General features: G+C 63.6%; 55 protein-coding genes, 1 tRNA gene and 1 rRNA gene (2 of these 57 only partly in view). 26 read left to right on the forward strand and 31 right to left on the reverse strand.

Annotated elements, in window-relative coordinates:
* From SPO_RS16555 to SPO_RS16570, 4 genes are all read right to left on the reverse strand, one after another.
* Positions 1–135 (reverse strand): 16S ribosomal RNA (locus SPO_RS16555); it reaches 1,328 nt to the left of the window's first position.
* 719 nt (positions 136–854) lie between these two features.
* Positions 855–1,451, reverse strand: coding sequence for a protein-methionine-sulfoxide reductase heme-binding subunit MsrQ (msrQ, locus tag SPO_RS16560; protein WP_011048954.1), 597 nt, complete (start codon positions 1,449–1,451; stop codon positions 855–857).
* Between the two features lie 3 nt (positions 1,452–1,454).
* Entirely contained in the window at positions 1,455–2,354 is a 900-nt protein-coding gene (msrP, locus tag SPO_RS16565) for a protein-methionine-sulfoxide reductase catalytic subunit MsrP (RefSeq protein WP_011048955.1), read from the reverse strand.
* A 106-nt stretch (positions 2,355–2,460) separates the two neighbouring features.
* Entirely contained in the window at positions 2,461–4,014 is a 1,554-nt protein-coding gene (locus SPO_RS16570; protein WP_044028692.1) for an FMN-binding glutamate synthase family protein, read from the reverse strand.
* A 112-nt stretch (positions 4,015–4,126) separates the two neighbouring features.
* Here SPO_RS16570 and SPO_RS16575 point away from each other — a divergent pair, with 112 nt between their 5' ends.
* Positions 4,127–4,564 (forward strand): hypothetical protein, encoded by a 438-nt coding sequence (locus SPO_RS16575; protein ID WP_044028694.1) that lies wholly within the window; start codon positions 4,127–4,129, stop codon positions 4,562–4,564.
* 98 nt (positions 4,565–4,662) lie between these two features.
* Positions 4,663–5,058 carry a hypothetical protein gene (locus tag SPO_RS16580; protein ID WP_144084024.1) on the forward strand — a complete coding sequence of 132 codons (396 nt, stop codon included), beginning with the start codon at positions 4,663–4,665 and terminating at the stop codon, positions 5,056–5,058.
* Positions 5,059–5,061: 3 nt separating this feature from the next.
* Here the strand turns inward: SPO_RS16580 and SPO_RS16585 are convergent, their stop codons facing one another.
* Together SPO_RS16585 and clpB are read right to left on the reverse strand one after the other, a co-directional pair.
* Positions 5,062–5,757, reverse strand: a complete 696-nt coding sequence (locus SPO_RS16585) for a DUF6629 family protein (RefSeq protein WP_011048959.1) — start codon at positions 5,755–5,757, stop codon at positions 5,062–5,064.
* A 182-nt stretch (positions 5,758–5,939) separates the two neighbouring features.
* Complete coding sequence (clpB, locus tag SPO_RS16590) at positions 5,940–8,558, reverse strand: ATP-dependent chaperone ClpB (RefSeq protein ID WP_011048960.1); 2,619 nt, start codon at positions 8,556–8,558, stop codon at positions 5,940–5,942.
* Between the two features lie 290 nt (positions 8,559–8,848).
* Between clpB and SPO_RS16595 the strand changes: the two genes are divergently transcribed.
* The gene (locus SPO_RS16595; RefSeq protein WP_144084025.1) at positions 8,849–9,034 is read left to right on the forward strand and encodes a hypothetical protein; all 186 of its coding nucleotides are present in this window, start codon (positions 8,849–8,851) and stop codon (positions 9,032–9,034) included.
* Between the two features lie 107 nt (positions 9,035–9,141).
* Positions 9,142–9,876, forward strand: coding sequence for an orotidine-5'-phosphate decarboxylase (gene pyrF, locus SPO_RS16600; RefSeq protein WP_011048962.1), 735 nt, complete (start codon positions 9,142–9,144; stop codon positions 9,874–9,876).
* A 325-nt stretch (positions 9,877–10,201) separates the two neighbouring features.
* On the opposite strand, the gene SPO_RS16605 is transcribed toward pyrF, so the two are convergent.
* Complete coding sequence (locus tag SPO_RS16605) at positions 10,202–10,651, reverse strand: NUDIX hydrolase (protein ID WP_011048963.1); 450 nt, start codon at positions 10,649–10,651, stop codon at positions 10,202–10,204.
* Between the two features lie 68 nt (positions 10,652–10,719).
* Between SPO_RS16605 and SPO_RS16610 the strand changes: the two genes are divergently transcribed.
* Together SPO_RS16610 and SPO_RS16615 are read left to right on the forward strand one after the other, a co-directional pair.
* The gene (locus SPO_RS16610) at positions 10,720–11,982 is read left to right on the forward strand and encodes a DNA polymerase IV (RefSeq protein ID WP_011048964.1); all 1,263 of its coding nucleotides are present in this window, start codon (positions 10,720–10,722) and stop codon (positions 11,980–11,982) included.
* A gap of 48 nt (positions 11,983–12,030) precedes the next feature.
* Positions 12,031–12,528 carry a DinB family protein gene (locus SPO_RS16615; protein ID WP_011048965.1) on the forward strand — a complete coding sequence of 166 codons (498 nt, stop codon included), beginning with the start codon at positions 12,031–12,033 and terminating at the stop codon, positions 12,526–12,528.
* A 16-nt stretch (positions 12,529–12,544) separates the two neighbouring features.
* On the opposite strand, the gene SPO_RS16620 is transcribed toward SPO_RS16615, so the two are convergent.
* Complete coding sequence (locus SPO_RS16620; RefSeq protein WP_011048966.1) at positions 12,545–13,405, reverse strand: N-formylglutamate amidohydrolase; 861 nt, start codon at positions 13,403–13,405, stop codon at positions 12,545–12,547.
* A gap of 150 nt (positions 13,406–13,555) precedes the next feature.
* On the opposite strand from SPO_RS16620, the gene SPO_RS16625 reads away from it, so the two are divergent.
* The 5 genes from SPO_RS16625 (at position 13,556) to SPO_RS16645 (ending at position 18,450) form a co-directional block, all read left to right on the forward strand.
* Positions 13,556–13,630 (forward strand) — tRNA-Val (locus tag SPO_RS16625).
* A gap of 77 nt (positions 13,631–13,707) precedes the next feature.
* Positions 13,708–13,833 (forward strand): type B 50S ribosomal protein L36, encoded by a 126-nt coding sequence (ykgO, locus tag SPO_RS16630; RefSeq protein ID WP_011048967.1) that lies wholly within the window; start codon positions 13,708–13,710, stop codon positions 13,831–13,833.
* Positions 13,834–13,953: 120 nt separating this feature from the next.
* A complete protein-coding gene (locus SPO_RS16635) occupies positions 13,954–15,543 on the forward strand; it encodes a hypothetical protein (protein WP_044028701.1) in 1,590 nt (529 codons plus the stop codon).
* A 185-nt stretch (positions 15,544–15,728) separates the two neighbouring features.
* Positions 15,729–17,336 (forward strand): arylsulfatase, encoded by a 1,608-nt coding sequence (locus SPO_RS16640; protein WP_011048969.1) that lies wholly within the window; start codon positions 15,729–15,731, stop codon positions 17,334–17,336.
* 106 nt (positions 17,337–17,442) lie between these two features.
* Complete coding sequence (locus SPO_RS16645) at positions 17,443–18,450, forward strand: Fe(3+) ABC transporter substrate-binding protein (RefSeq protein WP_044028703.1); 1,008 nt, start codon at positions 17,443–17,445, stop codon at positions 18,448–18,450.
* A 77-nt stretch (positions 18,451–18,527) separates the two neighbouring features.
* On the opposite strand, the gene SPO_RS16650 is transcribed toward SPO_RS16645, so the two are convergent.
* From SPO_RS16650 to SPO_RS16690, 9 genes are all read right to left on the reverse strand, one after another.
* Positions 18,528–20,195, reverse strand: a complete 1,668-nt coding sequence (locus tag SPO_RS16650) for an ABC transporter permease (protein WP_044028705.1) — start codon at positions 20,193–20,195, stop codon at positions 18,528–18,530.
* A 173-nt stretch (positions 20,196–20,368) separates the two neighbouring features.
* The gene (locus SPO_RS16655; protein ID WP_011048972.1) at positions 20,369–21,586 is read right to left on the reverse strand and encodes a phenylacetate--CoA ligase family protein; all 1,218 of its coding nucleotides are present in this window, start codon (positions 21,584–21,586) and stop codon (positions 20,369–20,371) included.
* A gap of 14 nt (positions 21,587–21,600) precedes the next feature.
* Positions 21,601–22,437 carry an ABC transporter ATP-binding protein gene (locus SPO_RS16660; protein ID WP_011048973.1) on the reverse strand — a complete coding sequence of 279 codons (837 nt, stop codon included), beginning with the start codon at positions 22,435–22,437 and terminating at the stop codon, positions 21,601–21,603.
* Between the two features lie 110 nt (positions 22,438–22,547).
* Positions 22,548–23,831: an ABC transporter substrate-binding protein gene (locus SPO_RS16665; RefSeq protein ID WP_011048974.1), complete on the reverse strand. Its 1,284-nt coding sequence runs from the start codon at positions 23,829–23,831 to the stop codon at positions 22,548–22,550.
* Positions 23,832–23,913: 82 nt separating this feature from the next.
* A complete protein-coding gene (locus SPO_RS16670; protein ID WP_011048975.1) occupies positions 23,914–24,990 on the reverse strand; it encodes a branched-chain amino acid ABC transporter permease in 1,077 nt (358 codons plus the stop codon).
* Between the two features lie 3 nt (positions 24,991–24,993).
* Positions 24,994–25,251 (reverse strand): hypothetical protein, encoded by a 258-nt coding sequence (locus tag SPO_RS16675; protein ID WP_011048976.1) that lies wholly within the window; start codon positions 25,249–25,251, stop codon positions 24,994–24,996.
* A gap of 78 nt (positions 25,252–25,329) precedes the next feature.
* Entirely contained in the window at positions 25,330–26,316 is a 987-nt protein-coding gene (locus SPO_RS16680) for a branched-chain amino acid ABC transporter permease (protein ID WP_011048977.1), read from the reverse strand.
* Between the two features lie 41 nt (positions 26,317–26,357).
* Entirely contained in the window at positions 26,358–27,176 is an 819-nt protein-coding gene (locus tag SPO_RS16685) for an ABC transporter ATP-binding protein (protein WP_044028707.1), read from the reverse strand.
* Between the two features lie 93 nt (positions 27,177–27,269).
* A complete protein-coding gene (locus SPO_RS16690) occupies positions 27,270–29,243 on the reverse strand; it encodes an AMP-binding protein (protein WP_011048979.1) in 1,974 nt (657 codons plus the stop codon).
* Between the two features lie 320 nt (positions 29,244–29,563).
* Here SPO_RS16690 and SPO_RS16695 point away from each other — a divergent pair, with 320 nt between their 5' ends.
* Positions 29,564–31,462, forward strand: coding sequence for a hybrid sensor histidine kinase/response regulator (locus SPO_RS16695; protein ID WP_011048980.1), 1,899 nt, complete (start codon positions 29,564–29,566; stop codon positions 31,460–31,462).
* Positions 31,459–32,166, forward strand: a complete 708-nt coding sequence (locus tag SPO_RS16700) for a response regulator transcription factor (RefSeq protein WP_011048981.1) — start codon at positions 31,459–31,461, stop codon at positions 32,164–32,166. The genes SPO_RS16695 and SPO_RS16700 overlap by 4 nt, the downstream gene beginning before the upstream one ends.
* Here the strand turns inward: SPO_RS16700 and SPO_RS16705 are convergent.
* Entirely contained in the window at positions 32,153–32,737 is a 585-nt protein-coding gene (locus SPO_RS16705; RefSeq protein ID WP_011048982.1) for a TetR/AcrR family transcriptional regulator, read from the reverse strand. The genes SPO_RS16700 and SPO_RS16705 overlap by 14 nt on opposite strands.
* Before the next feature lie 113 nt (positions 32,738–32,850).
* On the opposite strand from SPO_RS16705, the gene SPO_RS16710 reads away from it, so the two are divergent.
* A complete protein-coding gene (locus SPO_RS16710) occupies positions 32,851–33,243 on the forward strand; it encodes an MAPEG family protein (protein ID WP_011048983.1) in 393 nt (130 codons plus the stop codon).
* 9 nt (positions 33,244–33,252) lie between these two features.
* Here SPO_RS16710 and SPO_RS16715 read toward each other — a convergent pair whose 3' ends face one another.
* Positions 33,253–34,134, reverse strand: a complete 882-nt coding sequence (locus tag SPO_RS16715) for a LysR family transcriptional regulator (RefSeq protein WP_230981749.1) — start codon at positions 34,132–34,134, stop codon at positions 33,253–33,255.
* Positions 34,135–34,223: 89 nt separating this feature from the next.
* Between SPO_RS16715 and SPO_RS16720 the strand changes: the two genes are divergently transcribed.
* Positions 34,224–34,505: a DUF1330 domain-containing protein gene (locus SPO_RS16720; protein WP_044029357.1), complete on the forward strand. Its 282-nt coding sequence runs from the start codon at positions 34,224–34,226 to the stop codon at positions 34,503–34,505.
* 9 nt (positions 34,506–34,514) lie between these two features.
* On the opposite strand, the gene SPO_RS16725 is transcribed toward SPO_RS16720, so the two are convergent.
* Both SPO_RS16725 and SPO_RS16730 read right to left on the reverse strand, forming a co-directional pair.
* The gene (locus tag SPO_RS16725) at positions 34,515–35,210 is read right to left on the reverse strand and encodes an SGNH/GDSL hydrolase family protein (RefSeq protein WP_011048986.1); all 696 of its coding nucleotides are present in this window, start codon (positions 35,208–35,210) and stop codon (positions 34,515–34,517) included.
* Positions 35,211–35,309: 99 nt separating this feature from the next.
* Positions 35,310–36,494 carry a Zn-dependent hydrolase gene (locus tag SPO_RS16730; protein WP_011048987.1) on the reverse strand — a complete coding sequence of 395 codons (1,185 nt, stop codon included), beginning with the start codon at positions 36,492–36,494 and terminating at the stop codon, positions 35,310–35,312.
* A 163-nt stretch (positions 36,495–36,657) separates the two neighbouring features.
* Here SPO_RS16730 and SPO_RS16735 point away from each other — a divergent pair, with 163 nt between their 5' ends.
* Genes SPO_RS16735 through SPO_RS16755 form a run of 5 tightly spaced genes read left to right on the forward strand, consistent with a single transcriptional unit; the run spans position 36,658 to position 40,403 of the window.
* Positions 36,658–37,308 carry a histidine phosphatase family protein gene (locus SPO_RS16735; RefSeq protein ID WP_011048988.1) on the forward strand — a complete coding sequence of 217 codons (651 nt, stop codon included), beginning with the start codon at positions 36,658–36,660 and terminating at the stop codon, positions 37,306–37,308.
* Positions 37,309–37,317: 9 nt separating this feature from the next.
* The gene (locus tag SPO_RS16740; RefSeq protein WP_011048989.1) at positions 37,318–37,932 is read left to right on the forward strand and encodes a glutathione S-transferase family protein; all 615 of its coding nucleotides are present in this window, start codon (positions 37,318–37,320) and stop codon (positions 37,930–37,932) included.
* 14 nt (positions 37,933–37,946) lie between these two features.
* Positions 37,947–38,999 carry a saccharopine dehydrogenase gene (locus SPO_RS16745; protein ID WP_011048990.1) on the forward strand — a complete coding sequence of 351 codons (1,053 nt, stop codon included), beginning with the start codon at positions 37,947–37,949 and terminating at the stop codon, positions 38,997–38,999.
* A complete protein-coding gene (locus tag SPO_RS16750) occupies positions 38,999–39,247 on the forward strand; it encodes a SemiSWEET family sugar transporter (protein WP_044028710.1) in 249 nt (82 codons plus the stop codon). The genes SPO_RS16745 and SPO_RS16750 overlap by 1 nt, the downstream gene beginning before the upstream one ends.
* A gap of 13 nt (positions 39,248–39,260) precedes the next feature.
* Positions 39,261–40,403 carry a saccharopine dehydrogenase family protein gene (locus SPO_RS16755; RefSeq protein ID WP_011048992.1) on the forward strand — a complete coding sequence of 381 codons (1,143 nt, stop codon included), beginning with the start codon at positions 39,261–39,263 and terminating at the stop codon, positions 40,401–40,403.
* Between the two features lie 110 nt (positions 40,404–40,513).
* Here SPO_RS16755 and SPO_RS16760 read toward each other — a convergent pair whose 3' ends face one another.
* Positions 40,514–40,831 carry a DUF3775 domain-containing protein gene (locus SPO_RS16760; protein ID WP_011048993.1) on the reverse strand — a complete coding sequence of 106 codons (318 nt, stop codon included), beginning with the start codon at positions 40,829–40,831 and terminating at the stop codon, positions 40,514–40,516.
* Between the two features lie 162 nt (positions 40,832–40,993).
* On the opposite strand from SPO_RS16760, the gene SPO_RS16765 reads away from it, so the two are divergent.
* Both SPO_RS16765 and SPO_RS16770 read left to right on the forward strand, forming a co-directional pair.
* The gene (locus SPO_RS16765) at positions 40,994–42,067 is read left to right on the forward strand and encodes a bifunctional transcriptional activator/DNA repair enzyme AdaA (protein ID WP_011048994.1); all 1,074 of its coding nucleotides are present in this window, start codon (positions 40,994–40,996) and stop codon (positions 42,065–42,067) included.
* On the forward strand, positions 42,064–42,831 hold the full coding sequence (locus tag SPO_RS16770) for an isocitrate lyase/PEP mutase family protein (protein WP_011048995.1): 768 nt from the start codon (positions 42,064–42,066) through the stop codon (positions 42,829–42,831). Before SPO_RS16765 ends, SPO_RS16770 begins: the two co-directional genes overlap by 4 nt.
* 23 nt (positions 42,832–42,854) lie before the next feature.
* Here SPO_RS16770 and SPO_RS16775 read toward each other — a convergent pair whose 3' ends face one another.
* Positions 42,855–43,424 carry a helix-turn-helix domain-containing protein gene (locus tag SPO_RS16775; RefSeq protein ID WP_011048996.1) on the reverse strand — a complete coding sequence of 190 codons (570 nt, stop codon included), beginning with the start codon at positions 43,422–43,424 and terminating at the stop codon, positions 42,855–42,857.
* Between the two features lie 178 nt (positions 43,425–43,602).
* On the opposite strand from SPO_RS16775, the gene ilvD reads away from it, so the two are divergent.
* Entirely contained in the window at positions 43,603–45,435 is a 1,833-nt protein-coding gene (ilvD, locus tag SPO_RS16780) for a dihydroxy-acid dehydratase (protein ID WP_011048997.1), read from the forward strand.
* Between the two features lie 149 nt (positions 45,436–45,584).
* Here the strand turns inward: ilvD and SPO_RS16785 are convergent, their stop codons facing one another.
* Positions 45,585–46,514: a hydrogen peroxide-inducible genes activator gene (locus tag SPO_RS16785; RefSeq protein WP_011048998.1), complete on the reverse strand. Its 930-nt coding sequence runs from the start codon at positions 46,512–46,514 to the stop codon at positions 45,585–45,587.
* Between the two features lie 100 nt (positions 46,515–46,614).
* Here SPO_RS16785 and SPO_RS16790 point away from each other — a divergent pair, with 100 nt between their 5' ends.
* Entirely contained in the window at positions 46,615–47,583 is a 969-nt protein-coding gene (locus tag SPO_RS16790) for a sodium-dependent bicarbonate transport family permease (RefSeq protein ID WP_011048999.1), read from the forward strand.
* Between the two features lie 20 nt (positions 47,584–47,603).
* On the opposite strand, the gene SPO_RS16795 is transcribed toward SPO_RS16790, so the two are convergent.
* Positions 47,604–48,023 carry a pyridoxamine 5'-phosphate oxidase family protein gene (locus SPO_RS16795; protein ID WP_030003258.1) on the reverse strand — a complete coding sequence of 140 codons (420 nt, stop codon included), beginning with the start codon at positions 48,021–48,023 and terminating at the stop codon, positions 47,604–47,606.
* Positions 48,024–48,132: 109 nt separating this feature from the next.
* On the opposite strand from SPO_RS16795, the gene SPO_RS16800 reads away from it, so the two are divergent.
* On the forward strand, positions 48,133–48,714 hold the full coding sequence (locus tag SPO_RS16800; RefSeq protein WP_051420396.1) for a TetR/AcrR family transcriptional regulator: 582 nt from the start codon (positions 48,133–48,135) through the stop codon (positions 48,712–48,714).
* Positions 48,715–48,729: 15 nt separating this feature from the next.
* On the opposite strand, the gene SPO_RS16805 is transcribed toward SPO_RS16800, so the two are convergent.
* Positions 48,730–49,548, reverse strand: a complete 819-nt coding sequence (locus SPO_RS16805) for a sulfotransferase family protein (RefSeq protein WP_011049001.1) — start codon at positions 49,546–49,548, stop codon at positions 48,730–48,732.
* Positions 49,549–49,695: 147 nt separating this feature from the next.
* Between SPO_RS16805 and SPO_RS16810 the strand changes: the two genes are divergently transcribed.
* Complete coding sequence (locus tag SPO_RS16810; protein ID WP_011049002.1) at positions 49,696–51,273, forward strand: DUF5928 domain-containing protein; 1,578 nt, start codon at positions 49,696–49,698, stop codon at positions 51,271–51,273.
* 81 nt (positions 51,274–51,354) lie between these two features.
* Here the strand turns inward: SPO_RS16810 and SPO_RS16815 are convergent, their stop codons facing one another.
* The 5 genes from SPO_RS16815 to SPO_RS16835 form a co-directional block, all read right to left on the reverse strand.
* The gene (locus SPO_RS16815; protein WP_011049003.1) at positions 51,355–51,999 is read right to left on the reverse strand and encodes a DUF1523 family protein; all 645 of its coding nucleotides are present in this window, start codon (positions 51,997–51,999) and stop codon (positions 51,355–51,357) included.
* 10 nt (positions 52,000–52,009) lie between these two features.
* Positions 52,010–52,276, reverse strand: coding sequence for a hypothetical protein (locus tag SPO_RS16820; RefSeq protein WP_011049004.1), 267 nt, complete (start codon positions 52,274–52,276; stop codon positions 52,010–52,012).
* 1 nt (position 52,277) lies between these two features.
* Entirely contained in the window at positions 52,278–53,627 is a 1,350-nt protein-coding gene (locus tag SPO_RS16825; RefSeq protein ID WP_011049005.1) for a DUF6638 family protein, read from the reverse strand.
* 527 nt (positions 53,628–54,154) lie between these two features.
* Positions 54,155–54,487 (reverse strand): hypothetical protein, encoded by a 333-nt coding sequence (locus SPO_RS16830; RefSeq protein ID WP_044028712.1) that lies wholly within the window; start codon positions 54,485–54,487, stop codon positions 54,155–54,157.
* On the reverse strand, positions 54,488–55,470 hold the 3' portion of the coding sequence (locus SPO_RS16835; RefSeq protein ID WP_011049006.1) for an AAA family ATPase. It continues 955 nt past the right edge of the window; the window shows 983 of its 1,938 coding nt (coding positions 956–1,938); its start codon lies off the right edge, out of view — the gene reads right to left on this strand; the stop codon is at positions 54,488–54,490.

The following is a 55,470-nucleotide window of genomic DNA, read 5'->3' on the forward strand; positions in this document are numbered from 1 at the left end:
GCTATTCCCTACCAAAGGGTACGTTCCCACGCGTTACTAACCCGTCCGCCGCTCACCCCGAAGGGCGCGCTCGACTTGCATGTGTTAGGCCTGCCGCCAGCGTTCGTTCTGAGCCAGGATCAAACTCTCAAGTTAAAATGCCGTTACCAGCATTTCCATGACAGTCGAACCTCTGCACATCCTTGATGTCCTACCGCTCCGCTACTTGAGGACAGATAAACCATCCCAAACAACGTCGCTCCCCCAACCCGGCTAGGCCAGGGCAAACATCAAGAGTCATCTGTCTGATGTACATCGTTCCAAAAGAAACGTTGCACGCTCAAACAGTGAAGCTGACACTCCATCATCGGCGCTACCGCCTACGCTACTAAAGCGCAGGCATCGAACCTAAGAGTGCGATATACAGACTTTCAATCCGTCGAAACGAACCAAACCGCCCACATATCTCTTCAGTATCCAGCAATGTCAAACAGCGCTGCGCCCCAGAGCCAAAAACAAGACCGATGCGCCAATCCCTCAGCGCGCCCGCCTCGCTCATCCCTCGAATGCCGCCGTCTCTCCAGCGTGTCCGACCGTCTCTCCGGCCCGTCAGCAGCACCTCAGCGCCGCCGGTGAAGGGGGTTCTAGGCCCAACCAAAAAGAGTCGCAAGCACAAAAATACAAAAATCAGAAAAAATCTCGAAAGAGAGCGGAAATATAGTTTTTTCAAATATTTAGATCGCGTCACCGCCAACCGCATCGGCGCCTTTAGCCCCTGTCACTCCATAGAAACCGCCTCGCGTAGAGCGGGTAACGGGCCGGGCGGGCCGAACACAGGCGACCGCAGCCTGAACCGACAACTTTCTTCGGAGGATTCAGAGCGCAAGCCTGCGCCGCGCAACCGGCAGCCGCAGGGCAAGCAGGATGACAACGAGGCCAAGATAGACCAGGGGTTCGATCTGGAACCCCTTGACCAGCATCAGGAAATGCACCGCGCCAAGCAGAACCGCCGCATAGACCAGCCGGTGCAGTTGCCGCCATGCTGGCCCCAATCGCCGGACCGACCAGTTGTTCGAGGTGAGCGCCAGCGGCAACAGCAGGGCAAACCCCGCCATGCCGATGGTGATATAGGGACGTTTGAGGATATCCGCCCAGATCTGGGCCGGGATCTGCACATCCAGCACCAGCCAGATCAGCAAGTGGCAGCTGACATAATAGAACGCCAGCACTCCGATGGCGCGCCGGAACTTGATCAGGTTCACCCCGAGCAGCCGCCGCATCGGCGTCACCGCCAATCCCAGGATCAGCGCTTGCAACGCCAGTTCCCCGAGCCGGTGTTCGATCGCCTTGGCGGGATCGACACCCAATAGACCGGTCGCGCCCATCCACAGCCAGACCGGGGGCGGTAGCGCCCCCGTCATATAGATCAGCCAGACCGGTATCCGGCGCAGCGATGCATTCACCCGTTCCATGGGTCAGAAGTATTTCGCCAGATCCATTCCCTGGTAAAGGCCGGCCACCTCTTTTTCATAGCCGTTGAACATCAGGGTGGGCTGCCGCTTGGCAAAAAGACCGCCACCGATGCGCCGTTCGCTGGCCTGGCTCCAGCGCGGATGGTTAACCTCGGGGTTCACGTTGCTGTAGAACCCGTATTCGTTCGGGATGGCCATGTTCCAGCTGGCCGGCGGTTCGCGGTCGGTGAGGGTGATCCGCACGATCGACTTGATCGATTTGAAACCGTATTTCCACGGCACCACCAGACGCAGCGGTGCACCGTTCTGATTGGGCAGCGGCTTGCCGTAGATGCCGGTCGCCATCAAGGTCAGTGGGTGCATCGCCTCGTCCAGCCTCAGCCCTTCGCGATAGGGCCATTCCAGCACCGGATAGCGGGTGCCGGGCATCTCTTCGGGCCGGTAGAGCGTTTCGAAGGCAACGTATTTCGCGCCCTCCTGCACTCCGGCCATGGCCAGCAGATCGGCCAGTTCAAACCCGTTCCACGGGATCACCATCGACCAGGCCTCGACACAGCGGAACCGATAGATCCGCTCTTCGATCGTCATCTCGGACAGGATGTCCTGAAAATCATAGTCACCGGGCCGCTCGACCATCCCGTCGATCTTGATTGACCACGGCACTGTCTTGAGCAGATGGGCATAAGCGGCCGGGTCGTCCTTGCCGGTGCCGAATTCATAGAAGTTGTTGTAGCTGGTGATCTCTTCCCAGCTGTTGGGCTCGAGCGTCTCGGCCTGCGCCGATCCGGCAAAGGCCGCGAGCCCCGCGCCAGCCATGCCCGCCATCACTTGCCTGCGATTCATCCAGGCCCCGCGTGGCGTGATGTCAGCAGGGGTCAGGTCATTGATCCAGCGATGGGCCATCGGGCTCTCCGTTCATTCCATTCCCCCCATATCTATTGCCTTACGCGAAGTCGGCCAACGCAACTCGGATCACAGCTGCGTTGCCGGTTTGAAACAAACCCGCCCCTCAGACCACGCCGAGCCGGCGCAATCCGTCTTCGAACTGCCGGTTTCCGCGCGCCCGATCCAGCCCCTCGGCATCGGATTTGACCGAAGGATAAAGGTCATCCATCTGTACCGACGTACCGTCATCGCAGACAATCCGCACATGCCGCCGCCGCATCAAGCGCGGCTCGGGTACGCCGACCGAATGCGCAATGGTCTCTACCTCGTGGATGACCGAACGCGCATAGGCGGCAACGCGCTTTTCCTTTTCATGCACCACCAGCCCCTTTTGCAACGAGGGGATATGGGTGGTGATGCCGGTGGGACAGGTGTTCTTGTTGCATTTCAGCGCCTGGATACAGCCCAACGAGAACATGAAGCCGCGCGCCGAGGTGATGAAATCGGCGCCAAGGCAGATTGCCCAGGCCACATCGCCCGGCGCCACCAGCTTGCCACTGGCCACGATCCGGATCCGGTCGTGCAGCCCGGACAGATCGCGCAGATCGACCATCCGGATCAGCGCCTCGCGCAGCGGCAGGCCAACCAGATCGATCAGCGGCATCGGCGCGGCGCCGGTGCCGCCCTCACCGCCATCGACGGTGATGAAATCGGGCGCGCTGTCGGCGCCCCGTTCGCGGATTCGGCGGAAGAAATCGAACCAGGGGTCGGCCGAACCCATGCAGGTCTTGATCCCGACCGGCTTGCCGGTCACCTCGCGCAAATGGGCGATGAGATCGAGCAGCCCGTCGAAATCGTCAACCTCGCGGTGACGGTTGGGCGAGATCGCGTCCATCCCCATCGGCACGCCGCGGATCTGCGAAATCTCGGCGTCGATCTTGGCCGCCGGCAAGATGCCCCCCTTGCCCGGTTTGGCGCCCTGGCTCAGCTTGATCTCGAACATCTTGACCTGTGGATGCGCCGCCACCTCGCGCAGCTTGTCATCGCTCAGGTTGCCCTCGGCATCGCGGACTCCGAACTTGGCGGTGCCAATCTGAAAGACGATGTCGGCGCCCCCCTCAAGGTGATAGGGTGACAGCCCGCCCTCGCCCGTATTCATCCAGACCCCGGCCGCCTTGGCCCCCTTGGACAACGCCAGAACCGCCGGTTTCGAAATCGCCCCATAGGACATGCCCGAAATGTTGAAGATCGAGGGAGCCGAATAGGGCTGACGACAGGTCGGGCCGATCACCAGCGGCTCGCTTGCGCCGAACTGGTCGTCCAGCGGCGGAAACGGCGCGTTCATGAAGATCGGCGTGCCGGGAATGTTCAGGTTGCGGGTCGAGCCAAAGGCAACCGTGTTCCCCTTGGCTTCGCTGGCATTATAGACCCAGTTGCGCTGCGCCCGGTTGAACGGCATCTCTTCGCGATCCATGGCAAAGAAATACTGCCGGAAGAACTCCCCCAACTCGGTAAAGATGTTCCGGAACCGCCCGATGACAGGATAGTTCCGCCGGATCGCATCACCGGTCTGGAACCGGTCGACAATGAACAGGACAACGGCGGTCAGCATCATCAGGCCAATGACGCTGACAAAGACAAAGGCCATCACCTCGATTGCGTTATAGGCGAAACCCATGCGAAAACTCCTATATATATTGATGTGGCGCAAAGCGGCGGTACTCTTTCCGATCCAGACTGAAGGCGAACCGCTCGCCGTGCAACCCACACGGCCACTATGGGAGAGAGCAATGAAACAGATGTTACTGGGCGCGGTGATCGCGCTGACCGCAGGCGCCGCCACCGCACAGGATGCGGTGACCTATACCACCACCGATACGTTCGAGGACGTCACCTTTGGTCTGGAAAGCGCGATTGTCGGGCGTGGGCTGGTGATCGACAGCGTCAGCCATGTGGGCGAGATGCTGGAACGCACCCGAGCCGATGTCGGCTCGGATGTGGTTCTGTTCGACCATGCCGAGGTGTTCTCGTTCTGCTCGGCGGCGCTGTCGCGCAAGGTGATGGAGGCCGATCCGATGAACGTCGTGTTCTGCCCCTATGGCATCTTTGTCATGCAACAGCCCGGCTCGGACGCGATCACCATCGGATTTCGGCAATTCCCCGAGGGGCCGATGCAGGAGGTTCAGTCACTGCTGGACAACATCGTGCGCGAGGCCATCGGCGAGTAATGCCCGGCGGGCCTGACCCTGTACCTGTGACTTGAAGGACCGGTAGTGATCCAATGGGGGTGTTCATGCGTATCCCCTGCACAAGACAGGAATGCGCCATGACCAGAGTCCCGCCCTTCATCATTACAGCCCTGCTCGCCAGCATGACCGGAGCGGTCGCGCTGGCGGGGAACGAGTCGCGCTCGATCGCCTATTCGCTTCCCGGCGGATTGATCGAAGTGGTCGCCGATTTCTCGGAGAATTCGATCTATTGGTGCGGGGCGGGCGATCATGCGCTGAATAAGATGAGAAAGCCCGGCAATCAGCGGCTCTATGTCTGGAAAGGCCCCTCTCCCAGCATCGCCCAACCCGGCGGGCGGGCGGTGACATTCGGGTTTACCCCGCCGCCACAGGGCGCCAGCCCTGCCCTGACCAACGACGTCGGGATCATCGGCAACACATTGTCCGTCAGTCAGGCCAAGAAAACCTGCGACGAACGCACCTCGAGCGGCTGAGCCTCAGGACAGATTGCGCCGTGACGGGTCGACCAGCGCATCCTCGCGTCCGATGGCCGTCATCATATAGACGATGTATCCCGAGATGATCGCGGCAAGGAAACACCAGATCGAGGTAAAGGCATAGGCCGCGAAGACAAAGCCCGCCACCACCGATGCCAGGATCAGCCATCCAAAGATGCGTATCTGGGGATGGGATGAGCCCACCAGCGGCGGGCAGATGACCACCGCATAGATCAACCGCGCCACGATCTTGGCGGTCTCGCCCGGAAACATGCTCGGGTTCTCGTACTGGATCGAATGCTTTACGAGATAGATATCGAGCGTTTCGGGCCGGGCCAGCACCGGCAGGAAAAGTACGGCGCCAAGACTGAAACCAAAAGCGGACAGCCCCCAAAAGATCCGCCGCCGAAATGGGTCGGGCTCGACCAGGGCCGAGGACAGCGGCACCCAGAGCGGCCAGAACCAGTAGGCGAAGAACAGAAAAACCAGCGCGGCGGCACCCGGCGCGACCGGGCCAGGGCCATCGAGTGTCAGCCACAGCAGACCTTCGGACAATTGCTGCACGCCGAAGAAAAAGGGAAAGACCGCAAAACCCAGAAACCGCGGCCCGAGATCCGCTGACTTGCGAATCGCGACCGTGCCACCCGCGATCAGGGCGGCACCGGCAACGAAACTGGCCGTGGCCGAAAAGCACATGGATGACCTCCTTGGTGTAGGCTCTGCGCTTGCGACACCAGCTTAGGAAAGAACCGCTCGCCGGGCAAATCGCCCCCCCCTACGCTATGACACTGCACGCATCGGTCGATGCCAAAGCGGCTGTTTCAAACAGAAAAGGCCCGCCATTTCTGGCGGGCCTCAAGTTTAGAACGCGCGGCGGCTCAATGCACGACAGCATCATCCGGGCGCGGCCGGCTCGAACTGACGACACGGTCGCCGATGACCAGTCCTTCTTCGCGCGCGGTGATCGCCACCGTGTCGCCGTCCTTGATCTCGCCGGCCAGCAGCTTTTCGGCCAGCGGGTTTTGCAGGTCGCGCTGGATAACGCGCTTCAGCGGGCGGGCGCCATAGACCGGATCGTACCCCGCATCGGCCAGCCATTTGCGCGCGGGCTCGTCGAGCTCCAGCACGATCTTGCGCTGCGCCAGGCGCTTGGCCAGACGACCCAGCTGGATCGTCACGATCCCGTCCATATCGGCCCGCTTGAGCCGGTCAAAGATGATCGTCTCGTCAAGCCGGTTCAGGAACTCGGGCCGGAAATGGGCCCTGACCGCATCCATCACATCGCGCCGGGCCTGGGCGCTGTCGGCGCCTTCGGGCAATTGGCTGAGCGCCTGGGACCCAAGGTTCGAGGTCAGCACGATCAGCGTCTGCTTGAAGTCGACGGTGCGGCCCTGACCATCGGTCAGCACACCATCGTCCAGCACCTGCAACAGCACGTTGAACACATCCGGATGCGCCTTTTCGACCTCGTCGAACAGCACCACCTGATAGGGACGGCGGCGGACCGCCTCGGTCAGCACCCCGCCCTCGTCATAACCGACATAGCCCGGAGGCGCGCCGATCAGACGGGCAACCGCGTGTTTCTCCATGAACTCGGACATGTCGATGCGCACCATCGCATTGTCGTCGTCAAAGAGATAGTTGGCCACCGCCTTGGTCAGCTCGGTCTTACCGACGCCGGTGGGGCCAAGGAACAGGAACGAGCCCAGCGGGCGGTTCTCGTCATTCAGACCCGCGCGCGCCCGGCGCACCGCATTGGCAACTGCCGTCACCGCCGTACCCTGACCGATGACGCGCTTGTGCAGCTCGTCCTCCATCCGCAGCAGTTTCTCGCGCTCGCCTTCAAGCATCTTCGAGGTCGGGATGCCGGTCCAGCGTTCGACCACCGCCGCGATCTGTTCGGGGCGCACGACCTCTTCGGCCTTGAGACCGGTATCCTCTCCGGCTTCGGCTTCTTCCCGCTGTTTTTCAAGCTCGGGGATGATGCCGTAGCTGAGTTCACCAGCTCGGGCCAGGTTGCCTTCGCGCTTGGCAATCTCCAGTTCGGCACGGGCGCGTTCGAGCTGTTCCTTGACGGATTGCGCCGCGTTCATCTTGTCCCGCGATGCCTGCCACTGAGCGGTCATCTCGGCGGATTTCTCCTGCAACTCGGCAAGGTCCTTTTGCAGCGTGGCAAGCCGGTCCTGCGAGGCGGCGTCGTTCTCTTTCTTCAGCGCCTCTTCCTCGATCTGCAATTGCAGGATCTGACGGTCCAGCTGGTCCAGCGCCTCGGGCTTGCTGTCGACCTCCATCCGCAAACGGCTGGCTGCCTCGTCCATCAGGTCGATGGCCTTGTCTGGCAGGAACCGGTCGGTGATATAGCGATGCGACAGCGTCGCCGCAGCCACCAGGGCTGAGTCAGAAATATCGACGCCGTGGTGCAGCTCGTATTTCTCCTTGATACCGCGCAGGATACTGATCGTGTCCTCGACGGTCGGCTCTTCGACCAGAACCGGCTGGAACCGGCGGGCCAGGGCCGCGTCCTTTTCCACGTATTTGCGGTATTCATCCAGCGTGGTGGCGCCGATGCAGTGCAGCTCGCCCCGCGCCAGCGCCGGTTTGATCAGGTTGGCCGCGTCCATCGCTCCGTCGGATTTACCGGCACCCACAAGCGTGTGCATCTCGTCGATGAAAAGGATGATCTCGCCCGCGGCCTCGGTGACCTCGGTCAGCACGGCCTTGAGCCGCTCTTCGAACTCACCGCGATATTTCGCACCGGCAATCAGCGCGCCCATGTCGAGCGCAAGGAGCTTCTTGTCGCGCAAGGATTCGGGCACATCGCCATTGACGATGCGCAGCGCCATGCCTTCGGCGATAGCGGTCTTACCCACGCCGGGTTCACCGATCAGCACCGGGTTGTTCTTGGTCCGGCGGCTCAGCACCTGCATCGAGCGGCGGATTTCCTCGTCACGCCCGATGATCGGGTCGATCTTACCTTCGGCTGCGGCCTCGGTCAGGTCGCGCGCGTATTTCTTGAGCGCGTCATAGCCCTCTTCGGCGCTCGCGGAGTCGGCGGTGCGGCCCTTGCGGATATCGTTGATCGCTTCGTTCAGCTTCTGCGCAGTCACCTCGCCGGCATCCAGCGCCTCTTTGGCCTTGGATTTCACCATGCAAAGCGCCATCAGCACGCGCTCGACCGGGACAAAACTGTCGCCTGCCTTCTTGGCGACCTTCTCGGCCTCGTCCAGCACCTTGACGGTCTGGCCGTCCAGATAGACCTGGGCCGCGTCGCCGCTGACCTTTGGGATCTTGGACAACGCCACGTCCAGCGCCTCGACCACCCGTTTGGATGCGCCGCCCGCGCGCGCAATCAGGTTGCTTGCAAGCCCCTGATCGTCATCCATCAATGCCTTGAGAATATGTTCGGGCGCCAGCCGCTGATGCCCTTCGCGCAGAGCAATGGTCTGCGCCGCCTGCACGAATCCACGTGCCCGCTCGGTGAACTTAGACAAGTCCATCTTTCTCTCCTTTTCCAAGCGCCCAAGGGTGTCTGCGCCCGCCAGGCGGCACGCATCGGTCTGGGCCTCGCATTCAATCTGGGGAATGCCAGAATATCTTCAAGGGGTTCGCGAAGGGTTTATCCGAATTGATCCAATTGGCCACATTTTCCCCTGTTTCTGCCGTTTTTTGGTAATAATTCTGAGGTCTCCTGAAAGGGATCATGGAGGCCCCAATGCAGATTACCAATGTCGAAATCTCCCAATACCAGGTCTGCCCCAACACCGCCCGGCATTCTGCAAGTGTTTGCATGACCCTGGCGGACCGTGTGGTGACGCTGTTCTGCTCGCTTGAGCTGCCCGAAGGGATCAGCGCTATCGCCCGCGCGCAGGCTTTTGTCGGCGATGCGATGCGCCAATTGCGCCGGATGCCCGAATTCCGTTCGGGCAAGCAGCAGTTATCGCTGGACGATCAGGCTCTGCCCGCGGTGGCCTGACACTCCTTTCGCTCGGGCGGGACGTGCCGATGTGACAGCGCCCTGCCCGCTTGCCTCCTCCGGGCCGCCTCAGTATGAACGGGCGACCCGAGCCGGAGGATCCCCAGATGACAGACAGAATGCTCGCCGACGATCGCCTGATCGTCGCCCTTGACGTGCCCAATGCGGTGGCCGGGCTGGCCCTGGCCGAACGGCTGGGCGACGCGGTTTCCTTTTACAAGATCGGGCTGGGGATGCTCACCGGTGGCGGTCTCGCTCTGGCCAACGAGCTGAAACAGGAACATGGCAAGCGCATCTTCCTGGACATGAAACTGTTCGACATCGGCAACACGGTCGAGGCCGCCGTGCGGGGCCTGTCCCAGTTCGATCTGGATTTCCTGACCGTGCATGGCGACCCGCATGTGGTGCGCGCCGCCAAGGAGGGCGCCGCCGGCAAGGACCTCAAGATCCTGGCCGTCACCATTCTGACCTCGCTGAACCGCGACGATCTGGATGCGTCGCTGATCAAACCCGGTGATGTGCACGACCTTGTTCTGGAACGTGCCGCCCGCGCCTTTGAGGCCGGGGCCGATGGTGTCATCGCCAGCCCGCAGGAGGCGGCCGCGATCCGCGCCCTACCCGAGGCTGCCGGGCGGCTGATCGTGACCCCCGGCATACGCCCCGCGGGTGCCGATCTGGGCGATCAGAAACGCGTCGCGACACCGGCCAACGCCATTGCCGACGGGGTTGATCACATCGTGGTGGGGCGGCCCGTCGTCCACGCTCCCGACCCTCGCGCCGCCGCTCTGTCGATCCTTGCCGAAATGACCTCTCCGCAAGCAGTGGCACCAAACCGGAGTTGATGCAGCGTCGCTATCGAGACCTCAAAATCTTTGCCTTGCCCCACCGCAAGACGGGAAACCGACCCTACGTCACCTGACGTAGGGTAAAAAACGGCCTGAAATCAGATCCTTTGGTGAAATCCGCGCCATTTTGCCGCTGTGCCCGTAAAAACACATCAAAAAAGCGAGTTTCCCGGGTCTGGATATCCAGCCTACCCCGGCAACCGTTTTTGAGCGATTCTAAACACGAGACACTCCCCAACGAACCATCTCTTCCTGAGGTTCGTTACCTCCCCCCCGCCCTTGGCGCGGGGGGCCTTTCTTTTGAAAGTGACCGACAGATCGCTCAGCGCTCGCCGCCAGATCGCGCCTGGTTATAGTCGGAACTGCCAAGATAGAGCCGCAAATGTTCGGCGAAATGGGGCACCGCGCGGGCGTGACGGACATAGTCGGTCGGTGCCATCAGACGCCAGCCCTGCCCCTCGTTGCCAAACCTGATCTGGTCCACATATCCGGCGGGCAGATGCGCCGTGAAAAACCACATGCGCCCCATCGGGCGCAAATAGCTCAAACTCCAGCCTACCCGATCAGCCGGCACGCTCAACCCAACCTCTTCCCGCGTCTCGCGCAGGGCACAATCAAGCGGGCTTTCGTCCCCCTCGCGTCCCCCACCCGGCAGATCCCAATGGTCGGGAAACGGGATGTCCGGGCGGTCGTCGCGGCGGATCACCAACAGCTCAGCGCCCAGAAACAGGGCCAGCTTTGCGCCGGAAAACGCGCTTGCCGTTTGTGTCACCTTTTCATCCCTTCAGAGTTCAGGCTAGATATGAGGGTCCTATCGCCTCACCTCAACCGGATATTCCCATGACTGCGGCCTCGGGTCTCTGCCGCGATTGTTTCTCACGCACCGGAAGTGCCCGGCGCTGCCCGTCTTGCGGCAGCCCGCGCGTGTTGCGGCATCCGGAACTGGACAGCCTGACCATCGCCCATATGGATTGTGACGCCTTCTATGCCAGCGTCGAAAAGCGTGACAATCCGGACCTCGCCGACAAGCCGGTGATCATCGGCGGCGGCAAACGTGGCGTGGTCTCGACCGCCTGCTATGTCGCGCGCATTCGCGGCGTGCGCTCGGCCATGCCGATGTTCCAGGCGTTGAAACTCTGCCCCGAGGCGGTGGTGATCAAACCGCGCATGTCGGTCTACGCCGAGGTGTCAAAGCAGATCCGCGCCCTGATGGACGAGCTGACGCCGGTGGTCGAGCCGCTGTCGCTGGACGAGGCCTTCATGGACCTCTCGGGCACCCAGCGGCTGCATGGGCATCCGCCTGCGGTGATGCTGGCGCGGCTGGTCAAGCGGATGAAGGACGAACTGGGCGTGACCGGCTCCATCGGTCTCAGCCATAACAAGTTCCTGGCCAAGGTGGCTTCGGACCTGGAAAAACCGCGCGGCTTCTCGGTGATCGGGCGGGCCGAGACGGCCGAGTTCCTGCGCGACAAACCGGTGCGCCTGATCTGGGGGATCGGTCCGGCGGCGCAGGAAAGCCTCGAGCGCGCGGGCATCCGCACCTTCACCGACCTGCTGCGCTGGGAGCAGGAGGCGCTGGTCGCCCGGTTCGGCGCCATGGGTCAGCGGCTGTGGCATCTGGCGCGCGGCGAGGACCGCCGCCGCGTCTCGGCGCATGACCCGATCAAGTCGATCAGCAACGAAACCACATTTTTCGAGGATACCGGCGACGCCGATGTGCTCGACGGCCATATCTGGCGGATGGCCGAGAAGGTGGCCGACCGGGCCAAGGCGCGCGGATTGGCGGGCCGGGTGGTGACTTTGAAGCTGAAACGCGCCAATCATCGGGTCCTGTCGCGACAGCAATCGCTGCGCGACCCGACCCAGATGGCCGACCGCATCTATCGCACGGCACGCGCCCTGTTCGACCAGTTGGGCGATCAGGGTCCCTATCGGCTGCTGGGGTGCGGGTTGTCGCATCTGTGCCCCGAGACCGAGGCGGATGTGTCCGGCGATCTGCTCGACCCGCAGGCAGCACAGCGCGCCCGCGCCGAACGCGCCACCGATGCCATCCGCAAACGCTTTGGCGCGGATGCGATCCTCAAGGGGCGCGGAATGCGCTGAGTGCGCGATCCCATCCCCGTTTCACCTGAAATCACCGTGAGGAAGAGAATGATCTCAGCCGAATTCTGCCGTGTCATGGCCCGCTACAACAGCTGGCAGAACAAATCCCTGATCACCGCCGCCGAGGCGCTGACACACGCCGCGCGCTGGCAGGAGCGTGGTGCGTTCTTCGGGTCGATCGCCGCAACACTCAATCACCTGTATTGGGCGGATGCGCTGATCCTGGCCCGGCTGACGGGAAACGAACGCCCGCAGGACACCATCCGTCATTCGCTGACGGATCCGGCTGACTGGCAGGACTACAAGACGCGCCGCCAGCACCGGGACCGCGAGATCGAGAGCTGGGCCGACGGCCTGAAGGATGCGGATCTGAACGGAACGCTTGCCTGGTATCAGGCCGACGGGGCGACGCGCATCACCGCCTCTGGTGCGCTTTGCGCCGCGCAGCTGTTCAATCACCAGACCCATCATCGAGGCCAGGTTCACGCCATGCTGACAGCAGCAGGTGCCAAACCGGGTGTGACAGACCTGACCGCTCTGACCTAGCCCGGTCCGCCGCTTGTCATTCGGCCGCCAGCCGCAAGGGCAAAGAGGCAAAGCCGCAAATCTCGGCAACCACGTCGCGCAGCAGCTCACGCATCGCAGAGAAATTGCCATTCGGGCGAATGGTTGCCTCATGCATGTACAGCCCGCGGTCGATCTCGATCTGGATGGCGTGTTGGCGCCGCGACGGGCGGCCATAGGCCTGGGTCACATAGGCGCCGGCAAAGGGGGTATTGCGCACCACATGCAGCCCGGCGGCGGTAAAGGCGGCCTCGACCCGATCCACGATCTCGGGTGAGGCAGAGGCCCCGAACCGGTCGCCCAACACCACATCCGGCTTGCCGGCCGCCTTGCCCACGCTGTTTTCCAGGGCCTCTCGTGGCATCGAATGACAGTCGATCAGAATCGCCTGACCAAAGGCCGCATGCGCCTCGTTCAATAGATGCTGGAGCCGGGCATGATAAGGGTGCCAGATCGCCTGCAGGCGCTGCTCTGCCTCGGCCCGGCTCAGCTTGCCGCGATAAATGGCCCGCCCGCCCGCCACGACACGGGGGATCACCCCAAGGCCCGAGGCAACACGCGGATTGTGCCCGCCCTTGCGTACCCCTTCGATCAGGGCCGGATCCAACTCCTCGCAGCTGCGGTTCAGGTCGAGATAGGCCCGCGGCGCCGCCGCCCGCAAAAGCGGCGCCCCGAACTCGGGGGCGCAATCGAACAGCTGATCGACAAAGGCATCCTCGGAAGAGCGAATCGCATGGTCATCCAGCACCGTCTGCGCCAGAAACGGCGGATCATAGCGCGCGCCGCTATGGGGCGAGGCAAAAACCACGCTCGAGGTGCGTGCGGCGGGCAAGGTCAGATGATAAGCGGTGTTGGTCATACGGCCTCCGGGATCAACAAAATCATAGACCGGAAAATAGTTCGATCAAAAGCCCTTGATCCCCCCGCCGACTCCTTTTATAGACCCCGCTTACCGGCGCGGGCTACCGCGCCCCATTACGTTCTGGGGCAGGCGCGCGACGGCAATCATGGGCGGTTAGCTCAGTGGTAGAGCACTACGTTGACATCGTAGGGGTCACAAGTTCGAACCTTGTACCGCCCACCATGATTTCAAGCCTCTGGTCACACAGAGGACCCGCGTAACCCAGGCGCTGGCCCGCGCCGCAGGAATTGGAGACGACCATGAAGGTCAGGAACTCGCTCCGCTCGCTCAAGTCCCGCCACCGGGACTGCCGCGTCGTGCGTCGCAAAGGCCGCGTCTACGTGATCAACAAGACGCAGCGCAAGTTCAAAGCCCGCCAGGGTTGAGAACAGCAGCAAAACTTTCGAAAAACCGCGCCCCAGGGCGCGGTTTTTTGTTGCCCCTGTCATAGATCTGCCACCTTTCCGAACAACTCTCGGGCGAGAGAGATTTTGAACGGATGGGATATGGTTGTACGATTTCTGGTGTTTGCGCTGGCGCTGATTTGCGGCCAGTCCCTGCTGGCCGCGCCCTCGGCCGAAACGATCCGCGCATCGCTGCTGGCGCATGACTTTGACATGCTTACCGCAGACCTGGAGGCCAGCCAGGCCGCCTTCGATGCTGGCGACATCTCGGATGAAGATCTGCGGCGGCTGTTCGAGGTGTTCACCTCATCAAGCCCCGATGTCATCGAAGCGGTTGCCGAATGGGAGCGCAAGTCTCCGGACCTGCCCTATGCCACGACCGCGCGCGGCTGGAGCCTGTACATAACCGCATCGCGGATACGCGGCGAGGATTTTGCCCGCGACCCCTATCCCGAGGCGCTGCGGCTGCACCGCGAGATGCTGGAGCGGGCTTTTCTTCTGGCCATGCGGGCCTATGGCATGGACCCCAGCCTGATTCCTGCCAGCGACCTGATCATCGCGCTGGGCAACAGCACCTCGCGGCAGGAACAGGCGCTGGTCGTGGTCGAAAGGGTGATGAGCGAACAGCCCAATGCCGGGACATTGCGGCGCGCCATCTGGCTGGCCCATCCCGGCTGGGGCGGTTCTTCGGAGTTGGCGGATGCGCTGTGCGCTTTCTTCGGCCCCAATGCGAGTCCAAACGGCGCCGACCTGACCCGGCAATGCATCACCTATGCCTCGCGCGAGATCTTTGGTCACCGGATGGAGGAAATCCGCACCTGGATGAAAGAGGACCCCGATCCCTGGTATGACTATTACCGGGTCTGGGCGACGCTTTTTGACAAATCGCCCAATGCCGAAGACCTCGCCTTTGCGCATCGCTATTTCCAGGACAGCGAGGTGCGGGACCTGCGCCTGTCAAAGATGTTCGATCAACGCTACAGCATGCGCCCCGGCCTCAGCCCGGTGCATCACCTTGTCTTGGAACGGAGCAAGGATTGGGCAAGGGCCGTGCTGGAAACCGACCCTTATGAACTTTCTGCGCTGGATGTCCTGCTCAGCGACACTGTTCGGGTAACCAAGGGCGCCGACAACAACTGGATGTTTACCCCGTCTGGCAGCCCGACCCGCGACGAGCGTCTGGACTACATGCGCCGCCGTTTGTACGCGGCCCCCTACAACCCGGACTTCTGGGAGGATTATGCCCGCTTTCTCAACAATGAGAACAAGCAGGCGGGCTACCCGGTCGAGGGGATTTTTGCGACCGACACGTTGATGATCAACGCCATCGTCTATTCCAAGCACCGTCCCGATTGGCTGGGGGATTTTGTCGAGCGCAAGTTCAAACAGCTGGAGTTTCTGGAATGGATCACCGGACAGGGCAAGCCGGACTGGGACCGTTTCATCGCCGAGACCGACCGGAATGCGCAGATCATTTGCCCGCTGATCCGGGCCAACCGGCTGTTTGATGCAATGCGTTTGGCCGGCTTGGAGAACAGACGGCATAAGGACCTGTCGGTGTTCAAACAGCAAAAACTTCGCGCCGAGACCGAGCGTGCCGCCTCAGAGGGGCAGTGCGAGAATGAACGGCTGGCACCGATAGAGGCGCTTTGGTTCACGCCGGTCGAGGTCGATCTTGCGGCCATGGGATAGGTGAGGCGCGCCGGGGGACAGCCCCGCAGGCCAATGGCACGATGGGGCCGAGCCACCGACAGGCGCCCCAGCTGCAATGAAAACCGCGCCTCTGGGCGCGATTTTGTTGTTGCGGACAAGCGATTCCGCGGTTCCCGCAACCGGTCGCGCGCGATAGCCTCCTGTCATGCAAGGGGGAGGCCGCCATGTCCCGCAAGCCAAACATCATTCTCATTCTCGCCGACGACCTGGGGTTCGCCGATCTGGGCTGTACCGGGTCCGAGATCCGCACACCCAATATCGACGGGCTGGCGCGCGACGGCGCGCTGCTGACGGCGATGTACAATTGCGCGCGCTGCTGTCCGACGCGGGCCTCGCTGTTGACCGGGCTTTACCCGCACAATGCCGGGATCGGCCATATGGGGGCCGACCTGGGCACGCCCGCCTATCGCGGTTTCCTGCGCAACGACTGCGCCACCATTGCCGAACATCTGCGGGCGGCGGGCTATCGCACCTGCATGTCGGGCAAATGGCATGTGGGCGGGGATTTCATGGCGCGCGAAGTGGACAGCTGGCGGGTGGGTGATGTCGACCACCCCACCCCGCGCCAACGCGGGTTCGACCGGTTCTATGGCATCGTCGACGGGGTCACGCATTTCTTCTCGCCGCATTACATGCTGGAGGACGATACCCGCGTCGAAACCTTTCCGGACGATTTCTATTTCACCGACGCGATCACCGACAAGGCCATCGGCATGGTCGAGGAGGCGGTGGAGATGGAGCAGCCCTTCTTCCTCTACCTCGCCCATACCGCGCCGCATTGGCCGCTGCATGCGCATCCCGAGGATATCGCGCGCTATGACGGGGTCTATGGGCGCGGCTGGGACGCGCTGCGCAGCAGCCGCCACGAGACGATGAACGCGATGGGCCTGTTTCAGACCAACTGGCAGATCAGCCCGCGCGACGCGGATGTCTGCCCCTGGGAGGCCGCGCCGCACAAGGATTGGGAGGCGCGCAAGATGGCCACCTATGCCGCCATGGTGGACCGGATGGACCAGTCCATCGGCACGCTGCTGGCGGCGCTGAAACGGATGGGACAGTTCGACAACACGCTGATCCTGTTTCTCAGCGACAATGGCGGCTGCGCCGAGTTCATGGCCGAGGACGGCTGGGCCAAATTCTTTCCCGATACCACCCATGACGGGCGACATATCGAAATGGGCAACCGGCCCGAGATCATGCCCGGCAGCGCGCTGACCTATCAGAGCTATGACAAGCCCTGGGCCAATGTGTCGAACGCACCGTTCCGCAAGTTCAAGCATTACGTGCACGAGGGCGGCATCTCGACACCGCTGATCGCCCATTGGCCCGGCAGGATCGCGGCACCTGTGCCGCTCCACGCCGCCTGTCATGTGGTCGACATCCTGCCGACGATCCTGGAAGCGGCGGGCGCACCGCCGATTGCGGAACTGGGCGGGCACGGGATGCAGCCCTTGCAGGGTGAAAGCCTGCTGGGCCTGTTGCGCGGCAAGAAATGGGAGCGCGAGCAGCCCATCTTTTTCGAGCACGAGGGCAACAGCGCCATCCGTCTGGGCCAGTTCAAGCTGGTGCGGCTGCATGGGCAGGACTGGGAGCTTTACGATATCGAGGCCGACAGAACGGAGTTGAACGACTTGATCCGGGGTGAGCCCGATCGGGCAAAGGCGCTGGTGGCCGAATACCAGGACTGGGCCGACAAGACCGGCGTGCTGGACTGGAACATCGCGCTACCCCGGCTGCTGGCGGCCTGGCAGATGGACAACGCCGAAGGGTGACTGCGACAGCATTACCCGACTGAAATAATCAGTTTTATCTTGCACCCCTCGCGAAATCCGGTAATTGACTATTTCAGTCGGATTAACTGAATCGCGAGAGACTCCCATGCTCAAGACCACCACTGCCATCGCGCTTGCCCTGATTGCCACCTCGGCCATCGCCGAGGGCGAGCTGAACCTCTATTCGTCGCGCCATTATGACACCGACGAGCGGCTCTATACCGATTTCGAAGAGGCCACCGGCATCCGCATCAACCGGATCGAGGGCAAGGCGGACGAGCTGATCGCCCGCATGCAGGCCGAAGGCGCCAATTCGCCCGCCGACGTGCTGCTGACCGTCGACACCTCGCGTCTGGCCCGCGCCAAAGAGGCCGGCCTGCTGCAAGCCATCGACAGCGCCGTTCTCGAAGACCGCATTCCCGCCAACCTGCAGGACAGCGACAACCAGTGGTTCGGCTTCTCGCAGCGCGCGCGGCTCTATTTCTATGACAAGGCCGGTGTCAGCGCGCCGCCCGCCACCTATCTCGATCTGGCCGATCCCGCCTACAAGGGGCAGGTCTGCATCCGCTCGTCCACCAACACCTATAACCAGACCCTGCTGGCCGCCATCATCACCCATCACGGCGAAGATGTTGCCCGCGACTGGGCCGAAAGCGTCGTCGCCAACATGGCGCGCGAACCGCAGGGCGGCGATACCGACCAGCTGCGCGGCATCGTGTCGGGCGAATGCGGGATCGCGGTGTCGAACTCGTACTACTTCGCCCGCGCCCTGCGCAGCGACGTCAAGGGGCTGAGCGGCGAGATCGACAAGATCGGCATCGCCTTCCCCTCGCAGGACGCCGAAGGCGCGCATATGAACCTGTCCGGCGGCGGCGTGGCTGCCCATGCGCCCAACCGCGACAATGCGGTCAAGTTCCTGGAGTATCTCGCCAGCGATCAGGCGCAGGTCTATTTCTCGAATGGCAATGACGAATACCCCGCCGTCACCGGTGTCGACCTGGCCGACAACGTGGCCGCGCTGGGAGAGTTCAAGGCCGACGAAGTGAACCTGTCCGAAGTGGCCGCCAACATCCCGATGGCACAGAAAATCTTCAACGAGGTTGGCTGGAAGTAAGCCAACTCAACCAGAAGACAAAGGCGCGGGGCCCTCGCCCGCGCCTTTTCTCATGTCTACGGCTCGGTCAGGGCCGCTTACCGGCCCCGTCCGACCTGACGGCAGATCAGGATCACCGGCAACAGCCCCATCGCCAGGATCACCAGCGACGGCACCGCCGCGCCCTCCAGCCGTTCGTCGCTGGCCAGGCGATAGGCCTGCACCGCCAAAGTGTCAAAGTTGAAGGGGCGCATGATCAGCGTCGCGGGCAGTTCTTTCATCACATCGACAAAGACGATCAGCAGCGCGGTCATCAGCGAAGGCGTCAGGATCGGAAGGTGGATACGGCGGAGCGTGCCCAGCGGCCCCTGCCCCAGTGACCGGGCGGCGGCATCCATATTGGCGTGCACCATGCTTTGGCCGCCCTCATAGGCGCCAAGCGCCGCCGCCAGAAACCGCACCATATAGGCCGCGATCAGCAGCCAGATGGAGCCGGTGATCAACAAACCGGTGGACAGGCCGAACTGGGCCCGCATCCAGGCGTCGAGCGCGTTGTCAAAGGCAGCAAAGGGCACGATCAGCCCCACCGCGATCACCCCGCCCGGCACCGCATATCCCAGCCGCGCCAAATAAGCGGCCCCGTCCGAGCGCCGCCCGGGCCTCAACCGCTGGAAGAAGCCCACGCAGATCGCCGCCGTCACCGTCACCACCGCCGCCGTGCCCGCCAGCGTCAGCGAGTTGCGGATGAATCCGACATAGCGGCGCGACAGCAGGTTCTGCTCGGACTCCAGCCCCATCTGCACCAGAATCACCACCGGCAGCACAAAGCCCAGCACAACGGGCACCGCACAGAGCGTGAAAGCGCCCGCCGCCTGCCACCCTTTCAACTCGCCCGCGGGCAGCGCCGCGTGCCGGCGCCCGGACTGGTAGTAGCGCGCCTTGCCGCGCTGGGTACGCTCGGCCACCGCCAGCAGCAGGGCAAAGCCCAGCAGACACAGCGCCAGCTGCGCCGCCGCCGCCCGGTCGGCCATCGAGAACCAGCTGGTATAAATGCCGGTGGCAAAGGTCTGCACCCCGAAATAGGCCACCGTGCCGAAATCGGCGATGGTCTCCATCACCGCCAGCAGCACCCCTCCCGCAATCGCCGGCCGCGCCATCGGCAGCGACACCCGCCAGAAGGCCACCCAGGGCCCGGTTCCCAGCGCCCGCGCCGCCAGAAAGGCGCTGGCGCTTTGCTGCAGGAAGGCCGCCCGCGCCAGCAGGTAGACATAGGGGTAAAGCACCAGGATCAGCATCACCGCCGCGCCCTCGGTCGAGCGGATCTCGGGGAACCAATAGTCGCGCGGCCCCCAGCCTGTCACCTGACGCAGGGTCGTCTGCACCACCCCCGGATGATCGAGCACGAAGGTATAGGCATAGGCCAGCACATAGGCGGGAAAGGCCAGCGGCAGCACCAGCGCGATTTCCAGCAAACGCACGCCGGGAAAGCGTGTCATCGTCACCAGCCAGGCCGCACCGACCCCGACGGCAAAGGTCCCGGCAGCCACCAGCGCGACCAGCAGCAAGGTTGTCGCCGCATAGCCCGGCAACACCGTCTCCAGCAGATGGGCCAGCGTATCGGTGCCTCCGGTCAGCGCCGCCAGCGCCACCGCGACCATCGGCAACAGGCAGGCTGCGGCGATGGCGAAGGCCAAGCCGCCCAACAGGCGGGTGCCCGAAGACAGGCGGCGGCGGGAGCCATGGGCGGCATATCGGGTGTCAGCCATTGCGGGTCCTGGCGGGTTCTGCGGTTCCAATGCCCTTAATCGACCAGTTTAGTCGGAAATACCAGTGCCTGACGGGATATTCCCTCTCCCCACACCCCTGCAAACAGGGTGCAAAACGACGCGGCCCCGCGCGGATCGCTCTGCGCGGGGCCAATGGTCTCTGTCAGGCGGCATCAGTCGTAGCGGCGCTGATCCTCGATCACCAGCCCGTCCTTGGGCAGGCTGCCCGGGGCCACGACCTCGATCGCGCCCTTGAGCTTGAGCACTTCGGCGACCGAGCGGGCATACGCCGCATCATCGCCCCCGCTGCTTTCGATCTGCACCGTCATCGCATCCATCTCGCCCACGCGGGTGGCGATCACCCGCGCCTTGACGATCTCGGCATGTTTGTCGACCAGCGCCGCCACCTGTTCGGGGCGCACGAACATGCCCTTGATCTTGGTGGTCTGGTCGGCACGGCCCATCCATCCCTTGATCCGCATATTGGTGCGGCCGCAGGGCGAATGGCCCGGCAGGACGGCGGACATGTCACCGGTGGCAAAGCGGATGAGCGGGTAATCGGGGTTGAGGGAGGTCACCACGACCTCGCCCACCTCGCCCGGCGCCACCGGCGTTCCTGTGCCGGGGGTGACGATCTCGACGATCACATGTTCGTCGACGATCATCCCCTCCATCGCCGCGCTTTCATAGGCGATATTGCCCAGATCGGCGGTGGCATAACATTGCAGGCACGAGATGCCGCGATCGGCATATTCCTTGCGCAGCGACGGGAACAGCGCACCGCCGCCCACCGCGGCCTTGGTGAACTTGAGGGCAACCCCCATCTCCTCGGCCTTGTCCAGGATCACCTTGAGGTAATCGGGTGTCCCGGCATAGGCGGTGCAGCCGATGTCGCGCGCGGCGGTCACCTGCAATTCGGTCTGGCCGGTGCCAGCGGGCAGCACCGCCGCCCCCACCGCCCGCGCGCCGTTTTCAAAGATCATGCCGGCGGGCGTCAGGTGATAGCCGAAACAGTTCTGCACGATGTCGCCCTGGCCGATGCCGGCGGCATGCAGGAAACGCCCCATGCGCCACCAGTCGTGATCGGTGCCGCCCGGTTCATAGATCGGACCGGGGGACTGGAACACATGGGCAAAGCCATGCGCCGGCTTGACGGTGAACCCGCCAAAGGGCGGATGTTCGCCCTGGGCACGGCTCAGTTCCGATTTGCGCAGCACCGGCAATGTCGCCAGCGCTGCCGCATCGGTGATCGCAGCCGGGTCCACATCGGCCAGCAGCCGGGCAAAGCCGGGCGCCGTCTTGGCGCGGGCGATCTGTTGCGGCAAGGCGCTGGCCAGATCGGCGGCGCGCTGGTCGTCCGTGCGGGTTTCGAGCGGGTCAAAATGGGTCATCGCATGATCCCTCATCAGCTCAGCCACCGCTTGCGGCGACGGTAGGAGCGCACATCGCGGAACGACTTGCGGCCATCATCGGACATGCCGAGATAGAATTCCTTCACATCCGGGTTCTCGCGCAGCTCCTTGGCGGGGCCATCCATCACCACACGGCCGGATTCCAGGATATAGCCGTAATGGGCATAGCGCAGCGCCACGTTGGTGTTCTGTTCGGCCAGCAGGAAGGACACGCCCTCTTTCTCGTTCAGATCACGGACGATCTCGAAGATCTCCTCGACCAGCTGCGGCGCCAGACCCATCGAGGGTTCATCCAGCAGGATGGTCTCGGGGCGCGACATCAGCGCCCGGCCCATCGCCACCATCTGCTGTTCACCGCCCGAGGTATAGCCGGCCTGACTGCGGCGGCGCTCCTTGAGGCGGGGGAAATAGTTATAGACCAGTTCGAGATCGCGCTGGATATTGGCGCTGCCATCCTTGCGGGTATAGGCGCCGGTCAGCAGGTTTTCCTCGACCGTCAAGTGTTCGAAGCAATGGCGGCCTTCCATCACCTGGATGACGCCCTTGGTCACCAGGGCGGCCGGATCCAGTTCGTGAATCGTTTCGCCGCGATACTTGACCGACCCTTTGGTCACCTCGCCACGTTCGGAATGCAGCAGGTTCGACACCGCCTTGAGCGTTGTCGTCTTGCCCGCGCCGTTGCCGCCCAGCAATGCGGTTATCCCGCCCTTGGGCACGGTGAGGCTGACACCCTTGAGCACGAGGATCACGTGATTGTAGATCACCTCGATATTGTTGACCTCCAGCAGGGTTTCCACCTGCGTATCCGTGGTTTTTGCCGCATCCAGCATCCGCGCTTGTCCTCATTGGCCCCGGTTCGCCGGGGATGATCGGGGGTGGGACGGCGGCGGACCGCCGTCCCGGGTTCATCGCCGGCCCGTATCACGGGCCGGTTGCGGTCTTAGTTGCAGCGCGGCGAGATGTTGTTCTCGCTGGCATAGGCGCTCGAGTCTTCCTCGATCAACGCGCCGATGACGTCGCCGTCGGTCGGTTTGAAGTCCGAGATCAGCGACCAGGTCTTGGAGGTCGCATCCCACTGGGTCACGCCGACCAGGGCGTCGCCGCCATGGTTGCCACAGGACACCGAGAAGGTCGGGCCAAAGTTCGGCAGGCCCAGTTCAGCCATCTTCGCTTCGGTCATTTCCAGCGCTTCCATACCGTCGCGCATGTCCGCGGCGGTGATGTCGGCCTTGCCCGAGATCTCCTGTGCCTTCTTGGCGGCTTCGGCAGCCAGCATGGCGGCATAGAGACCACGGTTGTAAAGCACGGTGCCGACCTGATCACCGGCGCCTGCGGCCTTGCCGGCGTCGATGACGTATTTCTGCAGGTCGTCAAACAGCGGGAAAGCGGTACCGACGTTGTGGAAGGTCAGCGCCTTGTAGCCGTTGGCCGCGTCACCTGCGGGCAGCACGTCATTCTCGGAGCCCGACCACCAGATGCCGATGAAGTTTTCCATCGGGAAGCGGATGTTGGCGGCTTCCTGAACGGCGACCTGGTTCATCACGCCCCAGCCCCACATCAGGACATAGTCCGGCTTGTCACGGCGGATTTGCAGCCACTGCGACTTCTGCTCCTGACCCGGGTGATCGACCGGCAGCGTGCTCAGGTCAAAGCCGTGCTTCTTGCTCAGCTCTTCCAGGGTGCGGATCGGTTCCTTGCCATAGGCCGAGTTGTGATAGACCAGCGCGATCTTCTTGCCCTTGATGTCGCCGCCGTTGATTTCCAGCAGGTAGTTCACCGCGCCCGAGGCACCATCCCAGTAGTTGGCGGGATAGTTGAAGACATGGCTGAACACGTTGCCGTTCTTCGCCGAGGTCCGGCCATAGCCCATCGAGTGGATCGCGATGCCGTCAGCGGTGGCTTTGGGGATCAGCTGATAGGTGATGCCGGTCGACAGCGGCTGATACACCAGCGCGCCCTGGCCCTTGGTGGACTCATAGCACTCGACGCCCTTTTCGGTGTTGTAGCCGGTTTCGCACTCCAGCACGTTGGCCTTGACGCCGCCGATGCCGCCATCCCGCTCGTTGAGCAGGGTGAAATAGTCGGCATAGCCGTCGGCAAACGGGATGCCCCCCGCCGCATAGGGGCCAGTACGATAGCTGAGCGACGGGAATGTCAGGTCAGCCAGCGCCGGACCTGCGGCCATCAGGGCGCCCAGCGCCACGGTTGCCAGTTTCATTTTCATCGGGTTTCTCCTCCCTTGGTTTAGACCGATGGTGGTGTACGAGGCGATCTTTCCGCCCCGTATCGGGTTGGACCTGCCCGCCTTAATGCGGGAAGGGCCAGAGTCTGAGTTTTTCCTTGGCCACGCGCCACAGCTGCGCCAGCCCATGCGGCTCCATGATCAGGAACACGACGATCAGCCCGCCGACGATCACCAGCTGCAGATGCGCCACGATATCGGTGGGCCAGCCCAGCATGTCGGCGCCCACGACCTTCAGGACCACCGGCAGCAGCACCAGGAAGGCCGCTCCGGCAAAGGAACCGAAGATCGAACCGAGGCCGCCGATGATCACCATGAACAGCACCAGGAACGATTTCTGGATACCAAAGGCCTCGCCCACTTCGACCGCGCCCAGATAAAGCGCAAAGAACAGCGCGCCCGAGATGCCGATGAAGAAGGAGCTGACGGCGAAGGCTGTCATCTTGGCCTTGAGCGGGTTCACCCCGATGATCTCGGCCGCGATATCCATGTCGCGGATCGCCATCCAGGTCCGGCCCATGGTGCCACGGGTCAGGTTGCGGGCGATCAGCGCACAAGCGGTCAGGAAGACCAGGCAGAACAGATAGGTGGCCCAGGCCGGCGCATTGGGGCCGGTGATGATGATGCCGAACGTGTCGCGCTCGGGCGCGTTGATCTGGCCCGAGGCCGAATAGTTGTAGAACCACGGCACCCGGTTGAACAGCCAAACCAGAAAGAACTGCGCCGCCAGCGTGGCCACCGCCAGATAGAACCCCTTGATCCGCAGGCTGGGCAGGCCGAACAGCACCCCCACCGCGGCGGTGATGCCACCGGCCAGGATCACGTGGATGAACATGCTCACCTCGGGAAAGGCGGTCATCAGCTTGTAGCAGGCATAGGCGCCCACGGCCATGAACCCGCCGGTCCCCAGGCTGACCTGACCGCAATAACCCACCAGGATGTTCAGCCCGATTGCAGCGATCGCATAGATCAGAAAGGGAATCAGCAGCGCATTCGCCCAATAGTCGTTGATGATGAACGGGATGATCCCGAAGGCAACCGCCAGCACCACGTAATACCGATAACGGTCGAACTTGATCGGAAAGGTCTGGCTATCGGCCTGGTAGGAGGTTTTGAAATCTCCGGCTTCACGGTAGAACATCGCTTACATGCCCCCTTCGGACTGCGCGCGGTTGCGGGCCGCGGCATCGAGTTGATTTGTCTTTTTCGCATAGCCGCTCGCTTCGGCGGCCCGGACCAGCCGCAGATATGCGACGATCCCCATGATGAACCCGGCAAAGGCCAGGAGGCTGGCGATGATCAGCTGACGCTCGCTCAGGTCTTGCGCGGTCAGAGCGATATACCCAAAGGCCCAGAAGCCCGACCAGGCGACGACATTGACGATGGCGATCAGCTTGTTCATCTTTCCTCCCCTTTGCGAAGGTTCCGGGCGGGCGGGTCTCGTTGCGCGGCACGCGCAACGGGGTCGCCCACCGGAGCCTCAGACCCTTTCGATGATCTTCTCGCCGAACAGGCCCTGCGGCCGGAACACGAGGAAGATCAGCGCCAGAACATAGGCGAACCAGTTCTCGGTCGCGCCGCCCACCATCGGGCCGATCGCGAATTCGAACAGTTTCTCGCCCACACCGATGATCAGCCCGCCGACAATGGCGCCGGGGATCGAGGTGAAGCCGCCCAGCATCAGCACCGGCAGCGCCTTGAGCGCGATCAGCGACAGCGAGAACTGCACGCCCGACTTGGTGCCCCACATGATCCCCGCGACCAGCGCCACGAAACCGGCAACCGACCAGACCAGCACCCAGATGAAGTTCAGCGAGATGCCGACACTCAGCGCCGCCTGGTGGTCGTCGGCCACCGCACGCATCGCCCGGCCCTGCTTGGTATACTGGCTGAAGGCCACCAGAGCCGCCACCAGCAGCGCCGCGATCACGGTTGCCACGATGTCCAGATTGTCGATGAAGAACCCGTAGCCGAAGATGCCATAGGTGGTGTCGTCGATCCAGACGTTCAGGCCCTGCGGCAGGCCCACATCCAGCGTCTTGATCTCCGAGCCCCACATCAGGTCGGCCACGCCTTCCAGGAAATAGGCAAGCCCGATGGTGGCCATGAACAGGATGATCGGCTCCTGCCCGACCAGGTGGCGCATCACGAATTGCTGCACCGCCCAGGCCAGCAGGACCATGACCGCCATGGTCAGCAGGATCGCCACGAAGCCGGGCACGTTCCACCCGAAATGGGTGATATGCCCGCCGAATACGGCGTTGATCAGATGCGAGAACGGCACCTGTCCGTTCATGATGCCGACCAGGGTCATGGCGGCAAACAGCGCCATCACACCCTGGGCATAGTTGAAGATGCCCGACGCCTTGTAGATGAGCACGAAACCCAGCGCCACCAGCGCATAGAGCACACCCGCCATCAGGCCGTTCAGGATCACCTCGATACCGAAAATCAGTTGGTCAGACATATCCCGTGCCCCCGGATTTCATCGTGTCGTTCATGCAAAGATCAGTCATGGGCCACCCCCAGATAGGCATCGATGACCTCCTGGTTGTTGCGCACCTCTTCAGGCGTGCCATCCCCGATCTTCTTGCCGTAATCCATCACCACCACCCGGTCGCTCAGGTCCATGACCACGCCCATGTCGTGTTCGATCAGCGCGATGGTGGTGCCGAATTCGTCGTTCACGTCGAGGATGAAGCGGCTCATGTCCTCCTTCTCTTCGACGTTCATGCCGGCCATCGGCTCGTCCAGCAGCAACAGCTTGGGTTCTGCCGCCAGCGCGCGGGCCAGTTCGACCCGCTTCTTCAGGCCATAGGGCAGGCGCGAGACCGGCGTCTTGCGGATGTGCTGGATCTCGAGGAAGTCGATGATCTTTTCCACCGCCTCGCGGTTCTCAACCTCTTCGCGCTCGGCCTTGCCCTTCCAGATCGCCTGGCTCAGCAGGCCCGTCTTCATATAGTTCAGACGTCCGGTCATCACGTTGTCCAGAACGCTCATCCCCTCGAAAAGGGCGATATTCTGGAAGGTGCGCGCGATCCCCTGGCGCGCCACCTCATAGGGGCGCATCCCCGGGCGCTTCTTGCCGTGGAACCAGACTTCGCCCTCCTGCGGGACATAAAAGCCCGAGATCACGTTCAGCATCGAGGATTTGCCAGCCCCGTTCGGGCCGATGATCGCGCGGATCTCGCCCTCGCGGATGTCGAAACTGATATCCTTGATGGCCACCACGCCGCCGAACCGCAGGGTGATGTTCTTCATCTCCATCACCACGCCGCCAATCTTGCGGCCGTCCGCGGTGGTGTATCCTTCGGATGCGTCAAGCATCGGTGTCTCCCTTGTCTTTCGGCAGTGCCCCGGCTGACGGGACGGTGGGCGGGGCGATGCGCCCAAAGGGCGCGAGCGACGTCCCGCCGGACCTCATTCCGCCGCCACCTGCTGCGGGGCGGTCGGCATGACCTTGGCGTCGCAGATCGTCAACGTCGCCTTGATCGCGCCCTTGCGCCCGTCCTCATAGGTCACCTCGGTCACGGTCGAGACCTTTTCGGACCCGTCATAGAGCGCCGCGATGATATCGGCGAACTTCTCCTCGACGATACGGCGGCGCACCTTGCGGGTGCGGGTCATCTCGCCATCATCCGCATCCAGTTCCTTGTGCAGCACGACAAAGCGGTGCACCTGGCAGCCCGACAGCATCGGGTCCTCGGCCACCGAGACATTCACCTTCTCCACATGCGAACGGATGGTGTCGAGCACCTTGGGATGTCCGGCCAGTTCCTGATAGCTGGCATAGGCGATGTTGTTGCGCTCTGCCCAGTTGCCCACTGCCGTCAGGTCGATGTTGATGAAGGCGACGCAGCGGTCCTTGCCATTGCCAAACAGCACCGCCTCGAGAATGTCGGGATAGAACTTCAGCTTGTTCTCGACATATTTGGGCGCGAACATGCTGCCATCGGCCATCTTGCCCACGTCCTTGGCGCGGTCGATGATGCGCAGGTGGCCGGTGTCTTCCTCGAAGAACCCGGCATCGCCGGTGGCGACCCAGCCCTCGGCATCCTTGGTCGAGGCCGTGCTTTCGGGGTTCTTGTAGTATTCGACAAAGGTACCTGGCGAGCGATAGAAGATCTCGCCATTCTCGGCGATCTTGATCTCCACATCGGGGGCCGGAACGCCAACGGTATCGGCGCGCACCTGACCATCGGGCTGTACGGTGATGAACACCGTCGCTTCGGTCTGGCCATAGAGCTGTTTCAGGTTGATGCCCAGAGAGCGATAAAAATCAAAGATTTCGGGGCCGATCGCCTCGCCCGCGGTGTAGCCCACGCGCACATTGCCAAAGCCCAGCGTATCCTTGAGCGGCCCATAGACCAGCGCGTTGCCGATCGCATATTTCAGACGATCGCCCGCACTGACCTGCTCGCCATCCAGAATCTTGCCGCCCACCTTCTTGGCATGCGCCATGAAGTGGTGGAACATGTTCCGCTTCAGGGTGCTGGCATCCTCCATCCGGATCATGACGTTGGTCAGCTGGGTCTCGAACACGCGCGGCGGGGCAAAGAAATAGGTCGGCCCGATCTCGCGCAGGTCGGTCATCATCGTGTCGGGGCTTTCAGGGCAGTTCACGCAGAAGCCGCACCAATAGGCCTGTCCGATCGAGAAGATGAAATCGCCCACCCAGGCCATCGGCAGGTACGAGAGGATGTTCTCGTCCTTGGTCAGATTGTCGAACTTGGCCGAGTTCTTGGCGCTTTCGATCACGTTGCGGTTCGACAGAACCACGCCCTTGGGCTTGCCCGTGGTGCCCGAGGTATAGAGCATCACGCAGGTATCGTCATAGGTGATCTCGGCGATCCGGCGGTCAAGCTCGGCGTCGAAGCGGTAATGCCCGGCGCGGCCCTCGGCCATCACGTCCTCGAGCGCGTTCATCTGGCTGTGGTCGTATTTCCGCATGCCGCGCTTGTCGGTATAGAGGATCTGCTGGACCTGATTCACGGTCTCCTGAATCTCGATGACCTTGTCGACCTGCTCCTGATCGCCGCAGACGATGAATTTGGCGCCGCAATGCTCCATCACATAGGCCATCTCTTCGGCGACCGCGTCCTGATAGAACGGCACCGGCACCGCGCCGACCATTTGCGCCGCGACCATCGACCAGTAATGCGCCGGGCGGTTACGGCCGATCACTGCGACATGATCGCCCTTTGCGACGCCCAGTTCCAGAAAGCCCAGCGCCATGGCGCGGATCTCGGCCGCGACCTCGGCCCAGGTCCAGCATTGCCAGATGCCGAATTCCTTTTCCCGATAGGCGGGGTGGTTCCCGTATTGGGTTGCGTTGCGGTGAAGCAGCGCCGGAAGGGACTGCAACCCCTCTGCGCCAGACTGCGTCTGAGCCAATCTCTCTCTCCCTCCCGTTGCCGACCCGCTCCTACGGGCCGGACGTCATCGCCTGCCGGGCCACCGGCCACACGATTCTGCCCCCTCAGGGACAGGCGTATTGATCGGGGCCAATATTTTCGTGATGTTTTCGCAATTCTTACGAATTGTAACAGCCCTCCCCCTGCGTCATTCTGACCGGCTTGCGATCTGATCGCGGCTCTCTCACCCCTGCGGGGCGCGTTCGCCGGGTTGGCGTTTTGCCGCTGGCACGCGCTGGACAAGAGTCTTTTCCCCCTCTCTCGGCGGTGCTAGCCATGACGCCAGGGGGGATGCCAGCCATGGACAGGAACGACCAGTGGATCAAGGCCATGACCAGTGCCGGTCTGAACCTGATCGCACAGGGCCTTTCGATCTATGACAACAACCTGCGTCTTGCGGTCAGCAACCGGCGTTTTCGGGAAATGTTTCACCTGCCCGACCGGCTGATCCGCCCCGGAGCGCGGTTCGACGACACCATCCGCTATATCGCCGAGCGCGGCGATTACGGCCCGGTCGAGGATATCGACGCCCTTGTCCGCAGCCGGGTCGAGCAGGCGCTGGCCTTTGTCCCGCATTACTTCGAGCGGATTCGCGCCAATGGGCAGGTGATCTCGATCGAGGGGGCGCCGCTGCCGCAGGGGGGCTGGGTCACGGTCTATACCGATATCACCCGCACCAAGCGAATCGAGGAATTGCTGCGCGCCCGGTCCGAGGAACTCTCGGGCCAGCTGCTGGCCCATGCCGAAGAGCTGGGCGCCACCAACCGCAAGCTGGCCGCCACCATCAGTGCGCTGGAAGAGGCCCAGCGCCAACTGACCGAGATCGAAGCCCGCACCCGCCTGACCACCGAGATGATGCCGGCCCATATCGCCCATGTGGACCGCGACGGCCATTACACCTATTCCAACCGGCGGCTGAGCGCGGTGATGCCCGGGCGGCCCTCGGACATTCTAGGCCTGCATATCTCGGATGCACTGGGCCCGGATGCCTTTTCCAAGATCGGACCGCATCTGGAGGCCGCCTATGGCGGCGACAGCCCGGTTTTCGAATTCAACGAAGCCCATGATTCCCGCCGCATCCGGGTCGCCTTTACCCCTGATGGGGCGGGCGGGGTCTATATTCTGTCGATGGACGTGACCTCGGAAACCCAGGCCCGCGTCGCCCTGCAACAGTCACGCCGCCGCGCGATGGCCGCACAGATGACCAGCGGGCTGGCGCATGATTTCTCGAACCTGTTGACCATCATCCTGGGCATGATGTCGAAGATGGAAAAGATGGGCCTGCCCGAAGAGGCCGCCGAACTGATCTCGGCCACGCAGGCCACCGCCCAGCGCGGCGGGCGGTTGCTGAACCGGATCGCCGACATGACCGGCAACCGCACCCTGCGCCCGCGCGCCACTGATATGCATGGGTTGCTTGAGGATCTGAAGCTGCTGGCCACCCCCAGCCTGCCGCGCGGGATCGGGTTGAGCGTGCTGGACCATACCCCCGACGAGGCGCTGATGCTGGATGCCGGCATGTTGCAGGATGCGCTTCTGAACCTGGTGCTGAACGCCCGCGATGCCTGTGGCGCCAATGGGCAGATCACGATCAGCGCCCATGCCATCTCGCGCATCTGGATCGAGATCGCGGTGACCGATACCGGGCCGGGCTTTTCCAAAGAGGCTCTGGGCAAGGCGCTGAACCCGTTCTTCACCACCAAGGGCAGCGAGGGATCGGGGCTGGGCCTGCCCATGGTCTATGACATGGTCAAGCTGGCCGGCGGAGACATGCGCGTCGCCAACACCGCCACCGGCGCCGCGGTGACGCTGCGCCTGCCCTATCGCGCCGCACCGCAGGCGCAAGGCGGGCTGGCGCTGCTGGTCGAGGATAACGAGGACCTGCGCGCGACCTTCCGTGACATGCTGGTCGATCTGGGGCATACGGTGATCGAGGCGACCTCGGCCGACGAGGCCAGCGCGCTGGCCGCCGATATCGAGGATATCGCGCTGGTTCTGTCCGACATCCGGCTTGAGGGTGACGCCACCGGCATCGACCTTCTGAAGCGGCTGCCCAAATCGCTGCCCTGTATCCTGATGACCTCGCTGCCGCTGTCCGATCCGCTGCACCGCGAGGCGCTGGCGCGCGGTCCGGTGCTGCGCAAGCCATTTACCCGCGCGCAACTGGCCGCGCTGCTGCGACCCGAGGAGGGATCATGACTGCCCCGCTCGTCACCATTCTGGACGATGAACCCGAGATCCGCCTGATCCTGACCGAGGCGCTGGCCGAGGCCGGGTTCCGCACCCAGAGCTTTTCGCGCGCCCGCGAATTCGAGGCCTCGCTGAAACGGGTGACGCCGGATGTCTGCCTGGTGGACCTGTCGCTGCCCGATACCGACGGGCTGGCGCTGGTGCACCGGCTGGCGCTGGAACAGGGCGCGGCGGTGATCATCATCTCGGGCCGGGCACAGGTGCAGGACCGGGTCACCGGGCTCGAGCTGGGCGCTGACGACTATATCACCAAACCCTTTGACCCCGCCGAGGTGGTCGCCCGCATCCGCGCGCGCCTGCGCGACGGCCAGCGCGGGCCGGTCTCCAGCGGCGGCGACACCGCCGAGTTCAACGGCTGGACCGCCCATTTCGACCGCTACGCGCTGGAGGATGACACCGGCGCCGAAACCCCGTTTTCCCATGCCGAGGGCGAGGTTTTGCGGCTGTTTCTGGAAAGCCCGAAACGGCTGATCAGCCGCGCCCAGATGCAAGAGGCATTGGGCAGCGGCGCTGGCGACAGTTTCGACCGGGCCATGGATGTGCGCATCTCGCGCCTGCGCACCAAGCTGCGCGAAGACCCCAAGAACCCGCGTCTGATCAAGACGATCTACGGGGCGGGCTATATCTTCCTTGGCGATGTCAGCTGGCGCTGAGCGCCCGATCCAGCAACTGATCAACCGCTTGTGCCACTTCGCGTAGCAGCTCTGCCCGCGCCTCCGCATCGCACATCGCCCGGGCACTGCGCACCGCGCCGCTGGCCAGCGTCAAGACCGGGGCGAAGGCTGACGGCGGCACGCTCTGACCCCGCGCCATCTCTATCAGTATGTCCTGCCAGCCCGCCTGGTAGGCGGCGCGCGCCTCCGGCCCGGCGCGCGTGGCATCGCCGGTCAGCGCGGCAAGACTGCACCCCTTGAACACCGTCTCAAGATGCATCGGTTCCAGATACCCGGCCAGCACCGCGCGCATCTCATCGGCCAAGGCCGGACCGTTACCCCCGGGCCGGGCCTTCAGCATCCGCAGCAGCGGATGCTGAAAGCGCAGAACGGCGCAGAACAGATCATCCTTGGATTTGAAATGCGCATAGAACGCCCCTCGGGTCAGCCCGGCCCCGGCCATGATCCGATCCAGATTGACCGCATCGTATCCATCCGCCCGAAAAGCCTTGGCGGCGCTCTCCAGAATGCGGCGGGTGATCTTGTCCTTGTCTTCAGCGGTCAGGCGCATGACATTCGTGCTCCTTAAAATACATGTTGATCAACATACATTAATCTTTAAGATTGGCGCAAGTGGCCGCGACCGAGGACATCCAGGTTTGCGGCACAAATCTGGAGCACGATATGACCGAATTGCATGTAACCCCGATCTATGCCGCGCTGCTGGCGATCCTGATGGCGGTGCTGTCCACCTGGACCGGCGTCCAGCGCGGTCGCAGCAATGTGGCCCTGGGCGATGGCGACGATGCGGCATTGGCGCTGGCGATCCGCCGGTTCGGGAACCTCTCGGAATATGCCGCCATGACGGCTTTGATCCTGCTGCTGATGGAGATGCAGGGTATCGCCGACACCTGGCTGCACCTCTATGGCGGGCTACTGGTTGCATTCCGCTTGCTGCATCCCCTCGTCCTTTATGCGCAGCCAGAGGCACCGCTCTGGCGCAAGGCCGGGCGGTTCGTCTCGGCGGCTGGAACCGCCGCGCTGTTGCTGGCAGGGGGCGTGGCAATCCTGATCTGAGCGGGCGGATCAGGCCACGAAAAGTGGCCTGTTCGTCTTGAACCAGGGCACCAGCACCTCGCGAAAGGCGCGCGGCTTGGCTGCCCGCCAGACATCGCGATGCGCCACCACCCAGATATCGGCATAGGGTTGCGGCGCCAGCAGCGGCACCTGCACCAGCCCCGGGCTGGCCCGGCCCAGAAACATCGGCATCCGTACCGCGCCCAGCCCCGCCTGCGCCGCCCCGACCATCGCTGCCATATCGTCGAACACCATGCGCAGGCGGGTGTTCGGATAGCGCTCCAGGATAGTGGGAGGCACGCGCGGGTTCTGTTCATAGGCGATCCAGTCGACCGCCGCTTCCGGGTCTTCGGCCAGGCGTTCGGCCAACTCCGGGGTGGCGAAGCTTGCCGCATGCTGCGCGCACAGCCTGAGACCGGTCAGCGTATCGCCCGGGCTGCGGCTGATGCGGATGGCCAGGTCGGCCTCGCGCCGGGTCAGGTCAAGCAGATCATTGGTGGCGCGCAGGTGAATCTGCACCTGCGGATGCGCCGCGGCAAACCGCGCCATCACCGGCGCCACATGCGGCCCGACCAGCAATTGCGGCGCGGTAATCACCAATTCACCGCTCAGGCTCTGGTCGCGGCTCTGCAACCGGCGCAGCAGATCATCCTGCCGCGCCTCCATGCCGGCGGCGTGCTCTGCCACCATCCGGCCGGCATCGGTGGCGCGATAGCCATCGGCCAGCCGCTCGAACAGCACCTCGCCCAGCGCCGCCTCGGCCCGCAGGATCCGCCGCGACACGGTGGTATAGTTGATATCGAGCTCTGCCGCCGCGGCAGCAAGCGTGCCGCCGCGCACCACGGCCAGTACGGTTTTCAGATCGTCCCAATCCACCTGCATGACATGCATTTATGCATGCCACTCATGCATTACCACGCGTTTTTGACACACATTCGCGTGACTATTCTTGGGTCATCGCAACCAGGAAGGAGATCGATATGATTTATGCCGTTTTCAAGGCCCGTGTGACCGACCCTGCCGCCTTGGCCACCTATCGTGAACAGGCCGGCGCCGCCCTTGCCCGTCATGGCGGCAAGGTCGAGGCCGCGACGCCCGCCGCCTCGGCACTGGATGGCACGCCCGATATCCCGGATGTCGCCGCAGTGCTCAGCTTTCCCGACGCGGCAGCCGCGCGCGCCTGGATCGACGATCCCACCCTGGCGGACCTGCACGCCCTGCGCCGCAGCGCCGGTAAGACCGAGATCCTGCTTTTGGGTTAGAACAGACCCCTAAGGCCGCGCATCCAACTGTCGGATTGCCGAGGCCAGCCGCTCGCCCACCTTGCGGCTGGTCTTGCGCGACGGGTGGATCAGGTCAGGCGCGAAATAGGTCAGCCCACCCGGCGGCACGATATCCTGCATCGAGATGTAGAACACGCCCGCGTCGGTCTCGGCAAATCGGGCGATCCGCGCCTCCAACTCGTCACCATCGTTCTTGCAATGCTCGATCGGGGTCAGCAGGTTGGGGCTGCGCAGATAGCCGGGATAGATCACCCGCGCCCCTTCACCGCGAATGCGGCGGATCAGATCGGGGATCTGGCCGCTTTCTCCATCCTCGGAAATCAAACGGTTCATGACGGTGCCGCAGCGCCCACAGCCGCAGCCAAACAACAGATCGTTGCCGCCGCCATTGACCACGACCCAATCCCAATTGCCGGGTTCGTACTGGTAGGGCACGTTCAGCCCGCGCCCCTCGTCCCCTTCGTCGCGGGTCAGCATCCAGGCGCCGCCGAAGGACCGGTCGACCACCGGCTGCCCCAGTTCCTTTTCGATCACATCGGGGATCGAGCTGCCCAGCGCCGAATTCCACGACAACAGGGAATCACCTATCGCCAGGATGCGCGCATCCTGATTTCGGCTCACCGAGTCCTGGCAGGCCGCCAGAACACCGGTAAAAGTGACAAGGAACAAAAGCGTTCGTAACATACCGTCGCAACCCTCAGACAAATTCGAGTCAAATTCTTCGTCTGCAAAATGCCGGAAGAAGCGGGCAGAAACATGGCAGCGTGCGGATTTTCTGGCGGATCAAACCAGCACTCGCACCGCATGGTCCAACACCCGCAGCCCGGCGAGCAGCTCCTGCTCGCGGGTGTCCTCGGCAAAGTCGTGGCTGATCCCGCCGATCGACGGCACGAAGAGCATCGCCACCGGCATCAGGCGCGATACGTTGGTGGCATCGTGCAAGGCACCCGAGGGCATGGAACGCCAGCGACCGGGCGCCACTGCTTCGGCGCCCTGTTCCAGAGCCGCGCGCAGGGCCCGGTCCATCTCCACCGGCTCCAGCCCCAGGAGTGGACCAAAGCTCAGCTTCATGCCGCGCGCCTCCGCCACCTCCAGCGCCGTGGCGCGGATGATCTCTTCCATCCGCGCCAGCCGGGCCGTGTCGCCATCGCGCCACTGCATCGAAAACCGTGCCCGCCCCGGCACGATGGACGAGGCATTGGGGTGCAGGTTCACATGACCGATGGTCCAGACAGTGCGCGGGGTAACCACGTTGCGGAACCGGTCGTTCAGCCGCGCGTTGAACTCACCCAGCGCCTGGAATGCGTCGCGGCGCAGGTGCATCGGCGTGGTACCGGCGTGGTTCTGCTGGCCCTCGAATGTCACCTTCATGTCGCGAATACCGACGATATCGCTGACCACCCCGATCTGCTCGCCCTCGATATCCAGCGTCGGCCCCTGTTCGATATGCATCTCGACAAAGCCGGTAAACTGCGCCGGATCGACAAAATCGCCCGCCAGATCCGCCATCGCCGCCCGCGCCGTGGCAAAGGACACGCCCGCATGATCGCTCAGCCCATCCGCCTCGGTCAGCGGCAGGTGCCCGGACCAGATTGCCGAGCCGGTGGTGACGCCGAACCGCCCCTCCTCGTCCTGAAAACTGACGACCGAGACCGGGCGGTCGCTGCTGCGCGCGATCTCCAGCGCCGCGATCACCCCCAGCGCGCCGTCCAGCCAGCCGCCCTCGGGCTGGCTGTCGGAGTGTGACCCCATCAGCAGCGACGGCCCCGCTGCCAGGCCAAAGAGATTGCCGACCGGGTCGAAGCGCACCTGCAACCCCGCCTCCTCCATCCGGCCCGCCAGCCAGCGGCGCGCCGCGATATCCGCCTCGGAATAGGCCGGCCGCACCACGCCCTTGCCCACGCCCGCCGCGCCAAAACTGCGCAGCGTGTTCAGGTCCTCCAGAAACCGCTCTGCATTTACCGTCATCGCATATCCTCCCGCCCCTTCATTTCGCTGAAAATACTCCCGCCGGAGGCATCCGCAACCAGCCACACGCGCCGACGCCCGGTAAATTCGCGCAGTCGGCACCAAACCCCTCTGGCCCCCGGCCCGATCCTTGCCTAAGAGTCTGCCCGAAGTGGAGGATGACATGTCTCACATCACCCTGATCCGTCACGGCCAGGCCAATACCCATGCCCGTGACGAGGCGAGTTATGATCGGTTGAGCGATCTGGGTCACCAGCAGGCACGCTGGCTGGGCTCGCATCTGGCCGACACCCGCGCCCATCATCCGCGCGTCTACTGCGGCACCCTGACCCGCCACCTGGAAACCGCAGCCAGCATGGGGCTCGCCGATGTGGTACAGGACCCGCGCCTGAACGAGATCGAATACTTCACCCTCGCCGAGCTGTTCGAAACCCAGCATGGGGTCGTCGTTCCGGAGGATCGCGAGGGGTTTGTCGAGCATCTGCCGATGACCTTCACCGCCTGGGCCGAGGGCCGCATCCAGGATGCACCCGAAAGCTTCGAACAGTTCGAAACCCGCGTTCAGACCGCGCTGGCCGAGATTGCCCAGGGGGCGGGCCCGGCCATCGTGGTCACCTCGGGCGGGCTGATCTCCATGGTGATGCGTCAGGCGATGGGACTGGACATACCGGCGATGGCGCGGGTGGCCCTTGCCATCATGAACACGTCGATGCATCGTCTCTACCCGATCGGCACGCATCTCAGCCCGGTGCTGTTCAACGCCGTCCCGCATCTGGAGGCCCCAGAGCGGCAGTTTGCCCAGACCCATCTCTAGGGGGATCCGATGCAGCTTTATTGTGCGCCCGGCACCATTTCCGTGGCCGTCGCCATCGCGCTTCACGAGGCGGGGATCGAGCATGAGAAAGTACAGCTCGACTTTCGCGCCGCCGAACAGACCAAACCCGCCTATCAGCAGATCAACCCCAAGGGCCGGGTTCCCGCGCTGGCGCTGCCGGGCGGCATCCTGACCGAAACCGGGGCGCTGCTGGAATTCATCGCCGACAGTGCGCCCGACAAGGGGCTGGTGCCCGCAGATCCGCTGCTGCGTGCCCGCATGCGCGAGGTGATGTATTACCTCGCCACGACCATGCATGTGAACCACGCCCACAAGCTGCGCGGCGCCCGCTGGGCCGACCGCGCCGACAGCTGGGCCGACATGACCGCGAAGGTGCCCGAGACGATGGCGACCTCGGCCGCCTATGTCGAGAGGAACGGGTTGCGCGGCCCCTTTGTGCTGGGTGAGGTGCTGAGCATCGCCGATTGCTATCTTTACGTGGTGACCGGCTGGCTCGAGGGCGACGGGGTCGATCTGGAACCCTTCCCGAAAATCCGCGCCTTTCGCGCCGCGATGGAGGCCCGCGAGTCGGTTCGCGCGGTCAAGGCCGCCGGTCTGCTTTGAACAAAGGACAAGATATGACGCATCTGTGGGTCCGGGCCGAACAGCGCCCGAACGAGGAACGGGTCGGGCTGACCCCGGAAGGCGCCGCCGCCCTGATCGCCGCCGGTCTCCGGGTCACGGTCGAGGAAAGCTCGGTTCGCGCCATTCCGCTCGACGGCTATCGCGACGCGGGCTGTCAGATCGCGCCCGAGAACAGCTGGCCGGATGCGCCAGGTGACGCCATCATCTTTGGGCTCAAGGAACTGCCCGAGGATGGCACCCCCCTGCCGCACCGCCACATCATGTTCGGCCATGCCTTCAAGGGGCAGCATTCGGGTCGCCGGTTGCTGGAACGGTTCAAGGCCGGGGGCGGCACGCTATACGATCTGGAATATCTGGTGGACGAGAACGGTCGCCGGGTCGCGGCATTCGGCTATTGGGCTGGCTATGCCGGCGCGGCGGTCACGCTCAAGGCCTGGGCCGCGCAGCAGCAGGGCGGCATCTGCGGCCCGGTCGGAGTCTATCCCGGCAAGGATACGCTGAACGCGGCGCTTGCCGCGGAACTCGACGCCACCGGCGCCCCGCGCCCGCGTGCCATCGTGATCGGCGCGCTGGGCCGGGTCGGCACCGGGGCCGCCGATCTCTGCACCGCAATGGGGGTCGAGGTCACCAAATGGGACATGGCCGAAACCGCAAGCGGTGGGCCGTTCCCCGAGATTCTCGCCCATGACATCTTTCTAAACTGCATCTTTGCCCGCCCCGGCACGCCGGTCTTTGTACCGCGCGAGGCGCTGAGCGCGCCGCGCGCCCTGACCGCCATCGGCGACGTGGCCTGCGACCCCGACAGCGATTACAACCCGGTGCCGGTCTATGACCGTGCCACCAGCTGGGACGCGCCCGTACTGCGGGTGGCCGAGGCGCCAGTGCTTGACGTGATGGCGATCGACAACCTGCCCTCGATGCTGCCGGTGGAAAGCAGCGAGGACTATGCCGCGCAACTGCTGCCCTCGCTGCTGACGCTGACTGATCTGGATGCAGGCGTCTGGGGCCGGGCACGGGCCACCTTCCTTGGCCATGTGGAGGGGTGATGGAAATCTATCTCGGATTTCTGGCCGGTACCCTGGGCACGATCTGCTGGATCCCGCAGGCCTGGAAAGCCTGGTCCAGCCGCGATACCGCCGGTCTGTCGCTGCCCTCTAACCTGCTGTTCCTGCTGACCGTCACCTTGTGGCTGATCTACGGGCTGTTGGTCGGGGACTTGCCTTTGATCATCGCCAATGCCTGCGCCGCGGTGATCGTCCTGTCGATCATCACCGCCAAACTGAAATTCGGATAAGGGAGATACCCTCATGACCATCCATTGGTGTGGCACCGGCCTGTCGGCCATTCCTGGCCTGCGCCGCCTGATCGAGGCGGGCCACGCGCTCACCGTCTGGAACCGGACCGTCGAAAAGGCGCGGGCCGAGCTGGGCGACCTGACGGATGACATCCGCGCCTTCGACATCGACGCGCTCGGCGCGGTGCTGGCCAAGGGCGACGTGGTGGTCTCGATGCTGCCGGGCGACTGGCACGTGCCGCTGGCCGAACTGGCGATCGCCAAGGGCACGCATTTCGTCTCGTCGTCGTACATCGCGCCCGAAATGCGCGCGCTGGACGAACGCGCCCGCGAGGCCGGCGTGAGCCTGGTGAACGAGATCGGCCTTGATCCCGGCATCGACCACCTGATGGCGCATGAGCTGGTGGCCGATTACCGCGCCTCGGACGCGTTTGACGCCCAGAACCATCTCAGCTTCATTTCTTATTGCGGCGGCATCCCGAAACACCCCAACCCGTTCCGCTACAAGTTCAGCTGGTCGCCGCTGGGCGTGCTCAAGGCGCTGCGCTCGCCCTCGCGCTCGATCCGGGACTATGCTCCGCTGGATGTGGCGCGCCCCTGGGATGCGATCAGCAGCTACACCGCGCCGCTGCCCACCCCTGAAAGCTTCGAGGTCTATCCCAACCGCGACTCGCTGCCCTTCATGGGCCAGTACCACTTCAAGGAGCATTGGCCAGTGAAGGAGTTCGTGCGCGGCACCCTGCGGCTCAACGGATGGGCCGACGCTTGGGGCGATGTGTTCCGCGAAATCGAGACGCTGTCGGGTCCCGAAGGCGATGCCCGGCTCAAGGAGATGTCCGACCAGTTCTGGGCCGAGAACGCCTATGACCAGGGCGAACCGGACCGCGTGGTCCTGTGCGTTGGACTGAAGGCCGAGAAGGACGGGCGCGAGGTCTGGCACAAATCCTATGTGATGGACGCCTGGGGCGACGCACGCGGCACCGCCATGGCGCGGCTGGTCTCGATCCCGGTCTCGCTGGCGGTCGAGGCGGTGCTGAACCGAGAAATCCCCGCTGGCGTGCACGCCGCCTCGAGCGATCCGAAACTGCTGGCCCGCTGGATGGCAGAAGTCGCCACGCTTGCGCAACACCTGCAAATCGTCGATCACACCGCCTGACCGGGACGCGGATCAGACGCTTTGTTTCGCGCAAATCGCTCCGGAGGAGCCTACAAAATTCGACGAATTTTGTAGGCGAGGGGCAAGGCCCCTCGCCCCTCCGCCGGCTCTTACATCAGATCGTTTTCCACATCCTCCGCCGAGATGCCGAGCGCATCCAGACCGTTTTCCAGATGGTCCGAAAGATGCGGCGAGCCCAGCAGATAGTCGGCGCAGGGCGTGGTCGCCTCGGCCTTGGCGGTTTCGATCGCCTCGGCCAGTTCCTCGGTCTCGAAACTGCCGCGCCCGATCCACATGATCGCGACCAGCTCGGCCTGTTCGTCCTCACCCATCCGGTCAATGAAGGCGCGCAGCTCGCCCTCGGCCCGATCCAGCTCGCGCGCCATCATCGCCACCTGCGCCACCTTGCGTGCGGAAATCTCCAACATTCGCCCAACTCCTGTTCGCGTGTCCTGTTTCCATCAAGCAGGCGGCGCCGGTGGCGTCTTTGATCTTACGCAAATAGGCCGGAGCCAAGAGGGTCGGGCAGAAATGCTATCGACGCCCGATTTCCGGCGACCATGCCGGGGCAGTTGCGCTAGGTTCGGCACATGACCGATCTGTTCCTGCCCGATGACGACACGCTTTATGCCGCACTCCTGGCGCGCGATCCCGCCTGGGACGGGCGCGCCTATGTCGGCGTCAGCTCGACCGGTATCTTTTGCCGGCTGACCTGCCCCGCGCGCAAGCCCAAGCGCGAGAATTGCCATTTCCTGCCCACCGTGGCCGCCTGTCTGGCCGCCGGGTATCGCGCCTGCCTGCGGTGCCGGCCGCTGCGCCCCGAGGGCGACGGCGACCCGGTCGTCACCCGCCTGCTTGCCGCGCTTGAGGCCGACCCGGCCCGGCGCTGGACCGAAGGGGGTCTGACGGCGATGGGGCTGGATCCCTCGACCGTGCGGCGCAGCTTCAAGCGGCAGTTCGGTCAAACCTTTCTCGACATGGCGCGGCAGGCGCGATTGCAGGCGGGGCTGACCACGCTGGCACAGGGTGGGCGGGTGATCGACGCCCAGATCGAGGCCGGATATGATTCTCCGGCCGCCTTTCGCGCGGCATTCGCACGCCATCTCGGCCTGCCGCCCGGCAGCTTTCGCGCAAACGCGCGGCTCAGGGCTGATTGGTTCGATACTGTGCTGGGTCCGATGATCGCGGTCAGCGACCGCACTCACCTGCACCTGCTGGAGTTCGCCGACCGCAAGGCACTGCCGACCGAGCTGAAGCGGCTGCATGCCAGTTGCAAGGGCGATATGGGCTTTGGCCGCTTGCCCCCCATCGACGAGGCCGAGGCGCAGCTGACCGCCTTTCTGGCCGGACGCCGCGCCCGGTTCGATCTGGATCTGGCCCTGCACGGAACCCCCTTTACCTGCCGGGTATGGCAGGCCCTGCAAGAGCTTCCCGCCGGCAGCACCGTCTCGTACTCCGAACTGGCCCGCAGGCTGGGCCGCCCCGAGGCGGTCCGGGCCGTGGCGCGGGCCAATGGCGCCAACCAGATCGCGATTGTGATCCCCTGTCATCGGGTCCTGGGCGCCGACGGGGCGCTGACCGGCTATGGTGGCGGCCTGTGGCGCAAACAGCGCCTGATCGAGCTTGAACGGGCCTATGCCCAGACCGAAAGGACACCCGCATGAACCAGATCGCCCTTGCCCAATCCTTTGCCGCACTGCACCGCCCCGGGCAGCCCCTGATCCTGTATAACGCGTGGGATGCGGGCAGCGCGCAGGCGATCGCCAAGGCCGGGGCGCGCGCGATTGCCACCGGCAGCTGGTCGCTGGCCGCCGCCCAGGGCTATGCCGACGGGCAGCAGATGCCGCTGGAATTCGCGCTGCAGATCCTGGCCCGGATGGCAAGCCGGGTCGAATTGCCGGTCAGCTTCGATTTCGAAGCGGGGTTCGCCAGCCGCCCCGGAGATCTCGCCACCAACACCGAGCGTGTTATCGCCACCGGTGCGGTGGGCGTGAATTTCGAGGATCGCGTCATCGGAGAGCAGGGTCTGCTGCCGCTCTCCGAACAGGTCGCGCGCCTCACCACCCTGCGCCGCGCGGGCGAGGCGACCGGCGTGCCGCTGTTCATCAATGCGCGCTCGGACGTATTCTTTCAGGGCAGCGCACCCGAGGATCATCCCGCCCTGATGGGCGAGGCGCTGACCCGGGCCCGCGCCTATGCCGAGGCGGGCGCGGACGGTCTGTTCCTGCCCGGGCTGGTCACGCCCGATCTGATCGGGGAGGTCTGCGCCGCCACCGCGCTGCCCGTGAACATCATGCAGACCGGCAAGGCGCCCGGTCACGCCCAACTGGCTGCTCTGGGTGTGGCCCGGATCAGTCACGGCCCGGCCCCCTGGATCATGGCCATGGCCGAACTGACCCGCGCGGCGGAGGCGGCGTTGAAATTCTAGCGTGGCAGGCGCCGGAACCGGTGTCAGCCCGGGATCGGCGCCGGAGCGGTGGCCTCACGTGGATAGTGATGCATGTTCAGAAAGGCCGCGCCCGTGGGGCCGGCCCGATACCCATGCGGCAGGTCGGCGGCAAAGCGCAGGCCCTGGCCTGACGCCACCGGAACCCAATCGCCCTCGCGCAAAACCTCCAGCGTGCCCTGCAACACAAACACCTCTTCGGTGACACCGGCGGCATGGGCAGCGCTTTGATGGGATTGATCCGGTTTCAGGGCCACGTGAAAGGTCTCGGCCCCCAAAAGAGGGTCAAAGGGAAACACGATCTTGACCTCGATACTGCCGGGAAAGGTCACGGTGCGGAACAGTCGCGCATCATGCGGGTCGCGCAGCGCGGCGGGACCGAGCAGCGCGCTCAGCGGCATCTGAAAGCCTTTGGCGATCTTCCACAGCGTGGCGATGGTGGGGCTTGATTCGCCACGCTCGATCTGGCCCAGCATCGCCTTGCTGACTCCGGTCAGCTCGGCCACCTTGGCCAGGCTCAGGCCCGCCGCCGCCCGCACCTCGCGCAGTTTCAGGGTTGTTTCGTCCGGCTGCATGCCTCGTGCCCCGCAAATACTCTTGTGCGTTATAACGCCCATGCTGTAGCGTACGCTATAACGTCCGCCCCGATCAGACAAGGGTCAGGCAGGGACGGGCAAGGCAAAATCAACCGGCGCGACCCCAGCGCGCCGACCCAGATCAACCGCCCGCTGCGGGCAAAAGGGAAACAGCAAGATGCCAATGTACCGATCCAGAACCTCGACCCATGGACGCAACATGGCCGGCGCGCGCGGGCTCTGGCGCGCGACCGGCATGACCGATGGCGATTTCGGCAAGCCGATCATCGCCATCGTCAACTCGTTCACGCAATTTGTGCCGGGTCATGTACATCTGAAGGACCTGGGCCAGATGGTCGCGCGCGAGGTCGAGGCCGCCGGCGGCGTCGCCAAGGAGTTCAACACCATCGCAGTCGATGACGGCATCGCCATGGGTCATGACGGCATGCTGTATTCGCTGCCCTCGCGCGAGGTGATCGCCGACAGTGTCGAATACATGGTCAACGCCCATTGCGCCGATGCGATGGTCTGTATCTCGAACTGCGACAAGATCACGCCGGGCATGCTGATGGCGGCGATGCGGCTGAATATCCCGGCGATCTTCGTTTCGGGCGGGCCGATGGAGGCGGGCAAGATCGACATCGCCGATCTGGAGATGACCAAGATCGACCTGGTCGATGCCATGGTCGCCGCCGCCAACGACAAGTTCACCGACGAACAGGTGCAGCATATCGAGGAGAACGCCTGCCCCACCTGCGGTTCCTGCTCGGGCATGTTCACCGCCAACTCGATGAACTGCCTGGCCGAGGCGCTGGGGCTTGCGCTGCCGGGCAATGGCTCGACGCTGGCCACCCATTCGGACCGCAAGGCGCTGTTCCTCGAGGCCGGGCGCCGCATCGTCGAGATCACCAAGCGCCATTACGAGGGCGAGGAAAAGGGCCTGCTGCCGCGTGAAATCGCGACGTTCGAGGCGTTTGAGAACGCGATGAGCCTGGATATCGCCATGGGTGGCTCGACCAATACCGTGCTGCACCTTCTGGCCATCGCCCATGAGGGCGAGGTGGATTTCACCATGACCGACATGGACCGGCTCAGCCGCAAGGTGCCCTGCCTGTGCAAGGTCGCGCCCAATACCGCAAACGTCCATATGGAAGATGTGCACCGCGCGGGCGGCATCTTCTCGATTCTGGGAGAACTGAGCCGCGCCGGGCTGCTGCATGACGATTGCGGCACGGTGCATTCGGCCTCGATGGGTGAGGCGATTGCGAAATGGGACATCAAGGTCGCCAACAACCCCGAGGCCGAGAGCCTGTTCAAGGCCGCGCCCGGAGGCGTGCGCACGACCCAGGCCTTCAGCCAGTCGAACCGCTACAAGGATCTGGATACCGATCGCGAAGGCGGCGTGATCCGTTCCAAGGAGCACGCCTTCAGTCAGGACGGCGGGCTTGCGGTCCTGTTCGGCAATATCGCCGAGGATGGCTGTATCGTGAAAACCGCCGGCGTGGACGCCTCGATCCTGCAGTTCACCGGCACCGCCCATGTGTGCGAGAGCCAGGACGACGCGGTCAACAACATCCTGACCGGCAAGGTCAAGGAAGGCGACGTTGTGGTGATCCGCTACGAGGGGCCGCGCGGCGGGCCGGGCATGCAGGAGATGCTCTATCCGACCTCCTACCTGAAGTCGAAAGGGCTGGGCAAAGCCTGCGCGCTGCTGACCGACGGACGCTTTTCGGGCGGCACCTCGGGGCTGTCGATCGGTCACGTCTCGCCCGAGGCGGCCGAGGGTGGCACCATCGGTCTGGTCGAGGACGGCGACCGGATCGAGATCGACATTCCCAACCGCCGCATTCATCTGGCAGTGTCGGACGAGGTGCTGGCCGCCCGCCGTGCGGCGCAAGAGGCCAAGGGCTGGCATCCGGCCAAACCGCGCAAGCGCAAGGTGTCGACCGCGCTCAAGGCCTATGCCAAGCTGACCACCAGTGCCGCCAAGGGCGCTGTGCGTCAGGTCTGATCTGGCGCAAGGGGCGGCTCGGTCCGCCCTGACGGGCGTCCTCGCCCACAAACTGGCGATCCGGGCGCCGCGCCACTGGCGCGGCGCCCGCCCCAACGGAAGGAGATGTTTCGCCAGAAACATCGACGACGGGCGGGAGGGGCCCGTTCTCAGGTTTCCTCCCCTGCGCTGTCCGCCGCGATCCCCAAGGCCTCGGCCCCCTGGCGCAAGGCGCCTGCGATCAGATCGGTGCCCGCCATTTCCTCGCCACCACCCAGTTGCAGCAAGGCGATGTCCCGGCTTGCCTGCGCCGCCACCAGGGGGCGCAACACCGTTTCATGCCCGGCCTCACCCTGCCGGCGCACATAGACCTCGGGCAGGATTGCCACCCCTGCGCCTGACGCCGCCATCAGCCGGATGCCATCCAGGCTGGTGCCCTCGTATTCCTCGGACACCACCCCGCCGCATTCCGAAGCCAGCGCATAGACGATGCGCGACAGCCGGTGACCCCGATCGAGCGTCAGGAACATCCGCCCGCGCAGATCATCCGCGCGCACCGGGCCCGAACCCTGCGCCAACACATCGTCGCGCGCCACCGCGATCCAGAGCCGTTCGGAAAACAGCCGGGTCTGCACCGTGCCGGGATGATCCTCGGGCGTCGAGATGATCAGGTCGAACCGCCCCGCCTTCAACCCCTGTTCCAGCCATTGGGTGCTTTCCTCGCGCACCAGGATGCGCAGTTCGGGGTGGTTGCGATGCAGGGCGCTGACAACGCCGGGTAACAGATAGGGGCCGATCGAGGGCAGCACCCCCAGCCGCAACCGCCCGCCAAAAGGCACCCCGCCCGAGGCGGCGGCGCGCAGATCCTCCATCTCGCGCAGGATGCGCCGAGCCCGGCGGATCAGTTCGGCCCCCTGCACGGTCGGGATGACCCCGGTGCGGCTGCGATGGAACAGGCGGAGGCCAAGCTCGGCCTCGACCTCGGCGATCTGGGCCGACAGGCTCGGCTGGCTGACGTTCAGCGCCGAGGCGGCAAGGCCGAACCGGCCAAGCCGGTCAACGGCGACGATGTATTCGAGCTGACGCAGAGAGGGGCGCATGATAGATAGCCTGAAACTATGAATGCCACTGGTATCATGTATTAGCCTTATCCGTGAAGGCAAGCGATGAGACGCGAACGCACGAAACCAAGGACCTCTCATGCCCCTCATCCTCGACAGCCTGACCGTTAATCTCATGACCCCCACCATCCTGTTCTTCGCCCTTGGCCTGATCGCCGCCTTCGCCCGAAGCGACCTGTCGATCCCCGAAGGCGCGGCCAAGCTGATGTCGATCTATCTGCTGATGGCCATCGGCTTCAAAGGCGGGGCCAGTCTGGCGGAACACGGCATTCACGCCGATCTGTTTGCCGCGATCGGCGCCGGTGTCGCACTGTCCTTTGCGCTGCCCTTTGCCGCCTATCTGCTGTTGCGGGCGATGACCCGGCTCGACCCGATGAACGCCGCCGCCGTGGCGGGGCACTATGGCTCGATCTCGATCGTCACCTTTGTCACCGCCACCAGCCTGCTGGAACTGGGTGGTTACAGCTATGAGGGCTACATGATCGCCGTTGCCGCCGCGATGGAGGTGCCCGCGATTCTGTCGGCGCTGTGGCTGGCACATCGGGGCGGCGCCCGCACCGAGGGCTCCGATCACCTGTGGCGCGACCTGCTGGCCAACGGGTCCATCGTTCTGCTGCTGGGGGCCTTTGTCATCGGTGCGGCCACCGGCGGCGACGGGATGAAAACCATCGCCCCCTTTATCGTCACCCCGTTTACCGGCGTGCTCTGCCTGTTCCTGCTGGACATGGGACTGTCGGCCGGGCGTAGCCTGCTGCGCAACCGGGCGCTGCTGACGCCCGGGCTGTTTGCCTTTGGCCTGCTGATGCCGATCCTGTCCAGCCTGCTGGCGCTTGGTCTGGGTCAGATGATCCCGCTGTCGCCGGGCGGCTTGTTCCTGCTGATGGTGCTGGCGGCCTCGGCCTCGTATATCGCGGTGCCCGCCGCGATGCGGATCGCCCTGCCCCGCGCCGAAAGCGGTGTCTATCTGACCCTGTCGCTGGGGGTGACCTTTCCCTTCAACGTCACGCTGGGCCTGCCGCTTTACCTGTGGCTGGCCGGGGTCAACTGACCCGGGGGCGGGCGCTCTGGTCAGCCTGCCGGCCAGACCAGCGGCGCCCGCCCCATCGCCCCCGATTCGATCCGGTCGGGGATCACTTTGACCACCGCATAGTCGGGATCGTCGACACCGCTGACATAGGCCAGCAGCCCATCGAACCAAAAGGCCGCGCGGTCGCTCTGCGTGGTCGAAATCTCGGCCCGCCCCTCGATCTGAAGCCATTCCTGCGCGCTGAAATCCGTCGCCCCCAGTGTGGCATGCACGCGAGGGTCGCGGCGCAGCTGGGCGATCTTGCGCGAGCTCAGATGAGTGCTGAACCAGATCGACAGGTCGGGCATCATCCGGCCCGCGACAAAGCGCACCCAGGGCGCGCCGGTTGCTGTGGTGGTGGCCAGTGAGACAAGTTGCAGGCCGGGCGTCAAGGCGCGGATACGGTCCTGGATATCGGTCATGCGGGGGTTCCTTTTGCTCAGCGATGACGTGCCGGGCTGCGAGATGACTCGCGAACATACAGCACTGTATTTTACTTGGTCACGCCGTGCTGGCAGTGTAAATACACTAATGTATGTTTCACAGGATATCGCCATGCCCCGCGCCGCCAGACTGTCCGCCGAGCGATGGGTCGAGATCGGCTTGGAAACCCTTGCGCAAGAAGGGTACGTGGCGTTGAAGGCCGATCAGCTTTCGCGGGCGCAGGGGGTGACGCGCGGCAGCTTCTATTATCACTTCGAAAACGTGGCAGATTTTCATGCCGCCGTGATCGCGCGCTGGAAACATGTGGCGACCAATCAGGTGATTGCGGGGCTGCTGGATCAGGCCGACCCGCGCAAAGCGCTGGAAAGCCTGTTTCGCACCGCATTCGGCCACCCGGAAAGCCTGGAATGGCCGATGCGGTTCTGGGCGGAGAACGAGGCCCTGGCCCGCGCCGCCATCGACGAAATCGACACACGGCGCATCGGCTTTCTCGAGCAGCTGCTGGGTGCGATCGGCCATGCGCCGCCCATAGCCCGCCGCAAGGCGCAGCTGATCTATGATTGCTACCTGGGCAGCAGCCTGCGGCGCAGGCTGAACCCGGCAGAGCTGGACGGGCTGGTGGCCGAGCTGTTGCAGCTGGCGGGAACCCCCGCGACCGGAGACTGGTAACGGGGCCCGATCGCCTTATTCACCCAGCTTGGCGTGCACCTCGTCCAGGTCGATCTCGTCAATCGGCATCTTGTTGCCCGGGTTCTCGAAATCGTATTTGAACAGGTCGAAATCGCGCTTGTAGATCTCGTAGACCAGATGTTTCGACAGGTCGTCGAAATAATCCTCGACCGGATGCAGCCGTTTCGGCCCGTGGCCCTCGCTCTCGTTGAAGCGCGGGATCTTGTCCAGCCTGACCTTGTGCGGCGTCTCGATATTGTCGAGCACCTCCTGCATGCCGTCGTTGAACGACTCGGTCCAGAAGATCTTGTCGTAGCGACCGCCATTGCAGATGAAGGTCGAGATATGGCCCGACATCGCCGACCAGTGGATGTCCGGGTCCATCGGCCGGCGCCAGCGGATGGTATCGCGCGCAAACAACAGAAAGCGGCGGAAGCTGGCGATCTGGTCGAATTCCTGCTTACCGTCCTCGCCGCCGACCTCAATCCCGTATTTGTAGATCAGCGTCGGCACCAGGTTGCCGCGATAGCGTTTGCCGTTGCGCTGGATGCCGCAGATCTTGTCGAAGAACGAACTGAGGATGCGGGTATAGGGGTTGCGCACGCAGGTGAACGAGTAGGATTTATGCGCCTTCACGTTGCGGGTGATCGGGCCCTGGCTGGCCTCGAGCGCCCATTTGTGCATCCCGCCCTGCGCGTCGTGGATGTCGCCCTCGAAGAACTCGCCATGATCCGAGTAGTACATGATCTGCCCGATGGTCGAGCAGGCGCATTTCGGCACCACGCGATAGACCACACTTTCACTTTCCGTCATCCATGTGCCGGGGAAACCCATCTGCCTTGCCTCCTATACCCATTCCGCCTTAATCTGGCTTCGGGTGCCTTTGCTTACCAAAAAAACAAATTTACTCTGTTTATTCAATCGGCCTTCACCTTTATCAGGGTAGACAAAGAGCAGAAACAGGGACCGATCGTTTCCGATATGGCAAAAATCGCCTATATTCTCCTGTGCCACAAGGATCCGGATGCGATCATCATGCAGGCTGAGCGGCTGACTGCCGCAGGCGACTACATGTCGATCCATTTCGACGCCCGCGCGCGCAAGGCCGACTTTGCCCGGATCCGCAAGGCGCTGGCCGACAACCCCAACGTCACCTTTGCCCGCCGCCGCATCAAATGCGGCTGGGGGGAATGGTCGCTGGTGCAGGCCACGCTGAACGCGATCGAGGCGGCGGTGGACGAGTTTCCGCGCGCCACCCATTTCTACATGCTGTCGGGCGACTGCATGGCGATCAAGACCGCCGAATACGCCCACAGTTTTCTGGATGCGCAGGACAAGGACTATATCGAAAGCTTCGATTATTTCGAAAGCGACTGGATCAAGACCGGCTGGAAGGAAGAGCGGCTGATCTATCGCCACTGGTTCAACGAGCGCACCCAGAAACGCCGGTTCTACGCCATGTTCCAGGCCCAGAAGCGGCTGGGCCTGACCCGCGAGATCCCCAGCGACATCCAGGTGATGATCGGCAGCCAATGGTGGTGCCTGCGCCGGCGTACCATCGAATGGATCCTCGATTTCACCCGCAAGCGCCGCGATGTGATGCAGTTCTTTGCCACCACCTGGATCCCTGACGAGACCTTTTTCCAGACGCTGGTGCGCCATCTGATCCCCGAAGACGAGATTGACCCGCGCACGCTGACCTTTCTGATGTTTTCGGATTACGGGATGCCGGTCAGTTTCTACAACGACCATTACGACCTGCTGCTCAGCCAGGATTTCCTGTTTGCCCGCAAGATCAGCCCCGAGGCAAAGGAACTGAAAGCGCGGTTGGGCCGGCTCTATGCTGCGCATGGGGTGCAGTTCCAGATCTCGAACGAGGGGCGCAACCTGTACAAGTTCCTGACCGGGCGCGGCCGGATCGGGCGGCGGTTCTCGATGCGGTTCTGGGAGACCGAGAGCACGCTGGGGCGCGAGCGCGAGCTGATGATCCTGGTCTGCAAGAAATGGCACGTGGCCAAACGGTTGCTGGATCAGATCCGGCAGGTCACCAACGTCCCTTCGATCGAGTATCTGTTCAACGAAGAAGGCACCCCGCTGCCCGATCTGGGCGGCATTCAGGCAACGCTGGAAAAGCGCACCCGCCACCGTCGCGCCCTGATGCGGATGCTGTTTGAGTATTTCGACACCGACCGGCTGGTGATCTGTCTCGATCCGACGAACCTCGAGCTGATGCACGACTTTTTCTCGGACCGGTCGGTCACGCGCATGCTCGAGATCGAATGCCAGTTCACCGACGAATACCTGATCGGGCATTCCTATCGCGTTGGGCTGGCGGGCGAACGCACCCCAAAAGCGACGCTGGAGCGGCTGCTGCCCACCATCCGCAACGAAATGACCTATGAGGCGGACCGCATCCGCGATGCGGGTTTCGCCCGCTATGGCCGCATTCACCAGACCTCGACACCCGAGGAGAATGCCGACAAGGTAGCCGAATTCCTGTCGATCCCCTGGGATCAGGCGCTGCGGATCACCCAGACAGACCACCTGTTCGCTGATTGAGACCATCCGACCGCCAGCCCGCCGCCTAAGGACACCGCTCGCTATTCCAGAGCGGTGTGCCGGTGTGCTTGGGTATCGGCCTTACTTCGATTTCCAGCTGTCCAGCCAACGGCGCAGCCGTCCGCGGCGCTCTTCGATCGCCTCGCCCGCGGCATAAAGGCTGTCTTCGACATCCTCGATCACCGGGTCGATCCGCCGCTGACGGAACCGCCGCCAGCGCACCCAGATCGCCCAGACAAGGGCAGCCAGCAGGGTCAGCACGATGATGTTGAACCAGGGGATCAGACGCACATCCGGCCCGGCCACCGGTTTGATCGCCACCGCGTTGGGAAAGATCGACAGGAACTCGTTACGCCAGCCGTAATGGGTGATCGCCACCCATTCCGGCGTATCCTTGGTCGAGATCGCGTCATTCGCCTCGGTATAAAGATTGGCGGTGTCGAACTTGAAATAGGGCGGCCAGCTCCAGCTGGTATCCTCGTTGCGATAGACCTTGGGCCGGCCTTCGGGGGTCACCCCCTGGATGAACTGGACATCGCGGTTGATGATGGTCGCCGACTGGTCGTCGGGCCGCGACCAGAAGATGCGGGTCCAGTCGTTCAGCTCTTGCCGTTCCTCATAGGTATTGACGATGCGCACGATATCGCGCTGTGGCAGGGTATAGTGCAGGAAGGCGGCGACGCAGAGCCAGAACAGCCCGATGATCACCCATTTGACATAGCGCATGGCCAGGTCCTCATTTGAAATTCACGATATAGATCAGCACTGCGATCAACACCCAGGGCACGAAGTAGACCCCCAGGATCAGCTTGCGCCGAAACGATTTGTCATAAGCCTTGAGACCGCGCGCGACAAAGGCCTCCTTGTCGCCGGTCTTGCCCTTTTCCTCCCACCAGCGCGCCAGCTTGCCGCGCCGCACCGCCCGCGAATAGAGCGACAGGCCGATATAGGTCACGGTCTGCAACACCAGCAGGACAACGACAAGTCTGAGAAGTCCGAACACCCTATCTCCTCCGTATCGCGCCCCAGGGACCGACCCGTTCGATCAGCCGCTCGTCCAGCCCGGGCGGGCTGTCCTCGCTCTCCATCTCGGGCTCGTGCCCGAACAACGCCGCGCGGGCGCCTGCCTTGTCCACCTGATACTCGCGTGCGAGGAAATCGGCAACGAAGCTCTTCTTGGCCTCGCTCCAGCTGGCATAGTGGCGATAGAACAGCTCCTTGTGGCAGATGAACAGCTGGCGGGCATCCAGCGGCGCCAATTCCGCCAGCAGCATGTTGACCAGATCGCGCTCGGGCGTATCCGCCGCCCGCAGACCATAGAAATAGGCCGGATGATCGGCCGAGATGCGCGGCCAGTCGCCGCCATTCTCGGCCCAGCGCGCCAGTTCGGCCAGCCCGTGATACTCATCCGGCAGCCGGTCGGCATGCATCCGCGCCAGCCGCCGCATATCGCCCCGGTCCAGCCCCGCCGGGTTCAGCCCGGCGCCCGCGGCGGTGTCAATCACGATGAAATCCATCTTTTGCCGCAGCACCGCCGCCGCATCCATTCCCCGCGCCCGCACGATCGGTTCGGCCAGCTTGTTGTAATCGAGGAACTTGGCAATCCGGTTGCGCTCGCTCAGGTCGAACACGTATTTCACCGGCATCTCGTCGCGCGGCTTCTCGCCCGCGCAGATCATCGCCGGATGCTGCATATCGGGAAACAGGTAGAGCCCGCCGAAATGCGCCGTCCAGAAATTGCGCTGCTCATGCGCCTTGTGGCTCAGATGCACGGGATTGCGGCTGATATCGCCGGTCTGTTTCGAAATCCCGATCATCTCGGCGATCAGCACATCGTCGAACCAGGCGTCGTTTTCGGTCTTGAACCGCTCGATCATCGCCGCCAGCTTGTCGGCGTTCTTCAACGTGCCGCCCACGGTGTCGGCCTCGATCTCGATCTTGCGCAGGGTGAAAAGGTCGGCCGGGGAGCGCAGCCGGAAGACCGAATTCACCAGTTCGCCCGCCACCGCATCGGTGGCGGTCAGCGCAAACAGCTGCGCCTCGTTCGCCTCGATGAAGTCGCGCAGGATGGGGCGCGAGGTCGAGAATTTGACGTTCAAGAGCGGCGCGCGCTTCTGTTCCGGCGTCAGCAGGATGAACTGCCGGTTGACCCCATTGGGGTTGAGGTAGAGCGGATCGCCCAACTCGTCCCCGATCTCGGGCGAAAAGCCCGAGATGTCGATATGGAAATCGGTAAGCGCCGTGGTCTTGCCCGCCAGATGCTGGAGCGCGCGATTATACCGCTCCACCAGCGCCGGGCTGGAGATATGCACGAGATTGCCGAACATCAGGCCGGATTGGATGAGGCGGATCATGACACCTGCCTTTGCGCACAACAGTAGTGACGCGCCCGGCCCAAGGGTGGGTGCGGAACGCGCCCGCCCTGAGGGGCGGGTACCGCGCGTCGCGGCTTTGCCGCGCTGATCGTCTGACTGTCTCGATGCAAGTTCATGATACGCCACCCTTGCGATTCAAAGCGACGATTGTGCCTATGATTACGGCAATTGCATGGGCTGAAGATTGTATCGTCATTGACCAAAGTGACGCCAACTCCCCGGTGATCAGGCCAATTGCGCGAAGCCCGATAAGACCTAGCAACGTCATCACCGGAACCAGCACCGCTGAGAGCATACTATGGTACAGCCACCCACTTCTTAGGTTCGGAAAGAACCGCCAGAGCGCATAAGGGACCAGAGCCCCCAGACCAATCGCAAGAAGTAACGACGGATAACTCACCCCTTCCCCTCCAGATACCGCTTCTTCGCCACTTCCATCCGCCCCCATGGGTGGGCGCTTCGCTTCCGCCCGCAGCCGGGCACAGCCCTATTGCTGTGCAACATACTCATGCCTTCGACATCCCAACCAGCTTCCCTAACCAGAAACTGATTAATCCAAGCGGCAACAGCGGGACCATTGAAAACGAAAACGTCATCAGCCAAAGAAAAAGCCAATCCCAGAGATTCTGGGGGTCTTGAGCCATTTCACTGCTTAGTAAATACACCCCCAAGACTGTCAAAAAAAATGGAAGCCCAAGGACGGCAAGTGCTGTTTTTCCTACCGTACTCGGCCAACCCGCTTTACCTCTACCACTGAGCGAGCCTTGCACCAGCGCCACAGGCACGGCGACAAGGGTGCAAGCTACGACAATGTACAAAACCAGCGCCAGCAGGATCATTTACCCCTTCTCCTCCAGATAGCGCCGCTTGGCCTCTTCCTGGCGGGTTAGATCGCGCACCATGCCGTCGATGGCCACCTCGTCGGACTTGTCGGCATAGCGGAACTCGGAATCCGCATAGCGGTTGATCTCCTGCACCACCATGTCCACCGTGATGGGCTGGCGCAGCTCCTCGATCATCGCCAGCTTGGTGTCATAGTCGCGGAACAGGAACAGATCGGGGGTCTCCATCCACTCATCGGGCAGTTCGAAATCCATCGCGCGGACCTTGACCGCGTCGGTGATGTTCTTGATCGCGCGGCCGGTAAAACGCTCGTCGGCCTCCTGTATCCCTTTCAGGTACGTCCCCAGCTTGGCGATGGTGTCGAGCGGGCCGACCTGCGCCCCGACCCGCTCCCACACCTGCGCCAGCCCGGCCTCTTGCGGGCGGCCATGGGCGGCGAAACTGGCGGCCACCGCGCGCTTGATCTCTTGCGCGGCATAGAGGTCATGCGCGCCTAGCGGGATGTCGTGACGCTTGCCCAGCAGCAGGGCCAGGATGTCGATGTAATCGTCGCGCGTTTGTGGCCCGTCGACCAGGAACCGCGCACCCGCCCGCTGGCGCAGGGCGTCGTCGACATTCTCGGGGTAGTTCGAGAACATGCCGAAGGTGCAATTGCCGCGCACCACCGTATTGGCACCGGCAAAGGCCTCCATGAACACCGCCGTCACCTCTTGCTGACCTGCGCTCGACTGGCGGTCGCCGCGCTTGCCTGCGATCTGGTCGATATCGTCGATGGTGCCGAACCCGATCACGCCGGGGTCGAGCACGTTCTGGACAAACGCCTTGGCGTTCTGGCCCGACTTGCCCTGATAGCTGTCGATATTGTCGATGCCAAAGTTCTGATAGCGGAAGGGATAGCCCGCGTTGCGGCAATATTCGTCGATCAGCCCGGCCATCATCTGGATCAGCGTTGTCTTGCCGGTGCCCGGTTTGCCATCGC

Origin of the sequence: Ruegeria pomeroyi DSS-3 (assembly GCF_000011965.2) — a bacterium.
In the GTDB taxonomy this organism is placed as follows: Bacteria; Pseudomonadota; Alphaproteobacteria; order Rhodobacterales; family Rhodobacteraceae; genus Ruegeria_B; species Ruegeria_B pomeroyi.

What these genes read in the sequence shown, in the direction of transcription:
- SPO_RS16620 (WP_011048966.1), bottom strand. Translation starts at nt 13,405, where the DNA reads ATGACCAACACCGCTTATCATCTGACCTTGCCCGCCGCACGCACCTCG.
- SPO_RS16660 (WP_011048973.1), bottom strand. Translation starts at nt 22,437, where the DNA reads ATGCTGGATGCGGCAAAAACCACGGATACGCAGGTGGAAACCCTGCTG.
- SPO_RS16640 (WP_011048969.1), top strand. Translation starts at nt 15,729, where the DNA reads ATGTCCCGCAAGCCAAACATCATTCTCATTCTCGCCGACGACCTGGGG.
- SPO_RS16790 (WP_011048999.1), top strand. Translation starts at nt 46,615, where the DNA reads ATGCCCCTCATCCTCGACAGCCTGACCGTTAATCTCATGACCCCCACC.
- SPO_RS16775 (WP_011048996.1), bottom strand. Translation starts at nt 43,424, where the DNA reads ATGCAGCCGGACGAAACAACCCTGAAACTGCGCGAGGTGCGGGCGGCG.
- SPO_RS16575 (WP_044028694.1), top strand. Translation starts at nt 4,127, where the DNA reads ATGAAACAGATGTTACTGGGCGCGGTGATCGCGCTGACCGCAGGCGCC.
- SPO_RS16795 (WP_030003258.1), bottom strand. Translation starts at nt 48,023, where the DNA reads ATGACCGATATCCAGGACCGTATCCGCGCCTTGACGCCCGGCCTGCAA.
- SPO_RS16705 (WP_011048982.1), bottom strand. Translation starts at nt 32,737, where the DNA reads ATGCGCCTGACCGCTGAAGACAAGGACAAGATCACCCGCCGCATTCTG.
- SPO_RS16810 (WP_011049002.1), top strand. Translation starts at nt 49,696, where the DNA reads ATGGCAAAAATCGCCTATATTCTCCTGTGCCACAAGGATCCGGATGCG.
- SPO_RS16760 (WP_011048993.1), bottom strand. Translation starts at nt 40,831, where the DNA reads ATGTTGGAGATTTCCGCACGCAAGGTGGCGCAGGTGGCGATGATGGCG.
- SPO_RS16785 (WP_011048998.1), bottom strand. Translation starts at nt 46,514, where the DNA reads ATGCGCCCCTCTCTGCGTCAGCTCGAATACATCGTCGCCGTTGACCGG.
- pyrF (WP_011048962.1), top strand. Translation starts at nt 9,142, where the DNA reads ATGACAGACAGAATGCTCGCCGACGATCGCCTGATCGTCGCCCTTGAC.
- SPO_RS16670 (WP_011048975.1), bottom strand. Translation starts at nt 24,990, where the DNA reads ATGTTCTACCGTGAAGCCGGAGATTTCAAAACCTCCTACCAGGCCGAT.
- SPO_RS16805 (WP_011049001.1), bottom strand. Translation starts at nt 49,548, where the DNA reads ATGGGTTTCCCCGGCACATGGATGACGGAAAGTGAAAGTGTGGTCTAT.
- SPO_RS16595 (WP_144084025.1), top strand. Translation starts at nt 8,849, where the DNA reads ATGACCCTGGCGGACCGTGTGGTGACGCTGTTCTGCTCGCTTGAGCTG.
- msrP (WP_011048955.1), bottom strand. Translation starts at nt 2,354, where the DNA reads ATGGCCCATCGCTGGATCAATGACCTGACCCCTGCTGACATCACGCCA.
- SPO_RS16680 (WP_011048977.1), bottom strand. Translation starts at nt 26,316, where the DNA reads ATGTCTGACCAACTGATTTTCGGTATCGAGGTGATCCTGAACGGCCTG.
- SPO_RS16650 (WP_044028705.1), bottom strand. Translation starts at nt 20,195, where the DNA reads ATGGCTGACACCCGATATGCCGCCCATGGCTCCCGCCGCCGCCTGTCT.
- SPO_RS16715 (WP_230981749.1), bottom strand. Translation starts at nt 34,134, where the DNA reads ATGCATGTCATGCAGGTGGATTGGGACGATCTGAAAACCGTACTGGCC.
- SPO_RS16735 (WP_011048988.1), top strand. Translation starts at nt 36,658, where the DNA reads ATGTCTCACATCACCCTGATCCGTCACGGCCAGGCCAATACCCATGCC.
- SPO_RS16635 (WP_044028701.1), top strand. Translation starts at nt 13,954, where the DNA reads ATGGTTGTACGATTTCTGGTGTTTGCGCTGGCGCTGATTTGCGGCCAG.
- SPO_RS16800 (WP_051420396.1), top strand. Translation starts at nt 48,133, where the DNA reads ATGTATGTTTCACAGGATATCGCCATGCCCCGCGCCGCCAGACTGTCC.
- SPO_RS16655 (WP_011048972.1), bottom strand. Translation starts at nt 21,586, where the DNA reads ATGACCCATTTTGACCCGCTCGAAACCCGCACGGACGACCAGCGCGCC.
- SPO_RS16710 (WP_011048983.1), top strand. Translation starts at nt 32,851, where the DNA reads ATGACCGAATTGCATGTAACCCCGATCTATGCCGCGCTGCTGGCGATC.
- SPO_RS16580 (WP_144084024.1), top strand. Translation starts at nt 4,663, where the DNA reads ATGACCAGAGTCCCGCCCTTCATCATTACAGCCCTGCTCGCCAGCATG.
- clpB (WP_011048960.1), bottom strand. Translation starts at nt 8,558, where the DNA reads ATGGACTTGTCTAAGTTCACCGAGCGGGCACGTGGATTCGTGCAGGCG.
- SPO_RS16815 (WP_011049003.1), bottom strand. Translation starts at nt 51,999, where the DNA reads ATGCGCTATGTCAAATGGGTGATCATCGGGCTGTTCTGGCTCTGCGTC.
- SPO_RS16745 (WP_011048990.1), top strand. Translation starts at nt 37,947, where the DNA reads ATGACGCATCTGTGGGTCCGGGCCGAACAGCGCCCGAACGAGGAACGG.
- SPO_RS16730 (WP_011048987.1), bottom strand. Translation starts at nt 36,494, where the DNA reads ATGACGGTAAATGCAGAGCGGTTTCTGGAGGACCTGAACACGCTGCGC.
- SPO_RS16755 (WP_011048992.1), top strand. Translation starts at nt 39,261, where the DNA reads ATGACCATCCATTGGTGTGGCACCGGCCTGTCGGCCATTCCTGGCCTG.
- SPO_RS16645 (WP_044028703.1), top strand. Translation starts at nt 17,443, where the DNA reads ATGCTCAAGACCACCACTGCCATCGCGCTTGCCCTGATTGCCACCTCG.
- SPO_RS16740 (WP_011048989.1), top strand. Translation starts at nt 37,318, where the DNA reads ATGCAGCTTTATTGTGCGCCCGGCACCATTTCCGTGGCCGTCGCCATC.
- SPO_RS16770 (WP_011048995.1), top strand. Translation starts at nt 42,064, where the DNA reads ATGAACCAGATCGCCCTTGCCCAATCCTTTGCCGCACTGCACCGCCCC.
- SPO_RS16665 (WP_011048974.1), bottom strand. Translation starts at nt 23,831, where the DNA reads ATGAAAATGAAACTGGCAACCGTGGCGCTGGGCGCCCTGATGGCCGCA.
- SPO_RS16725 (WP_011048986.1), bottom strand. Translation starts at nt 35,210, where the DNA reads ATGTTACGAACGCTTTTGTTCCTTGTCACTTTTACCGGTGTTCTGGCG.
- SPO_RS16825 (WP_011049005.1), bottom strand. Translation starts at nt 53,627, where the DNA reads ATGATCCGCCTCATCCAATCCGGCCTGATGTTCGGCAATCTCGTGCAT.
- SPO_RS16685 (WP_044028707.1), bottom strand. Translation starts at nt 27,176, where the DNA reads ATGCTTGACGCATCCGAAGGATACACCACCGCGGACGGCCGCAAGATT.
- SPO_RS16695 (WP_011048980.1), top strand. Translation starts at nt 29,564, where the DNA reads ATGGACAGGAACGACCAGTGGATCAAGGCCATGACCAGTGCCGGTCTG.
- SPO_RS16610 (WP_011048964.1), top strand. Translation starts at nt 10,720, where the DNA reads ATGACTGCGGCCTCGGGTCTCTGCCGCGATTGTTTCTCACGCACCGGA.
- SPO_RS16675 (WP_011048976.1), bottom strand. Translation starts at nt 25,251, where the DNA reads ATGAACAAGCTGATCGCCATCGTCAATGTCGTCGCCTGGTCGGGCTTC.
- SPO_RS16765 (WP_011048994.1), top strand. Translation starts at nt 40,994, where the DNA reads ATGACCGATCTGTTCCTGCCCGATGACGACACGCTTTATGCCGCACTC.
- SPO_RS16830 (WP_044028712.1), bottom strand. Translation starts at nt 54,487, where the DNA reads ATGATCCTGCTGGCGCTGGTTTTGTACATTGTCGTAGCTTGCACCCTT.
- ykgO (WP_011048967.1), top strand. Translation starts at nt 13,708, where the DNA reads ATGAAGGTCAGGAACTCGCTCCGCTCGCTCAAGTCCCGCCACCGGGAC.
- SPO_RS16615 (WP_011048965.1), top strand. Translation starts at nt 12,031, where the DNA reads ATGATCTCAGCCGAATTCTGCCGTGTCATGGCCCGCTACAACAGCTGG.
- SPO_RS16585 (WP_011048959.1), bottom strand. Translation starts at nt 5,757, where the DNA reads ATGTGCTTTTCGGCCACGGCCAGTTTCGTTGCCGGTGCCGCCCTGATC.
- ilvD (WP_011048997.1), top strand. Translation starts at nt 43,603, where the DNA reads ATGCCAATGTACCGATCCAGAACCTCGACCCATGGACGCAACATGGCC.
- SPO_RS16700 (WP_011048981.1), top strand. Translation starts at nt 31,459, where the DNA reads ATGACTGCCCCGCTCGTCACCATTCTGGACGATGAACCCGAGATCCGC.
- msrQ (WP_011048954.1), bottom strand. Translation starts at nt 1,451, where the DNA reads ATGGAACGGGTGAATGCATCGCTGCGCCGGATACCGGTCTGGCTGATC.
- SPO_RS16750 (WP_044028710.1), top strand. Translation starts at nt 38,999, where the DNA reads ATGGAAATCTATCTCGGATTTCTGGCCGGTACCCTGGGCACGATCTGC.
- SPO_RS16570 (WP_044028692.1), bottom strand. Translation starts at nt 4,014, where the DNA reads ATGGGTTTCGCCTATAACGCAATCGAGGTGATGGCCTTTGTCTTTGTC.
- SPO_RS16720 (WP_044029357.1), top strand. Translation starts at nt 34,224, where the DNA reads ATGATTTATGCCGTTTTCAAGGCCCGTGTGACCGACCCTGCCGCCTTG.